At 46.4% G+C, this 47,911-nt stretch carries 44 protein-coding genes and 1 other RNA gene; 21 read left to right on the top strand and 24 right to left on the bottom strand.

Annotation, left to right across the window (positions count from 1 at the left end; genetic code table 11):
• The first annotated feature begins 99 nt into the window (after positions 1 to 99).
• Together IQ217_RS11955 and IQ217_RS11960 are read left to right on the top strand one after the other, a co-directional pair.
• Entirely contained in the window at positions 100 to 324 is a 225-nt protein-coding gene (locus IQ217_RS11955; RefSeq protein WP_194020114.1) for a type II toxin-antitoxin system HigB family toxin, read from the top strand.
• A gap of 224 nt (positions 325 to 548) precedes the next feature.
• The gene (locus tag IQ217_RS11960) at positions 549 to 884 is read left to right on the top strand and encodes a helix-turn-helix domain-containing protein (protein WP_228024334.1); all 336 of its coding nucleotides are present in this window, start codon (positions 549 to 551) and stop codon (positions 882 to 884) included.
• Between the two features lie 198 nt (positions 885 to 1,082).
• Here the strand turns inward: IQ217_RS11960 and IQ217_RS18965 are convergent, their stop codons facing one another.
• The 5 genes from IQ217_RS18965 to IQ217_RS11980 form a co-directional block, all read right to left on the bottom strand.
• Positions 1,083 to 1,613 (bottom strand): IS630 family transposase, encoded by a 531-nt coding sequence (locus tag IQ217_RS18965; protein ID WP_338117497.1) that lies wholly within the window; start codon positions 1,611 to 1,613, stop codon positions 1,083 to 1,085.
• A complete protein-coding gene (locus IQ217_RS18970) occupies positions 1,598 to 1,954 on the bottom strand; it encodes a helix-turn-helix domain-containing protein (RefSeq protein ID WP_228025756.1) in 357 nt (118 codons plus the stop codon). Before IQ217_RS18970 ends, IQ217_RS18965 begins: the two co-directional genes overlap by 16 nt.
• Before the next feature lie 142 nt (positions 1,955 to 2,096).
• Positions 2,097 to 2,867 carry an SDR family NAD(P)-dependent oxidoreductase gene (locus IQ217_RS11970; RefSeq protein WP_194020115.1) on the bottom strand — a complete coding sequence of 257 codons (771 nt, stop codon included), beginning with the start codon at positions 2,865 to 2,867 and terminating at the stop codon, positions 2,097 to 2,099.
• Positions 2,868 to 2,890: 23 nt separating this feature from the next.
• The gene (gene sppA, locus IQ217_RS11975; RefSeq protein WP_194020116.1) at positions 2,891 to 4,720 is read right to left on the bottom strand and encodes a signal peptide peptidase SppA; all 1,830 of its coding nucleotides are present in this window, start codon (positions 4,718 to 4,720) and stop codon (positions 2,891 to 2,893) included.
• Complete coding sequence (locus IQ217_RS11980) at positions 4,717 to 5,229, bottom strand: Ycf51 family protein (protein WP_194020117.1); 513 nt, start codon at positions 5,227 to 5,229, stop codon at positions 4,717 to 4,719. Before IQ217_RS11980 ends, sppA begins: the two co-directional genes overlap by 4 nt.
• A 38-nt stretch (positions 5,230 to 5,267) precedes the next feature.
• Between IQ217_RS11980 and IQ217_RS11985 the strand changes: the two genes are divergently transcribed.
• The 3 genes from IQ217_RS11985 (at position 5,268) to IQ217_RS11995 (ending at position 8,559) form a co-directional block, all read left to right on the top strand.
• Positions 5,268 to 6,053: an alpha/beta fold hydrolase gene (locus IQ217_RS11985; protein ID WP_194020118.1), complete on the top strand. Its 786-nt coding sequence runs from the start codon at positions 5,268 to 5,270 to the stop codon at positions 6,051 to 6,053.
• 133 nt (positions 6,054 to 6,186) lie between these two features.
• Positions 6,187 to 7,470 carry a glutamyl-tRNA reductase gene (hemA, locus tag IQ217_RS11990; protein WP_194020119.1) on the top strand — a complete coding sequence of 428 codons (1,284 nt, stop codon included), beginning with the start codon at positions 6,187 to 6,189 and terminating at the stop codon, positions 7,468 to 7,470.
• Between the two features lie 258 nt (positions 7,471 to 7,728).
• The gene (locus IQ217_RS11995) at positions 7,729 to 8,559 is read left to right on the top strand and encodes a hypothetical protein (protein ID WP_194020120.1); all 831 of its coding nucleotides are present in this window, start codon (positions 7,729 to 7,731) and stop codon (positions 8,557 to 8,559) included.
• Here IQ217_RS11995 and IQ217_RS12000 read toward each other — a convergent pair.
• The 3 genes from IQ217_RS12000 to IQ217_RS12010 form a co-directional block, all read right to left on the bottom strand.
• Complete coding sequence (locus IQ217_RS12000) at positions 8,498 to 10,354, bottom strand: ABC transporter substrate-binding protein (protein WP_228024062.1); 1,857 nt, start codon at positions 10,352 to 10,354, stop codon at positions 8,498 to 8,500. The genes IQ217_RS11995 and IQ217_RS12000 overlap by 62 nt on opposite strands.
• Positions 10,347 to 10,727 (bottom strand): hypothetical protein, encoded by a 381-nt coding sequence (locus IQ217_RS12005; protein WP_190598894.1) that lies wholly within the window; start codon positions 10,725 to 10,727, stop codon positions 10,347 to 10,349. The genes IQ217_RS12000 and IQ217_RS12005 overlap by 8 nt, the downstream gene beginning before the upstream one ends.
• 276 nt (positions 10,728 to 11,003) lie before the next feature.
• Positions 11,004 to 11,969, bottom strand: a complete 966-nt coding sequence (locus IQ217_RS12010; protein WP_194020121.1) for an Npun_F2552 family protein — start codon at positions 11,967 to 11,969, stop codon at positions 11,004 to 11,006.
• A 179-nt stretch (positions 11,970 to 12,148) separates the two neighbouring features.
• On the opposite strand from IQ217_RS12010, the gene IQ217_RS12015 reads away from it, so the two are divergent.
• From IQ217_RS12015 to IQ217_RS12045, 7 genes are all read left to right on the top strand, one after another.
• Positions 12,149 to 12,610 (top strand): DUF29 domain-containing protein, encoded by a 462-nt coding sequence (locus IQ217_RS12015; protein ID WP_194020122.1) that lies wholly within the window; start codon positions 12,149 to 12,151, stop codon positions 12,608 to 12,610.
• 46 nt (positions 12,611 to 12,656) lie between these two features.
• Complete coding sequence (locus IQ217_RS12020) at positions 12,657 to 13,118, top strand: DUF29 domain-containing protein (protein ID WP_194020123.1); 462 nt, start codon at positions 12,657 to 12,659, stop codon at positions 13,116 to 13,118.
• A gap of 97 nt (positions 13,119 to 13,215) precedes the next feature.
• Complete coding sequence (locus IQ217_RS12025; RefSeq protein WP_194020124.1) at positions 13,216 to 13,677, top strand: DUF29 domain-containing protein; 462 nt, start codon at positions 13,216 to 13,218, stop codon at positions 13,675 to 13,677.
• A 165-nt stretch (positions 13,678 to 13,842) separates the two neighbouring features.
• A complete protein-coding gene (locus IQ217_RS12030; protein WP_194020125.1) occupies positions 13,843 to 14,304 on the top strand; it encodes a DUF29 domain-containing protein in 462 nt (153 codons plus the stop codon).
• Positions 14,305 to 14,434: 130 nt separating this feature from the next.
• Positions 14,435 to 15,334: a class I SAM-dependent methyltransferase gene (locus IQ217_RS12035; protein WP_194020126.1), complete on the top strand. Its 900-nt coding sequence runs from the start codon at positions 14,435 to 14,437 to the stop codon at positions 15,332 to 15,334.
• A gap of 7 nt (positions 15,335 to 15,341) precedes the next feature.
• Positions 15,342 to 17,930 (top strand): tetratricopeptide repeat protein, encoded by a 2,589-nt coding sequence (locus IQ217_RS12040; protein WP_194020127.1) that lies wholly within the window; start codon positions 15,342 to 15,344, stop codon positions 17,928 to 17,930.
• A 66-nt stretch (positions 17,931 to 17,996) separates the two neighbouring features.
• Positions 17,997 to 20,459 (top strand): tetratricopeptide repeat protein, encoded by a 2,463-nt coding sequence (locus IQ217_RS12045; protein WP_194020128.1) that lies wholly within the window; start codon positions 17,997 to 17,999, stop codon positions 20,457 to 20,459.
• A 20-nt stretch (positions 20,460 to 20,479) separates the two neighbouring features.
• Here the strand turns inward: IQ217_RS12045 and IQ217_RS12050 are convergent, their stop codons facing one another.
• From IQ217_RS12050 to IQ217_RS12070, 5 genes are all read right to left on the bottom strand, one after another.
• Positions 20,480 to 21,277, bottom strand: coding sequence for a hypothetical protein (locus IQ217_RS12050; RefSeq protein WP_194020129.1), 798 nt, complete (start codon positions 21,275 to 21,277; stop codon positions 20,480 to 20,482).
• 65 nt (positions 21,278 to 21,342) lie between these two features.
• Positions 21,343 to 21,822 (bottom strand): type II secretion system protein, encoded by a 480-nt coding sequence (locus IQ217_RS12055; RefSeq protein ID WP_194020145.1) that lies wholly within the window; start codon positions 21,820 to 21,822, stop codon positions 21,343 to 21,345.
• Positions 21,823 to 21,988: 166 nt separating this feature from the next.
• Positions 21,989 to 22,417 (bottom strand): type IV pilin protein, encoded by a 429-nt coding sequence (locus tag IQ217_RS12060; RefSeq protein WP_194020130.1) that lies wholly within the window; start codon positions 22,415 to 22,417, stop codon positions 21,989 to 21,991.
• Positions 22,418 to 22,753: 336 nt separating this feature from the next.
• On the bottom strand, positions 22,754 to 23,128 hold the full coding sequence (locus IQ217_RS18975; RefSeq protein ID WP_228025758.1) for a class I SAM-dependent methyltransferase: 375 nt from the start codon (positions 23,126 to 23,128) through the stop codon (positions 22,754 to 22,756).
• The gene (locus tag IQ217_RS12070) at positions 23,112 to 24,446 is read right to left on the bottom strand and encodes a class I SAM-dependent methyltransferase (protein ID WP_194020131.1); all 1,335 of its coding nucleotides are present in this window, start codon (positions 24,444 to 24,446) and stop codon (positions 23,112 to 23,114) included. Before IQ217_RS12070 ends, IQ217_RS18975 begins: the two co-directional genes overlap by 17 nt.
• Before the next feature lie 218 nt (positions 24,447 to 24,664).
• Here IQ217_RS12070 and IQ217_RS12075 point away from each other — a divergent pair, with 218 nt between their 5' ends.
• A complete protein-coding gene (locus tag IQ217_RS12075; RefSeq protein ID WP_190598873.1) occupies positions 24,665 to 25,660 on the top strand; it encodes a pentapeptide repeat-containing protein in 996 nt (331 codons plus the stop codon).
• Between the two features lie 14 nt (positions 25,661 to 25,674).
• On the opposite strand, the gene IQ217_RS12080 is transcribed toward IQ217_RS12075, so the two are convergent.
• Together IQ217_RS12080 and thrC are read right to left on the bottom strand one after the other, a co-directional pair.
• On the bottom strand, positions 25,675 to 26,784 hold the full coding sequence (locus IQ217_RS12080) for an RNA polymerase sigma factor, RpoD/SigA family (protein ID WP_190598874.1): 1,110 nt from the start codon (positions 26,782 to 26,784) through the stop codon (positions 25,675 to 25,677).
• Positions 26,785 to 27,298: 514 nt separating this feature from the next.
• Positions 27,299 to 28,600 (bottom strand): threonine synthase, encoded by a 1,302-nt coding sequence (thrC, locus tag IQ217_RS12085; protein ID WP_162327993.1) that lies wholly within the window; start codon positions 28,598 to 28,600, stop codon positions 27,299 to 27,301.
• 355 nt (positions 28,601 to 28,955) lie between these two features.
• Between thrC and IQ217_RS12090 the strand changes: the two genes are divergently transcribed.
• Positions 28,956 to 30,428 (top strand): ArnT family glycosyltransferase, encoded by a 1,473-nt coding sequence (locus IQ217_RS12090; protein ID WP_194020132.1) that lies wholly within the window; start codon positions 28,956 to 28,958, stop codon positions 30,426 to 30,428.
• 18 nt (positions 30,429 to 30,446) lie between these two features.
• Here the strand turns inward: IQ217_RS12090 and IQ217_RS12095 are convergent, their stop codons facing one another.
• Positions 30,447 to 33,278 (bottom strand): PAS domain S-box protein, encoded by a 2,832-nt coding sequence (locus IQ217_RS12095; RefSeq protein WP_194020133.1) that lies wholly within the window; start codon positions 33,276 to 33,278, stop codon positions 30,447 to 30,449.
• Positions 33,279 to 33,650: 372 nt separating this feature from the next.
• Between IQ217_RS12095 and rseP the strand changes: the two genes are divergently transcribed.
• Positions 33,651 to 34,751 (top strand): RIP metalloprotease RseP, encoded by a 1,101-nt coding sequence (gene rseP, locus IQ217_RS12100; protein WP_194020134.1) that lies wholly within the window; start codon positions 33,651 to 33,653, stop codon positions 34,749 to 34,751.
• The gene (gene nth / locus IQ217_RS12105; RefSeq protein WP_194020135.1) at positions 34,744 to 35,403 is read left to right on the top strand and encodes an endonuclease III; all 660 of its coding nucleotides are present in this window, start codon (positions 34,744 to 34,746) and stop codon (positions 35,401 to 35,403) included. The genes rseP and nth overlap by 8 nt, the downstream gene beginning before the upstream one ends.
• 203 nt (positions 35,404 to 35,606) lie before the next feature.
• Here the strand turns inward: nth and IQ217_RS12110 are convergent, their stop codons facing one another.
• Together IQ217_RS12110 and IQ217_RS12115 are read right to left on the bottom strand one after the other, a co-directional pair.
• Entirely contained in the window at positions 35,607 to 36,128 is a 522-nt protein-coding gene (locus tag IQ217_RS12110) for a GNAT family N-acetyltransferase (RefSeq protein ID WP_194020136.1), read from the bottom strand.
• Between the two features lie 69 nt (positions 36,129 to 36,197).
• Positions 36,198 to 36,371 (bottom strand): hypothetical protein, encoded by a 174-nt coding sequence (locus IQ217_RS12115; RefSeq protein WP_194020137.1) that lies wholly within the window; start codon positions 36,369 to 36,371, stop codon positions 36,198 to 36,200.
• 289 nt (positions 36,372 to 36,660) lie between these two features.
• Here IQ217_RS12115 and fusB point away from each other — a divergent pair, with 289 nt between their 5' ends.
• Both fusB and IQ217_RS12125 read left to right on the top strand, forming a co-directional pair.
• A complete protein-coding gene (gene fusB / locus IQ217_RS12120; RefSeq protein ID WP_194020138.1) occupies positions 36,661 to 38,748 on the top strand; it encodes an elongation factor G variant FusB in 2,088 nt (695 codons plus the stop codon).
• Between the two features lie 188 nt (positions 38,749 to 38,936).
• Entirely contained in the window at positions 38,937 to 39,734 is a 798-nt protein-coding gene (locus IQ217_RS12125) for a radical SAM protein (protein WP_194020139.1), read from the top strand.
• A 22-nt stretch (positions 39,735 to 39,756) separates the two neighbouring features.
• On the opposite strand, the gene ssrA is transcribed toward IQ217_RS12125, so the two are convergent.
• The 3 genes from ssrA to ilvC form a co-directional block, all read right to left on the bottom strand.
• Positions 39,757 to 40,155: a transfer-messenger RNA gene (gene ssrA / locus IQ217_RS12130) on the bottom strand.
• A gap of 203 nt (positions 40,156 to 40,358) precedes the next feature.
• Positions 40,359 to 40,589 carry a NifU family protein gene (locus tag IQ217_RS12135; protein WP_190598882.1) on the bottom strand — a complete coding sequence of 77 codons (231 nt, stop codon included), beginning with the start codon at positions 40,587 to 40,589 and terminating at the stop codon, positions 40,359 to 40,361.
• A gap of 106 nt (positions 40,590 to 40,695) precedes the next feature.
• Positions 40,696 to 41,796: a ketol-acid reductoisomerase gene (ilvC, locus tag IQ217_RS12140; RefSeq protein ID WP_420826687.1), complete on the bottom strand. Its 1,101-nt coding sequence runs from the start codon at positions 41,794 to 41,796 to the stop codon at positions 40,696 to 40,698.
• A 34-nt stretch (positions 41,797 to 41,830) separates the two neighbouring features.
• Here ilvC and IQ217_RS12145 point away from each other — a divergent pair, with 34 nt between their 5' ends.
• Positions 41,831 to 42,214 (top strand): DUF4346 domain-containing protein, encoded by a 384-nt coding sequence (locus IQ217_RS12145; RefSeq protein WP_190598884.1) that lies wholly within the window; start codon positions 41,831 to 41,833, stop codon positions 42,212 to 42,214.
• An 87-nt stretch (positions 42,215 to 42,301) separates the two neighbouring features.
• Positions 42,302 to 43,072 (top strand): 1-(5-phosphoribosyl)-5-[(5-phosphoribosylamino)methylideneamino]imidazole-4-carboxamide isomerase, encoded by a 771-nt coding sequence (gene hisA, locus IQ217_RS12150; RefSeq protein ID WP_194020140.1) that lies wholly within the window; start codon positions 42,302 to 42,304, stop codon positions 43,070 to 43,072.
• A gap of 14 nt (positions 43,073 to 43,086) precedes the next feature.
• On the opposite strand, the gene nadB is transcribed toward hisA, so the two are convergent.
• From nadB to psaK, 3 genes are all read right to left on the bottom strand, one after another.
• Entirely contained in the window at positions 43,087 to 44,766 is a 1,680-nt protein-coding gene (gene nadB, locus IQ217_RS12155; RefSeq protein WP_194020141.1) for an L-aspartate oxidase, read from the bottom strand.
• 100 nt (positions 44,767 to 44,866) lie between these two features.
• A complete protein-coding gene (locus tag IQ217_RS12160; protein ID WP_194020142.1) occupies positions 44,867 to 45,304 on the bottom strand; it encodes a hypothetical protein in 438 nt (145 codons plus the stop codon).
• Between the two features lie 95 nt (positions 45,305 to 45,399).
• A complete protein-coding gene (psaK, locus tag IQ217_RS12165; RefSeq protein ID WP_014407161.1) occupies positions 45,400 to 45,672 on the bottom strand; it encodes a photosystem I reaction center subunit PsaK in 273 nt (90 codons plus the stop codon).
• A gap of 624 nt (positions 45,673 to 46,296) precedes the next feature.
• On the opposite strand from psaK, the gene rpoD reads away from it, so the two are divergent.
• Positions 46,297 to 47,574, top strand: a complete 1,278-nt coding sequence (gene rpoD, locus IQ217_RS12170) for an RNA polymerase sigma factor RpoD (RefSeq protein WP_194020143.1) — start codon at positions 46,297 to 46,299, stop codon at positions 47,572 to 47,574.
• Positions 47,575 to 47,911 lie beyond the last annotated feature (337 nt).

Consider the following 47,911-nt stretch of genomic DNA (forward strand, 5'->3'; position numbering starts at 1 on the left):
GTCTCAAATTATCTGGTGCTCAATGGTCTCCCAAGAATGTTAACCGAATGCTACGCCTGCGCTGTGCCTATCTTAATCACGCCTTCTCTATGAGTATTTATGCTTGCTGACAAACTGGGATGCTCCCGTCAAACCTTTCCCCATGCCGATCCAGTTGGGCAACTAACTGTATTTAACATTGGTGGAAAAAATTATAGGCTCATCACCAAAATTGTCTTTCCCACCAAAGAAAGCAATAGTGGCCGAGTTTATATCAGAGCCGTGTTAACCCACGCAGACTATAGCAAAGGTAATTGGAAAAAGGATTCATGGTTCAAATCATAAATCTAATTTCCTAAAAGATTAAGGAATAGCTAACTTAGAAAAAATCCTAAAATCATCTTGCTTTCCTCTTTAAACACTTAATTTTTCAGATTAATCTTTGTCAAAAATAAATTACCCTACTTGCCATAAAAATATTGCTATGCGCGTTACATATTTAGACTTAATTCAGTCTTTCCCCCCCCCGACCCATTCGCTCCGCCCAAGAGCTTGAAGCAACTCAAGCAGTGGTTAATAATCTGCTCGATACAGAGGCGTTAACCGCTGACGAAGAAGATTACTTGGAAGTTCTTGGCACCTTAATCTACGAATACGAACAACAGCAAGGGGATATTATTTCTGATATCCACGGTGCAGAACTTCTGCAAATTTTGATAGAAGAAAATGAATTAAAGCAAAAAGATCTAGTGCCAATTTTCAAAACAGAATCGATTGTTTCTGCGGTGTTGAATGGCAAGCGACAACTCACAACCCGCCATATCCAAGAATTGGCTAAATTTTTCCATGTCTCACCGGCTGTATTTTTCCCTGCGAATTCTTCTGGGGATTTTCTTGTCGCCTAAATTAATCTCTGGGAATATAAAATTAAGCCCTGAATATCTTCATTCTGGAAAACCAATCCAACAAGTGATGCAAATATTCGTAGGGGCATTGGCATGAGTTGCCAAGAGTTTGTTGCAGGAACAAAATTGCTGCGCCATCACAACAACAATTGACTCACCCCCAAAATTATCGCTCTCCTATAGCAAAGGACGAGTTAGTTAGGACAGTTCTCTCAACGCTATATCCAATGCAGAAATCAGCGATTCTCCATTACTAACAAGTTGGGAAACATAACGTTTTAGTCTCGCCCAGAACTTCTCAATTTTGTTCAAGTCTGGTGAATATGGTGGTAAAAATATAACCTCACACCCAGCTTTTGCTAGCAATGCCTTTATTCTTTCTTTCGGATGGAAGCTTGCATTATCCATGATGAGTATCTGACCTGGTATTAACTCTGGTAATAACATTTCTTCTATCCATGTGCATACTACCTGAGCGTTACAGTATCCTTCAAATATCATTGGAGCTATTGTTGTTCCATTCCACCAACAACTTATTATGCTGACTCTCTTGGTTCTATGTCCTAATTTATTTGCCTTGAATCTCTCTGATTTATGACAGTACCCATAGGGGTAGTCTAGAGTGTCATCTAGACCGGCTTGATCCATATATGTCAGTCTTTCTGGCGCATATTGCTTGATTTCATCTTCAAATGCCTTTCTCGCATCCTCATCTATTTCCCTGTAAATATAAGTTTTTTTTTCCTAGTAAATCCTATTTTCTTTAGAGCCTTACTTATTCTTATTCTACTTACAGGCTCTGGCCATTTTTCTGCCATTTGTTTTTGCGTTAAATGACCGTTCTCTTCCGCAAATTCTCTGAATTTATCCAAATCATCTATTTTCGGTCGTGGACCACGCTCATAATCTCTCTTCGGGGCCACGCTTCCTGTCTCTTTCTTCTTTTTTATCCATAGGTCTAAGGTGTTGCGACTAATGTTCAGTGTTCGGCAGACATGGCTTTTCTTCTCTCCTTTTTCTACTGCACTTACCGCTTTCTCTCTTAGATCTATACTGTAGGGGGCTGGCATCGCTTTTTTCCTAACTCTTTCCCTATATTATGTCCTAACCTTAGCAATCTTTGCTATATCAGAAAAGGGAAGATAGAAAAGCGATAGTTGCAATCTCCTGATTTTGGCTCGATCAGCTGTATGTAGAACTTTCACGGACAGATTACCAGGGCAAAATACTGCCATCCCAACTATAAAACGTGCCACTATTTTCTAATTTTACCTGCAACAAAATCGCCATTAATTGCCCTACAGTTCGCTCCACAGTAAATAACTTTTCCGGGGGCACATTTTTCTGAAATGGCTGAGACAAGGAAGTGTCAGTGGTGCCAGGATGGAGCAAAATTACTGCACATTGGGGCGCAACTCGACGGTATTCGATCGCCGTATTTTTGAGCAACATATTCAGCGCCGCTTTAGAAGCTCTGTAACCGTACCAGCCGCCCAACTGGTTATCGCCAATGCTCCCCACTTTAGCGGAAATAGTGGCAAAAACACTGGGGGAAGCATGGCGGAAATGGGGCAAAAAATGTTTAGCTAACAACGCCGGCCCAATGCTATTAACGGCGAAATATTGCTGTAACTGTGATGGCTGTAAATGGCGCAAACTTTTTTCTGGTGGGTTGTCATCCACATGGAGAATGCCCACACAATTGATCAGCCAATTAACTTCGGTTTTACCCAATTGCTGACTAAATTGTGCAATCTGGCTTTCTGAAGTAATATCCAACGGCACCAAGGTTAAACGGTCAGGATTTTCCTGAGCTAAATGATCCAACTCGGCGATCGCCTGGCGGTAGGTGGCCCAAATTTTGACCGGAAAGGGAACTTGGGTAAGGAAATAACGCACAAAACCTAAACCAATGCCCCCGGATGCCCCCACTATGACCACCGTTTGGGGATGATTGTGGGCTGGAAAATTCTGGTTTGCCATGGGATCAACCAACCAAAAAATGGTTAAGGATTAAGGAAATGGAAGGAAAAGGGCAAGCGGGCATAAATACCTTGGGGATCATTGAATTGAGCCAACTCTGCCCATTCCCGCTCCAACTGTTGCCAATTGCTTTGCAGAAATGGCGGTAGGATGACGGAGTTAGTCTGGGTGAAACTATGGCTTAGATTGCTCCATAGGAGGGAATTTAGCCCCCTCGGGGTGGGATATTCCTTTACTTGCCATTGCTCTCCCAACTCTGCTTGGGCCGCCGCTAAGGTCAAAGCCGTTTGCAGTCCCCCCAGTTGATCCACTAGCCCAATTTTTTGAGCTTCCACCCCAGTCCAAACTCTCCCCTGGGCCACGGAATCCAAGGCGACGGGGAGTAAATTGCGGGCACTGCCTACCTTGTCTAAAAAAACATCGTAAACTCTATCCACCGCCCGTTGGAAAATAGCTAACTCCAACTCGGTTTTGGGTTTAATGCTGGAACCCACATTGGCCAGCTTCCCAGTGGCCACTTCGTCCCAGTTTAGTCCCAGGCGATCGCCTAAATTTTCCACGTTAAAGAGAATGCTAAAAACCCCAATGGAACCGGTGACGGTGTTGGGTTGGGCGACAATTTTTTCCCCAGCGGTGGCAATCCAGTAACCACCGGAAGCCGCCACATTGCCCATGGAAATAATCACTGGTTTCTGGGCCTGTAAAAGCTCCACTTCCCGCCAGATAGTATCCGCCGCACTGGCGCTACCACCGGGACTATTAATTCTGAGTACCACCGCTTTAATGTCATCATCCTGACGAATAGTTCTTAACAGTTCCCCATAGCGATCGCCGCCGATATTTTCCCAGGTGCCCCTACCATTAACAATGGAACCTTCTAGGTAAACAATGGCTACTTTGGGGCCTTGGTCGTGGCTTTCGGCTTCCCATGTTTGTAGCCGATGGTACTCAGCCAAACTAATTTTTCTAAACTCCTGTTCTTCTTCTTCGTCCGCTTCATCGGAGTCATTAATCCAAACCCCTGACTGTTTTAACTCCGCCAAAGCTTCATCCCAATAGGTCACTTTGTCCACCAACTTTTCCCTTAGGGCTATGTCGGCAAAGAGTAAACCTTCTTCATTGGCGATCGCCTGGAGTTGGGGCACTGTTAATGAACGATTATCAGCAACACTGGTTAAATAAATTTGCCAAATTTGCTCTAGCAGGAGCTGTTGTTGCTGGCGATTTTCTGGACTCAGGTTTTTCCTGGTGTAAGGTTCAATGGCCCCTTTGTAGCTACCCACCCGCAGGGTCTGTACCCCAATGCCAGCCTTGGCCAACGCTCCAGTAAAAAAAATTGGCTGGGTTCCCAAGCCGTTCATTTCCACCCCACCCATGGGATTAATTAAAACGGAGTCGGCAGTGGAAGCCAAATAGTAGCCTAGTTCACTATAGTTAAGTCCGTAGGCAATAATCTTTTTGCCCGATTGTTTAAATTTAGCTAGGGCCTGTTGCACCTCACTTAAGTTGGCATAACCTTCCACTTGGTTACTGCGACGACCATCAATTAATAGGGCCACAATGCGGTCATCTCCGGCGGCCTTTTCAATGGCATTAACCACCGTTCGCAGGGGTAAAATTTCCTCCCGATTGCCCAGTAAACCCTGCTGTAAATTGAGGGTAGGGCTGGTGTCCCTGATGGGGGTAGCTAGATCGAGAATGAGGGCAGTTTTTTCCTCCAGTACGGGGTCTGCCTCAGCCGCAATCAGTACGAACAACAACACCAAACTGCTGGCCCCAAGGCTAAGCAAAACCACAATGGCTGCCAAGGTTCCGAGGAAACTAGCCACCATTTGCTGGAAAAAATTCTTCATGCCGGCTGACTGCGTGCTAATTCCTGGAGGGCTTTACGGTCAAGTTTAATCTCAATTTGATCGTTTTCCTTGGTGCCTAGGGTGCGGTAGGCGGAGCCTAGATAGAGGGGTTTAGTCAAGCCGGGCTGGGGATGGACCAAAGTTCGGGCCCGAATGACCATTTGTTCATTGCCATCGGTGGAAATGCGGCCGAGGGAAAAGTAATTATTGGCGGCCTGTTTGAGGGTGGCTTCCACTTCCGTGGGGGATATGGTCACCGGCACACTAATGACAAGTTGATTGGCGCCATTGTCATACACCCGATTGAAGCGCACCGACCCTTCCACTGCTGGGCGGTCAAACATGCCCAAACCGAGGCCAAAAATACCCACCGTTAAAACCGTCATGAAGCTCGTCACCCCCACCAGGCGAAAGCGGAATCCCCAACGGAAGATAAAGGCCAGCACCATGAAAATGAAACTGGCGATCGTAGCGTAGGCGGACCAACGAAGATAAATGGTAACGTCCATAGGTAGGGAGAGAATTACGTCAACAAATCTAACAGAAAATGCAGTTAGTTAATCTTCATCCCCCCGATCGCCAACGGCCCAGCTTGCTTTATTTGCCTGGGTTGGATGGCACGGGTAAATTGTTTTATCGGCAACGGCCAGAGTTGGTGGATTACTTTAACCTGCTAGCTCTGCGCCTGGCTCCGGGGCCTCTCCCAGACGATTGGTCGGCGATTGCCAAGGGATTACACCAACTAATCCAGCAACAGGAGGGGTTGACGTTGCCCCTCTACCTCTGTGGGGAATCCTTTGGGGGTTGCTTGGCCCTGGCCTATAGCTGTTTATATCCCCGGGAAGTGGCCAAGTTAATTTTAGTCAATCCTGCCACCGCCTTTGACCGTCGCCCTTGGTTACAGTGGGGCATTCCTTTCCATCAGTGGTTACCCAGCGCCCTACAAACCGTCACCACCCTCACCGGGCTACCCTTTTTAGCCGCCGTAGAACGTTTACAGCCCCAGGATCGTCGCCAATTGCTCAATGCTATGCGCTCCATTCCTCCGGCGATCGTGGCCCAAAGGTTGGCTCTGTTGCAAAGTTTCAACCAACAGGGATTAGACCTAGGAAAAATCAGCGCCCCCAGCTTAATTTTGGCCAGTGGCCGGGATTTACTACTGCCTTCCGTAGAAGAAGCTCACAAGTTACAGTCCCATCTTCCCAAGGCCATGGTGAAAATATTGCCCCACAGCGGCCACGCCTGTTTGCTGGAAAAAGAATTATCCCTACAAAAGATTTTGCAAACTTCCCAATGGTTACCGGAGCTAGTTTTACTTAACAAAAATTCATGAGCCCCGGCGGTATTGACCCTTGATTGTGGTCTGCCATTCGGACTACATTGCAAAGATTAGAGAAACTTGTTTAACAAAAAACGTCGTAATTTTTGCGACCACCACCTTATTAGAGAATCCTTTAGGAGAACCCATGAATATTGCCGTTGTGGGACTGAGCCATAAGACAGCCCCGGTGGAAATTCGCGAAAAACTCAGCATCCAAGAAGCTAAGTTGGAGGAAGCGTTAACCCATCTGCGGAGTTATCCCCACATCGAAGAAGTCACTGTCATTAGCACCTGTAACCGCCTGGAAATTTACGCGGTGGTGACGGACACGGAAAAGGGGGTGGTGGAAATTACCCAATTCCTTTCCGAAACTGGCAATATTCCCCTGGCAACCCTACGCCGTTATTTGTTTACCCTCCTCCACGAAGATGCGGTGCGCCATTTGATGCGGGTGGCCGCTGGCTTGGAAAGTTTGGTGCTGGGGGAAGGGCAAATTCTCGCCCAAGTGCGTACTACCCATAAGTTGGGACAAAAATATAAAGGGGTAGGTCGTCTGCTCGATCGCCTCTTTAAACAGGCCATTACGGCCGGTCGTCGGGTCAGAACGGAAACGGACATTGGTACGGGAGCCGTGTCCATCAGTTCCGCCGCGGTGGAGTTGGTCCATCGTCAGGTGGATTTATCGAGCCAAAAAACCGTCATTATCGGGGCCGGTAAAATGGCTTGCTTGCTGGTAAAACATTTGTTGGCCAAGGGAGCTACGGACATCACCATTGTGAACCGTTCCCAACGCCGTTCCCAGGATTTAGCCAACCAATTCCCCCAAGCCCAACTGACCCTCTGTCCCCTCACCGATATGTTTACGGCGATCGCCGCTGGGGATATTGTCTTCACCAGCACTGGAGCGACGGAACCGATTTTGGATTGCCAGAACTTGACTGGCTGTGTGGTTAACCGCAAGAGCTTAATGCTAGTGGATATTTCCGTGCCCCGTAACGTGGCCGCCGATGTCCACGCCATGGAACAAGTGCGGGCTTTCAACGTGGATGACCTGAAGGAAGTGGTGGCCCAGAACCAAGCCAGCCGTCGGCAGATGGCCAGGCAAGCAGAGGCTTTACTAGAAGAAGAAATTGCCGCCTTTGACCTCTGGTGGCGATCGCTGGAAACAGTGCCCACCATCAGTTCCCTCCGCAGTAAGGTGGAAGATATTCGGGAACAGGAATTGGAAAAAGCTCTCTCCCGTCTGGGCAGCGAATTTGCCGAAAAACATCAGGAAGTAATCGAAGCCCTCACCAGAGGCATCGTCAACAAAATTCTCCATGAACCCATGGTGCAACTGCGGGCCCAACAGGACATTGAAGCCCGTAAGCAATGCCTGCGCTCCCTAAAAATGCTGTTTGATTTGGAAGTGGAAGAACAGTTCGGTTAGAACTTGTTGTGAACTACTCCTTTCTGTTAAAGCGAGGCAGGGGAATTTCCGCTTCTATAAAGTTGAAAGACTCTCTACCCGTTAGTTATGGGGGATTTAACCCTAATTTTTTCCGTTTCCAAGTTGTTAAGCACTCAAAAACCAGCTCCCTGTTCTCCCCTGGAGTCGTTTTCCCTTTTGGTCCCCGTCCCCAAGGCCTAGCCAAACTCCTAAGCTAGAATTATCGAGGAAGATATTAGCGCCGAGGACAACTAGGCCATGGCATTGGTCCACAGCGGGGTAATTGAGAACTATATCCAACGGGTGACCGAGTTAAGTCAATCCACCCAGCGCATTCCCACCAGCGCTGAACTGGAGGCGATCGCCGGGGAGCTGGGCATTGAGCCGGAGGAAATCAAGGCCGCCCAAAAACAGGCAACCGACCATTTCACCAGAGCCCAGGGCTATATGCGTTTGGGTTATTGGGATGATGCGATTGCGGAGCTGGACGATGCCATCGCCTTTAATCCCGGAGAATCAAAATTTTTGCTTTGTTCCGCTGAAGCCCACCTCGGTAAGTGGAAACACCATCACCGTGCCCAGGATGCAGATCAAATGCATTTACGGGTGCGCCAATGTCTATCCTTAGACCCTGGTTGTGAAGCAGCTTTAAATTTGCTGGGGGAATTTAGACGGCGGCAGAGGAGCTATTTCCGCACTTTAATGGGGGGTCTGATCTTTGCGGGGGCTGTGCTCTGTGGAGGAGGAATTTACTATTTTCTCCAGGGGGGACTACCGTTTGTAATTGAAGAAAAGGCCCGTTTGGAAGATTTACAAAACACCATCCAAAGCCAAAACGACACTATTGACCAATTGATTGGGGAACAGAAAGCCCTACGGCGGGAATTTGAAGCTGCCCTAAATCAGCAACTGCAAGAAAATCGTCAGAGCGGCGATCGCCTCAATAAACTGTATGCCCGCTTTAAATATCTAGAGGATAAGGTCAAAGAATATCAAAATCCTCCCATTGTGGTGCCGACCCCAGGCCCTACTTCCCCCCCGGCCCAGGGGAATTCATCACCGCCGTTGGTGGATGGTCGCAAAAACTAATGGCAGGCAAATTCCAGAACGCTCCCCCTAGGGCAGAATACTCAATGCCGCAAAAGCGATTGCGCACCGCCGAGAGGGAATAGGGACTCACCAGATAAATAAAGGGCAAATATTCCTGCACCTCCATCTGCATTTGGTCGTAAACCAGACTGCGTTCCTGTTGGGGAATAATTTGGGAAGCTTTTAGGGCCAAATTGGCGATGTTCTGCTCCCAGGGAGCCACCGTTTGTCCCTGTAAAGGTTGGGCGCCGGCCTGGGGGTGCTGGTTAAACATATGTAAATTGCCCTTAACATACCAAACATTAGGTATATGGGGATCGTTGCCGCCGGTTAACCCTAAAACCACCGCATCCCACTCCAAGCTATTGCTTAATTTGTCCACCAACACGCCAAAACTGATGGGGCTAAAGTCCACTTGCATGCCCAATTTACCTAGATCTTCTTGAATTTGGGTACCCAAAGCTTCCCGAACTTTATTACCGGCGTTGGTGTTGAGTACAAAGCGGACACGGTTACCCCGATCATCCAATAATTGTTGTTGATTGTTATAGGTAAAGCCCCCTGCTTTTAGTAATGCCTGCGCTTTTTCTGGGTCATAGCTATAGACTTTGACATCGGGATTAAAAAAGGGAGATTGCACGGGGATAAAGGAATTTTGCTTTTCCCCCAGCCCCCGATAAATGTTATTAACCATTCTTTCCCGGTCAATGCCATAGGCGATCGCCTGACGGAAATTGAGATTATTAAACCAGCGGGATTTAATTGGGTCCACTAAGGGTTTGCCCTGGCGTTTACCTTGGTTGAGATTAAAGGTTAAATAGGTGCTAGCGTAGGTGGGGCCACCGTTGTAGATGACAAAATTACCCCGTTCCTCTTCCTGTTTGAGCAGGGAAAAGGATTCCGGTGGCACTCCCAGGGAATCTAAACTGCCAGAACGAAATTGCAGCAAGGATGTATCGGTGCTTTCCACAATGGCCCACACCACCCGGGGAATATAGGGTAGGGATTCACCGTTGGGGCCCTTTTCCCAATAATAGGGATTCTTACTAAAAATTACCCGTTGACTAGTGACGTAGCGGGCTAATTTATAGGGACCATTGACCACAATTTGATCCGGGGGAGTGTTGGTGCCCCAGGTGCTCAAAAATAAGGGATTGCCATTTTCATCGGTCTTTTCCACCGTTTCCCGCAGAATATGGGCGGGCAAAATCGGAAATTGGGCTGTGTCTAAAAAGGGTGCAAAAGGTTCTGGGATGTTAAAAGCCACCTGGCGATCGCCTACTTTTGTGATCTTCGGTTCGGCCTGACTTTCTCCCACCTTCAAACCGTCCCGGTAATTATTGGGAATTTTGGGGTTTAAATAAAGATCATTGTAGGAAAATAGTACGTCATCGACGGTGAGGGGTTCGCCGTCCGACCAGCGTAGACCTTCCCTGAGGGTAAAAGTGATGGTCAAATTATCCGGGGAAATTTCCCAACTTTCCGCCAAAGCTGGTGTTCTTTCCCCAGTGAGGGGATTTTCCCTGATTAGCCCTTCGTAGATATAACCAAAAACATTGGGGGACTCCTGGGAGAGAACGGCATTAAAAGTTTTGGGGTCACTGAGCACGGAAAAAACTACCTGGTCTTTTAGTTCCGGAGAAAAACAACCTCCTAAGGAAAAAGTCAGCACGAGGCAACACAACACCATACTGACTAATTTTCGTCCCCAACTCCGACCCAGTGGATAATTTTGCTGGCCTAACTTTTTTACCTTGGCGATCGCCGTCTTCCTTTGTTCCACCACCCTATTCATTGCTACTTTGTTTCCCCAATGCGTAAACTGCCCCTGTGAAGACCGTCAATATGGCCAAGCTGATGGACCAACTCCCTCCTAAGCCCCATTTCAAGCCCCAATTACAAAGGGCTCCCATGACGAGGAAGGGCAAAATACTCATCACCGAAGCATAGAAAGCATTCTGGGCTTCCCGAGCCTCTCTGGTGCGTTCATATTCTTCCACAGAAGTGTAGAGGGAACGTTCGGCAAAGTTAAACCACCGTTGCAACTGTTCAATTAGCCAATTGCGCCCACTGCCCCAAGTTAGGTACAGCCCCAATGCCCATAGGGTTGCGCCGGCAATCATCGCCGTATTAATGGGAATTTCGAAAGGAATCCAGTCCATGAGCATGGGGAGCGCCATCTAAAGTTTTTAGGATTTTAACAAACCCCCTGCCCCCACCACGGCGATCGCCCCTGGCCACCGATAACGGAAAACTTAAATTTAGCCTAAATCTAGCCATGAATATCCGTCTCTAAAGTACAGATAAACGTGAAAAAGAAAGCCGCCACTGAAGCAATGGGCGACCTCTAGCAATCGGAGGGTGATATTGACTTTATGTCTTATCTTTAGGTTAAGGCCGGAACGGCGGGCTTTATGTAGCCTATTTGACGAAAGTTCCCGTAACTAGGCTTTCCCCGTATAGATATGTAAGGGTTCCTTGACAAAGCGAATGTAAAAGTGTTTAAACGTGGAGCGCAATACCCTGGGCAGGCCAAAATCAATGGGCATCAACACTTCCGGTAGTTTCCAATTATCCACCACCAACTCCCGGGGATGGGCCAGAGGAAAGGTCAATTCAGCGGCGGTGGGATTGAGTCCTAGCCGTTCCTGGGCCGCCATGGTGGGAATAGTAGCGGGGTCTAGTTGCAAAATATTGGTGATGACAAAATCTAGGGCAAACACATCGGGGCTAGCGGCCAATAACCCCACTTCCCTGGGGTCACCGTGCATCGGGCCATTGCCTTCATGGGCCATAATGCCATCCAAAATAGTTAAATCCGGGGCGATCGCCTTGGCAGTTTCCACCAGCATTTCCCCAAAGCGATTGGCATCTTTGCCAGCTTCCATGTGCCACCAAGCTTTCATTTTGCCGGGGACGCAACCGAATAAATTTTTTACCCCCATGGTCATGGTCAATTGGGAATGGGATTTAAGCTTGGGTAAATTAATCACCACGTCTGCATCCATGGCCTCCTTGGACAGGCGCAAATGATTAAAATTATCGCTATCAGTGGCATAGCGCCCCCCCCGGAATTCCACAATGGGAATATTCAATGCCTGCAACAGAGGCAAATAGCCATTATTCTCTGCCACGCCCCGGGCTGAACCAAACGCAGGACTATCCCCCATAAACGGTTTACCGCCTGCTTCCTGCACCAGCTGGGCCACGGCGGCTACCATTTCAGGGCGGGTAATACATTCCCTGCCGGGCCGGTTGCCAGTCAACAAATTGGGCTTGAGCAAAACCCGATCGCCTGGTTTGACAAAGTTGCCCATGCCGCCGAGAGGTTCAATTAAAGTTCTCAAGGAAGCCAGTAAACTGACCGCTTCGTAGGATTGGGCACGGAGCAAGCTAACGGGTTTGACCATGGTAGCGGCGAGTGATTGTAAACAAATGTGAATATAAACCTATTTCCGATTCTAGTCACATCAGACCCAAGATGCCAATTTGGGGGACAGTGCGCAATGTCGGGACTTTGAGAACGATAAACCCTTAATAATCACCAAAAATCCCGTTTATAATCGATTAACTGATTGGGATAAACAGAATGGTTGCGGAACTAACCAAAGGGAAAACTTTGTATGACACCGACTATAACCTCTGGGTGTTGGATATGGCGGCAAAACTTAAAAGGCAAGAATTTTCTGCCCTAGACTTAGAAAATTTAATTGAGGAGATAGAAGATTTGGGCCGGCGAGATAAGCGAAAACTTGAAAGTCTGCTCATGAAATTAATTGAACACCTCCTAATTTTGCAATATTGGCAGGCAGAAAAGTACAAAAATAGGGGGCATTGGGAACGGGAAATCTTTAATTATCGTAAGCAAATTAACCGTCTTTTAGCAGACAGTCCTAGTCTTAATAATTATCTGAACAATAAATTTCATTCTTGTTACTTAGATGGAAAAAAAATGGCAAGCAAACATTCTCAACTTCCCCTCAACACTTTCCCAGAAGCTCCCATCACGACCCTGGAAGATTTACTAGATGAGGATTGGTTACCGGAATAGACGAAAACTAGAATTAAGTTTATAACTAGTCAATGAGGTAGATATTATGGGTGCTGAACTCTGCAAAACCAATACAAATCTTTATGATACCGATTACAATCTTTGGGTCTTGGAAACCATCGCCAAATTAAAAAATAAAGACCTAGAAAGTCTAGATTGGGAAAATTTAATTGAGGAGATAGAAGACTTGAGTCGGCGCGATAAACATAAACTACAAAGTCTTCTCAATCATATTTTTGAACATCTCCTTTTGATTGTTTACTGGCAAGCAGAACTTGTTCGGAATCAAGAGCATTGGGAAAGGGAAATCTTAAATTTCCGCTTACAATTCATTCAGGTATTAGAGGATAGTCCGAGTTTGCGTAATTATGCAAGGGATTATTTAGCTGAGGGGTATAAAAGAGGCAGAAAATTAGCGGCCAAACACTCTCAACTTCCACTCAGTAAGTTTCCCGAATATCCTATTGCTACTCTTGAACAGGTAATTGACGAAGATTGGTTGCCCTAGGCGATCGCCACATGACTCATTTGGGTGTATAGATGTTATCCCCATTGATTGAGTGGAAGTTAAAATAAGATTTATAACTAATTACGAGGTAAATACTATGGTTGCTGAACTCCGCAAAACCAATACAAATCTTTATGATACCGATTACAATTTATGGATTTTAGACACTGTACAAAAGTTGCAATGCAAAGATTTAGACAATCTGGATTGGGAAAATCTAATTGAAGAGGTATTGGGTTTGGGGCGCAGTGACAAAAGAAAACTCGAAAGCTTAATGACACGGTTAATAGAGCATCTTCTCAAATTGGGCTATTGGCAATCTGAAAGAAATTATAATCAAAATCACTGGCGCAGAGAAATTCGTAATTTTCGCAAACAAATTAAACGAGAATTAAAGGCTAGTCCTAGTTTGAAAAATTACCTTGTCCAAATATTTGACGAATTATATCAAGATGCAAGGGAATTATTAGCTGATGATTCCGGGTTACCCATCGATATATTTCCCGAGCAACCCATTGCTACTCTTGAACAGGTAATTGACGAAGATTGGTTGCCCTAGGCGATCGCCTAGGTTATTGGTTATTATTAACATACTGAAGTTGTTCTTGCAATATAACATCAGCTTGAAATTCCCCAATTATACGATCATCCTTGAGAAATTTCTGTGTTTTTCTACGAAAGTATCGACAGTAAAACAAGTCAATTCTAAAATTTGAGGTACATCATGGTTACTGAACTTCCCAAAACAAACAAAAGTCTTTATGAAACGGACTACAATCTCTGGATTTTAGAGACTGTTAAAAAAATGCAATGCCGTGATGTGGAGAGTCTGGATTGGGAAAATTTAATTGATGAGGTATTAAGCTTGAGCAAAAGTGATAAACGAAAACTAGAGAGTTTATTGATGAGGTTAATCGAGCATCTTTTAAAGTTAGGTTATTGGGAAACAAAAAAAGAAAGAAATAGAAATCATTGGAAGGGAGAAATTATTAATTTTCGGAAACAAATTAAACGTCTTCTGAGGGATAGTCCTAGTCTAAAGCCCTATCTTAGTAGTGTTTTTAAAGAATGTTATCAAGATGCAAGGGATGTTGTTTCACAAACATCCGATCTTCCAATTAGTACATTTCCTGAGCAACCCATTGCCACCCTTGAGCAGTTACTGGATGAGGACTGGTTGCCCTAGGCGATCGCCGATAAACCCCGCTGTCGGTTAGGCCAGAATTAAAACCAAAATTGCTAAGTTTTTTGAAGAGGCGATCTGCATCTGAGTTTTCCGGGTAGGTTAGTAGGGTCTTATTTAGTGACGCAAATTTATGAGTGAAGGATTGAGATTTTATTGGTATCAAGGGGTTGATGCTCTTCTGAAGGGCGATGAAGCCTTGGCTCAAGATATTTGGATGTCGGCTATGTTAGAATGCCGGGTGGATGATGTACAAGAACGGACGGCGGAGTTGGTGGAGGTTCTGGAAGACACGGCGATCGAGTCATTACAAGCCGGAAATTGGGCAGGGGCTAGAAAATGCTATGAAATGGCGTTGGAGATTGATCAATCTTTTGAAAATTTAATTCTCAAAAAAATTCTTTTTTGGCAGGAAATATACACTCAACATTGTGAAAATCGGGGATACGAATTTAAGACTGATTGGTTCAGTGGTAACATTCCCATTTGGAATCAAGTTCTAAAAAAATTTATGGGTTCTCCTAATTTATCTTTTGTGGAGGTGGGCAGTTGGCAGGGCCGGGCAACTTGTTGGTTATTGGACAATGTTTTAACTGATTCGTCATCCACTATTATTTGCATTGATACTTTTCAGGGCAGTGTTGAGCATGAGTCTATGGGTTTGGGAGAGGACGTTAAATCGTTAGAGTCGGTTTTTGACTATAATATTCAGCGAACGGGTAGAGCAGATCAAGTTAAAAAGTTAGTGGGTTTTTCCCAAGATTGGTTACGCCAATTGCCACTTAACTCTTTTGACTTTTACTATGTTGATGGCTCCCACATTGCTAGCGATGTTATGGAGGATGTTGTTTTGGGTTGGGGATTACTGAAGGAGGAAGGCATAATTATTTTTGATGATTATGGCTGGGGAGCTTACCAGGATCAACCGACGATGCACCCTAAGTTAGCAGTTGATTCTTTCTTGGAGGTATTTAAAGATCGTGTCAGGGTTATTTGCAAAAGCTATCAGGTTATTGTTGAAAAAGTTGTGTAGGATTTGAATGAAAAACTCAGATCAACTCCAATGGATAATATCTCTCATTGAGCAAGCTGATTATGGAAACGCTACTGACTATTTAGAACAAATCTTAGAAGTAAATCCTGGTAATTCAACAACTTTTTGCTGTCTAGTGTTGGCTTACATTTTAATGGGTGAGCCAGAAGCCGCTGATGCTACCTGGATTAACCAGCTGATCAATGCAGATGAAGAAACTATAAAAAACACTAGCTTGGAATTATGCCAATTACTAGAGCAATGGATAGTGAAAACTTTAAATAATCAACAACTAGACCAGGCTAAATCTATGTATTTGGCCTTGAGATCTATTGATGAAGAATACCACAATCCTGCTCTGCAAGATTTGTTGATAAACGAAATTATTTTTCTTGGACAAAAGCTTGAATCAATAAATAAATATAAAGAGGCAATTGAAATTTACCTAGAAGTTCTGGATTTAAATGGTAAGCAAAATGAAGTTTATTATCAATTGGCCTACAGCTATTATAAGCTTGAAAATTATACCGAGGCTAAAAAATGGGCTTATAGAGCCATTAAATCTGGTTATCGATTGGGAGATTCTCACTACCTGATGGGCATAATTGCAGAAGGGCTAGAAGACTATGTATTAGCTAATACTAGTTATCAAAATGCTAAAATTTTTTATTTAAATAACAATCATAATGATGCTAGTAAGTATCATCTTGCTGGCAAATGTGCGGAAAAGCTTGGTAGTAGTTCTTCGGCTAATGAATATTATAAAAAATCGATTACGCTACAACCAAATACTCTAGCATTTTATTTGTCTTTGGCAGAGCTATACGAAAAGCAACAACAGTATGAACAACAAATTAGCGTTTTTGGAGATGCCCTCGTTTATTTTCCCCGTCATACTCAAGTGTTTGCCAAGCTGGGTCAAGCTTATTTACATTTGGGGCAAACGAATCTAGCCAATTATTATCTGGGCTATAGCTACTACTATTCAGATGAACTTGGTAGTTTGAGCCAAGCTTTAGAGCATCTAAAATCTTTTTTTGACAATTATTTTAATCATGAGTTGGTAGATTTCAACTTTTATCGAGATTTGAGTAAATGTTATTTAGTTTCTAATTACACTAAGGATGCTCTTAATATCTTAAGGTTAGCCTTGGATTTATTTAAAGATAAGGAGTTTACTATCAATAGACTAATACAATCAACATTTCCCATTCTCTACTCTAGCTTGCAAGAAATTAATTTCTACCGTCAAAATTTTGCCCTTAATCTTGCTGAAACTTGCCAATTAAAACCCATTAGCTCATCAGAAAAGATAGATTTTCTTGAGAGTCTAATCACCGGTTCCAATTTTTACCTTAGCTATCAAGGACGTAATGACACAATTCTGCAGAAAAAATACGGAAAATGGATACAAGATAACTTAAAAAAAATATTGCCAGAGTGGACAAACCAAAACAGGTTAACTCAAAAATGTGAAAATTTATTGTCCCGGAAGATTCGTATTGGCTTAATCTCTTTTCGCCTTAGGGGTTTAGGTTTACTTTATCTCGGTTGGGTCCGGTATCTCAACCATGAGCGATTCCATATAACGGTCTATGATTTTATTAATTCTAGTGAAAAAACAGATGCAGGCTTGGTTGAAGATTTTACTCGTTACAGTGATCAATTAGTTACAGTTTCTATTAATTGTCTATCTGGAATGGACATTGCTAATCGCCTAATTAGTGATAATTTAGATATTCTCATTTATACTGAATTAGGATTAGATCCAATTCTAAATCTTCTCTGTCATTTACGATTAGCCCCCATTCAATGCACAACTTGGGCCCATCCCATTACCTCCGGTAGTCCTGCCATTGATTACTATCTTTCCAGTCAATTAATGGAGCCTCATAATAGCCAAAGACACTATACAGAAAAATTAATTAAATTACCCAATATTGCCTTTCCCTTGCCACCGGTTGATTTTATTCCGGATAATAAATCTCGCACTGATTTTGGCTTGGAAAATGATAAAATTATTTATTTATGCTCCCAATCTTTATTTAAATACCTACCTCAGCACGATTGGATATTCCCTGAAATCGCCCAAAGAAGTAATAATTTCTGTTTTGTTTTTGTTGATCCTCCCAATGGACCAATGGTAACAAAATTTTTTCAGCAACGTTTAGAAACTACTTTTGGTTGTCTTAATCTAAAGTATCAAGATTACTGTCACTTTTTGCCCCGATTAAACAATGCTGACTTTATGAATCTTAATTTGGTAGCTGACATTTTTTTGGATTGTTTAAGTTGGTCGGGAGGATTAACTACTCGCCAGGCTATTGGCTGTAATTTACCGATAGTTACTTGTCCTGGAAAATTTATGCGAGCCCGCCATTCTTACGCCATGTTAAAAATGATTGATGTAACAGATACTATCGCTAGTAATGCAGAAGAGTATATTAAGATGGCAGTCAAGCTTGGTCTGGATGACCAATGGCGAGAGCAGATTCGCAGTAAAATGAAATATAATAAGCAAAAACTATTCAATGACAGAGATTGCATTAGGGGTTTAGAATCATTTTTTATAGAAGCTGTAGCTAAAATTAAATAAAACTTTTGTTCCTTTTTACTGCTTATTTTTGTCCAGCATTTTTTTGATTTTTAGAGGGTATGATTAATGTCAGAATATTTGACTCAAGTAGTAGAATTAATCGATAGAGCAAATTTTGATGAAGCATTAAAGATTCTGGAAAACTTAAATTGGAATAAATCTACAAATTCTTGTGCTTATCAATATTTGGGACTTGTATATGTTTTAATCGGGGAAGTAAGAGCTGCCGAGGAAGTGTTTTTATCTTACCTGTTATCGTTAGAATCTACGCAAGCAGAATCAGCATTAAAAGATCTGGTTTATTTTCTCCAAACTAATCTTACACAGGAGCTTAAGTTAAACAGATTAGGTAATGCAAAGTTAATTTACGAAGTAATTGTTGAATTAGATCCTGGTTACGAGAATAGTGGCATGAGGGAAAAACTAGTAGAAGCTATAACTTTCTATGCCTCTTCCTTAAGTTTTAGTAAAGATTACGCAGATGCTGTGGCGATTTACGAGCAGGCGTTGCAGTTAGATTCAAATCATGGGGACACACTACATTCTCTCGCTCTTACCTATTATCATCTTAAAAACTATCAAGAGGCAGAAGCTATAATTACTAGAGCAATCACTATAGACGAAACTAGAGTTGATAATTATCTGCTTTTAGCCATAAATTTGGAGCAACAGAGGCGTTGGCAAGATACAATCAATGTCTGTTATCAGGCTCTCAACTATGACTCTAAAAACTTAACTATCTATGAAATTCTGGGTAGAAGTTATAGCAAACTTAGGCAATGGAATAAATCACTAAATGTTTATCAACAGTCACTGTCACAGTACCCTAAGAATACTTTTTTTCTCCAGAAAATGTCAGATACTTATTCAGAACTTGGAGATTTAAAAAATCAACTTTTATACCAGGGTTATGCAGACTATTCCAGCGGTAATACTGGCTCCCTCTGGTTAGCATTAAAGAGTTTTCATAAATATTTACGTCTAACTGATGGTTCTGAGATTAATGATTTTTATTTTTATGGTTGCCTAGCAAATTGTTATGCTATGTGTAATCAGACAAAATCTGCTATTGATTGCCTAGATGTAGCATTAAATTTGTTTCCCCATAATCGTCTAGAGATCAAAAGACTGCACCAATCTGTACTGCCAGTTCTTTATTCTGATACACAAGAGGTTGAGTTGTATCATCAACGCTTTAAGCTTCTTCTTGATGAGTTAATAAAAGAGAAAATTTTGAAAACTCAAACAGGAATAGACGATTTTATTAAGTCCATTTCAAAAAAAAGCAACTTTTATCTGGCCTATCAGTACAAAAACGATTTAGAAACTTATAGGGTTTACGGAAATTACATAAATGAAAATTTTCAAAAAATGCGTCCTAGCTCTTGCAAGCCTATTATTCCTAAAGCTCTAAGCAAAAAACGTAAAATTCGTATTGGTCTCATATCTCAACGTTTGGAGGGATTAGGAAGGCTTTATTTGGGATGGATAAAATACTTAGATAGAAAAAAATACCAAACTTATATTTATAGCGTTTGTGAGCAAAATGAGGATTCTATTGTAGGACTAAAAGTAGATTTTCAAAAATTCAGTTTTCAGTATAAATCGATTTACTATAGCATGGGCTGGGATGAAGTTTGTCAGGTTATTCTCGATGATCAAATAGATGTACTTATCTTTCCTGATTTTGGTATTGATCCTATTCTTAACCTCTTAGCTTATTTGCGTTTGGCCCCAGTTCAATGTACCACTTGGGGTCATCCTGTCACATCCGGTAGTCCCACCATTGACTATTTTCTTTCCAGTGATTTGATGGAACCAGAAAATGGAGACAAGCACTATTCAGAAACTCTTGTTCGTTTGCCTAATCTTGCTTTTTCTTTGCCTCCCGTGGAATTGCCTTCCCTAGATAAAACAAGAAGTGATTGGCAACTGGGAAAAGACAAAGTTATATATCTTTGTTCCCAGTCTATGTATAAGTATTTACCTCAGCATGACTGGCTTTTTGCCGCCATTGCTGCCGAAAGTGAAATGTTTCAATTTGTGTTTGTTGATCCCATACACGGCGAAGTGATCAGGAACTGTTTTGCCCAGCGCTTAAACCAAACTTTTACTAAATATGGTTTGGACTATCGGGACTATTGTGTTTTTCTGCCGCGCTTGTCCAATAGCGATTTTCTCAAGGTTAACCAATTGGCAGATATTTTTCTTGACTGTCTGAGTTGGTCTGGAGGATTAACTACCCATCAAGCTATCAGCTGTAATCTACCCGTAGTAACCTGTCCTGGGAAGTTTATGCGGGCGCGCCACTCCTATGGCATGCTCAAAATGATTGACGTTACGGAAACCATTGCCCAAAGTCCAGAAGAATACATTGAGATTGCTGTTCGACTGGGAGCAGATAGTCATTGGCGACAGCAAATCAGAGATCTTATGGAGAAAAATAAAAACAAATTATTTGATGACCAAGAATGCATCAAGGGCCTGGAACAATTCCTTTACAATGCAGTTATCAGCCGAGCAGTTTAGAGATTTTATAGGTTAAGATTTTATAGGTTATCGGGCAGAGTGACCCTGATATTGCCATTAGGTTCGACCACAACGTTTGCTCCTAAAGCTTTGATTTCTTTAATTACCCGCTCAACAGTTTTTTTGTCTGGCCTATTGGCTAGTATCCCCACCCAAGCTCCGATTCTCGCCTCCGTACTATCTGGATTGTTAGCTAAAAATTTCAGGGAATCTTTGTTGATATTTATCATTCTCCGACTTTCATCATCATCATAGGCTTTTGCCCACTCCATCGAATGCCGATAGGACTTCTTGGCGGCATCGACATTACCGGCAAAAAGTAATTCATTGTTGCCCTTAGCCCGCCAGAGATAATAGGGTGGAATGTTAGTAATAAATCTTTTGGGTATTTTACTCAGTGCCTGTCCTAAAAAACTAGCGCTTGCTTCTGGTTTTCCGCCAAATAGAGAAGTGGCCACATCAAGTTTCGATAAAGCATCAGTGAAGTGGGGGTCTTTGTCCACCAAGAGTTGATAGTATTGTGGCAAAAGCCCATAACCAGTATTGTCCCGAGCCGGAACATCTCCAAAATACTGAACAAACCCAAGATATCCCCAATCGGCAATCATATTGCCTAACCCCATGCTGGGGACACGGCGTAAAAACTCCAAATTAATTTTTTCATCGTTAACCAGTTCTTCGTAGTCCTCCGCGGACAATTCTTGCTCAGACTTATCCATGTTTCTGTTTTGAATCACAACAATGCCGACAAAACAACCCAGCATAATTAACCCATTGGTTGTCACAGCAAACAAAGATCTAGCCCAGGAAGAAAACATCGTCAATCCGAACAATTTGGTCTACACCTTATAGATACTAGTCTTTTTTGCCCAATTACTTCAGACTAATCTATCTGAACACCTCCGCTACAAGTGCCACCAATCGCCGACGGCGCCGATACTGCCCCCCCCGGGGTCGAACCCTGACAAAGAATTAGTTGATAACTGCTTCCATTGAAGTACACTCCTAGGGAATAATTACGTGAAGCATCCAAGCCGGCATTTTGGGTTACAGCTTGACTAATACTGTAATTGCCTCCAGCAGGCGTATTAGGAGGAGGAAAGTTAAAATGCGCTCCATTGGCGTCAAGCCCTAAATCGCCATAATTGGACGCAAACTGCCGATGTTCAAAAAAATAACCCTGCTGGGAAAACCCTATGGTACTGAGCATTTGTATCGCTTCTGTCTCTTTGGCCTTAGCCACTTGTCTGATTAGTACTGGCCACACCATAGCTGTCAGAATGCTAAGAATTAAAAACACCACAACCAGCTCTAGCATAGTGAATCCTGCATTGGGAAGCCCTTTTTTCGTTGGTTTAAACATAAGCTCACCTAGCCCGGCACTATCAGTACACCATCGTCAGACATTTAACTCCTAAATAAACCGAAGGGCGAACACCTATATGAAAGTTAACAGGTTCCGCCCTTAAATTAGACATCCAAAGTTGGAAGAAATAGATAAAAAGTTTATTCCTAAGTCAACTGTCAGATTACCAACTAGTCGATACTGTGAACGCACCGGTACCGGGAGTGTAGGTGACAGTTCCTGACTGGGTGGTGGTGTTGTCTCCGGTGGCATTTTTAGGGTTTGCGGTCGATGTAGCTACCTCACCAGAAACTCCAGTCCCAAAAGTAAAGTACTTGCCATCTACAACTTTGGTATCGAGGTTTGTGGTATTAGAGGAGAAGGTTGGATTTTCTGTGCGGTAAACCTGTTGGGCACGGTTCAAAGCACCCACACCATTGCGACCTTCAGAAATACGGGCCTTACCTACTTGGTTCATCAGGTTAGGTAGAGCGATAGCGGCAAGCACACCAATGATGATTACCACAACCAACAGTTCAATTAAGGTAAAACCTTCGTTTTCTTTTTTCTCGGTCAGGTGGGAGAGCAGTTTGAATTTAAAATTACTAGCCATGATTGTCTTCTTCCTTCTGTGGGGGAAATTAAAATAACTGGTCGGAACCCTTCTAGACGTAACCTACCCAAGTCTCATCATTTGCCTATCATCCCAACTCAAATTTTTTATACCCTTTGGCATAAACATTAAAATTTCCCCGCCATACTTCCACTTGCTTAACCCCCCCCCACTACTGACCGAATCCTTCAACCCTGACGCTGTAAAGCCATTTTTATGGGCCATATAAGGCATTCCAGGAATAGAAGTTCCCATTCCATAAAATATCTACAGCGCCTTCACTGGCCCCGCCGAGGAAATATACAGCGGCTGAGCATCCATATCTCCCTTCACCGCCTATTCTGTCGCCAACTGCATATCCGCCACCACCAACCACGTTAACCCCCTCGGCCTCGGCACCCGCTTAAATTTCGCCAACGCCAACGGCACCTCATAATCATAAATGTGCTCCAAATTATGGGAAGAGTAGACCGCATCCACCGTATTACCAGGCACCGCACTCAAATCCGTAATCGTTCCCAAAATATCCGGCTTCATCTTCGGATCAATATCCAACCGAATCTCCTGCCACTCCCCCGTCCGTGACTCCGATGGTAACGCATTCGGATTATGGGGGCCACAACCAACATGGAGCACCTTCTTCTTCATCGATTCTGACCACAGATCAACCTCCACTATAAACTTCAATACTTTTTCAATCTTGCACTTCAATCATTATCAATCCCCATTCCTCCTGCTCAGCAATCATGCTCATGATCAAATCCTGTGCTTCTTTTGGTTTGACAGGGGTTAAATCTCCTGGGTAACAAGGGCGCGCTTTTAGGTATCGACACACTAGACTTTCAAGGGCTTGGGAAGAATCCAACAAGGGTGCATAGAAGGCAGTGAGCAAAGTTCTATCCAACCAGGAGTCCTGACCAATGAAGGGAAAGCAATGGGATAAGTTCAGAGGCATGAGCTTTCCTTGGTCAAGAATTGCTTGACGGAAAGGGGCAAAATTTTTAACACAGGGGTGCAGGTGGACAACGATGTTCTCCGGTGACTGTTCCAGCCAATACTCGCTGAAGTCTTTTTTTGATGGGAGAGGATGGCTACACCAAAAATCTAGCAATCTTTTATCTGGCTGGACCAGCTCATAAAAACAAAGTTGCTCCTCTCGATCAGCATTTTCCAACCCCATGGCTAGGTAAGCTGGTAGATTATCTGGTTCCTTGAATAATTTGCGCCAGTCCCATTTTTGCCAGTCCACCATATCTACCAGTGTCAGGTCTGATTGCTCAAAAGCTTCAAAGAGGTCTGGTAATGTATAGCCCTTGTCGTTTTGGAAGAGATGATTCATTAAAATCCACTGATCATTGTCTATTTCTCCCCGGCCAGAAGACCAAGTGGTGGCCTTCAAATTAACCCCATCTCTGAGGGCCGCATAAAACTCTCTAGCAATACCCAACTCCGTTTCTTCTGGGTTGTCTTCCATTAGTCCCATTCTTTGAAATAAAGTTTGAGCCCGATAATAGTTAAACCTCTGATAGTAACTGTGTAAGTTGCCCCGAAGGACACCATCAGATTGCAATACCTGTGCTAACTGTCTTAATGTCAAAGCCAAATCAGGAAGCAGATAGAGAACGTCACTGGCATTAATCAAGTCGAACTTTTGATTTAGTTGATCTAGGTCGGCGATCGCCAATACCTGGAACTCAGCCTCATCAAAACCATGGTGCTTTAATCTCTGTTCTGCAATCTTGATGGACTCCGGGGAAATGTCCACCCCGACAATCTTTGCCCCCGGATTAGCCCAGGCGAGTCTGAGGGTTGTTGCCCCGGTACCACAGGCCACATCCAAAATAGCCCGATTTTTTAGATCTGTAATAATTTTTTTGTCCCGGCGGTAACGAGCAGTAACCAAGCTACTTTTATAAAGCTGTTCCACATCTTTATTCAGTGGGTCTTCAATGGGAATATCTGGATAGGGATAACTCTCAAACTGTTGTAGGGTTTTGTCCAGGTAATCACGGTCAACATTGCTGGCCATACACACTCCAAGATTTTGCTAGCCTAGGATCAAGATCAAAGAAAGACATAGTTCTCAGCCTACCCAATAATCTGCCCAGCCGAATCAATTAGTCCTGATCGCCTGGGAAAGTTGCCCCTGGTTCTCAACGGCGCATTCCCAAAACTAACTCTGACCGGCTCTTCCGATAACTTAAGATGATTAGAGAGTTGATTTGATTTTTCCCCCTCTCAAAATTTATGGAAGCCAAGGAATTAGTCCAGCGCTATCGCAACGGCGAAACTTTGTTCACGGGGCTAAAATTGCCGGGGATTAATCTAGAAGCGGCCGATTTAATCGGTATTGTGCTCAACGAAGCGGATTTACGAGGGGCTAACCTGCTTTTTTGTTACCTCAACCGGGCTAATCTAGGTCAGGCTAATTTGGTGGCGGCCAACCTCAGTGGAGCGAGTTTAAACCAAGCTGATCTGGCTGGGGCCGATCTACGCAGTGCCAATTTCCACGGGGCCCTGCTCCAGGGGGCAATCCTGCGGGACAGCGATATGACCCTAGCCACCCTCCAAGATACCAATTTGATTGGGGTAGATCTACGGGGAGCCGATTTAAGTGGTGCCACCCTCACTGGAGCCTGCCTGCGGGGGGCTAACATGCGTCAGGAAAAAAAGGGCTATTACACCAATCTCCAGGCAGCCATCCTCGGTCGGGCCGATCTCCAGGGGGCCAATATGAAGGGAGTGGATTTAAGCCGGGCAGATTTAAGCTATGCCAATTTGAAGGAGGCCAATCTACGGGATGCGGACCTACGCAAAGCTAACCTGAGCCACGCCAACTTAAAAGGAGCTTTACTGACCGATGCTAAATTGTCAGGGGCAAAGTTAAATGGCGCCAATTTACAAAATGCCAATTTGATGCGAGCCCAGATTTCTGAAGCAGAAATGGTGGAAGTGGATTGCGAGGGGGCCATCATGACCCATGTTAATTTAAATCGGACTAATCTCACGGGGGCCAATTTGAGTTTTACCCGCATGAACAGTGCTGACCTCAGTCGAGCTAACTTGACCAAAGCTAACCTACAGGAAACGGAACTGATTGAAGCATTTTTTGCCAGGGCCAATTTGACGGAGGCCAGCTTCATCAACGCCAACTTAGTGCGGGCTGACTTGATGAGTGCCAATATGGTGGGGGCAGATTTCCAAGGGGCGACTATGCCCGACGGCCAGGTGCGTCACCACTAGCAATATTCCGGTATCTATAGCCAACCTTTGAGGCGGCGGGCCACCTGGGGACGACGGAGTTTTCGCATGGCTTTACTTTGGATTTGTCTCACCCTTTCCCGGGAAAGATTAAACATATTGCCCACTTCTTCGAGGGTGTAGCTTTGGTGGCTGGCAATGCCGTAGCGGAGACAAATCACTTCCATTTCCCGTTCCGTTAGTACCTCTGCCAATACTTCGACAATTTCCCGCCGCAGCATGGATTCATTCATCAAGTCCTCCGGCAACTGCAGTTGTTGATCTTCCAACAAATCCACCAATTCTGTATCCTCCCCTTTGCCTACCCGGTGGTTGAGGGAGAGGGATTGACGACGTAGTTGCAGTAATTGCCTTAGTTGGGTGGGGGTAATGTCCAAGGCGGCGGCCAATTCTCCTTCGTTGGGATTGCGCTTCAATTCTTGCTTGAGACTACGCTGGGCTTTCTTGATTTTGTTGAGCTTTTCCACCACATGGATGGGCAAACGAATGGTGCGGGCGTCATTGGCAATGGTGCGGGTGATGGCCTGGCGGATCCACCAGTAGGCATAGGTGGAAAATTTATAACCTTTGTCGGGATCAAACTTTTCTGCGGCCCGGTTCAGACCGATCGCCCCTTCTTGGATCAGATCGAGGAAAGGGACACCCCGGTTGAGGTAACGCTTGGCAATGGAGACTACTAAGCGGAGATTGGAGCGGATCATGCGTCGTTTGGCGGCCCGCAGTTGGTAGAGCCAAATTTCAAATTGTCTGACCTGGGTAAATTCTAGGGCCTGGCCCCACTCCTGGAGGGAAGGCGTTCGTTCCAATTGTTGGGTGAGTTGTTGTCTAATATCCTCTGCGTTGACCAAAAGTCGGATTTGCCTAGCCAATTCCACCTCTTCGGTGGCACTCAGGAGGGGATAGCGGGCCATTTCTTTGAAAAAAGCCCCCACGGTGTCTTCACTGACCGCTTTATTAAAACTCCCTTGCTGGCTTTCCCCTAAGGTGACCTCAATGGCAGGAGAGCCATCGTTGGCGATCGCCTGGCCATCAACGAGGTTATCCAAAGCTTCAACTTGGTCAACGGCACTGGTGTCGGGGGTGGAAAGGGAAGACATATCGCTCATAGGTTGGAAAAAACTAAACGGAAACAATCAAGAATGAGAAACGGATGGCAACAACTAAGCCACCCAAGGAAACAGAAAACAACCAGAAATTATCTAATCGGCTAGAGCATTATTCGGGCAGGCCCCCCATCGGTTAAGGTTCTCCACTTTCAGCTATGCGCACTGCGGTAGTGGTGTTCCAGAACCAAATACCAGTCCCCGTGGCTAGATTGTGTCATTAATTTTCCAAAAATGGCAAAACTTTAGTTTTTTTTAATATCTATCTGTCCAAAATATCGCCAAATTTTAACGACAGTGTAATTCGTGATACAAAGTTGATTCGATCACCATTTTTGTCAGCTTTCCCTAATTTCAAGGCGATCGGCGTTAAAATTGCGCAAAAAATCCGCCCTGGTGGAACCACAGCGGACAATTTCCTAAAAGGAACGATTAATGAAAATTAGTGGGAAAAATACGGCAATTAACTAATTAAATCCAATCAAATCAGTCAGTAACCTTAGTTTCCTGCCAGGATCTACACCAAAACCTGTTGCCATTCCAAGCGTTCCAAAGTGCGGGAGCGCTCCAGAGCCCGCTCAAAGCTATCCAGGTTAGCATCGATGGTGAGGGGCTCCCCTACGTGGCTTTGCACCGCTTCTTGGGTTTTTAAGCCATTACCGGTGATATAGACCACCGTAGTTTCTTCGGGATCAATTTTGCCTGCTTCCACTAGCTTTTTCAGCACTGCCACCGTAGTGCCACCGGCGGTTTCCGTGAAGATGCCTTCCGTTTCTGCCAACAGTTTGATCCCTTCAATAATTTCCGCATCGTTGACGCTTTCAATATTGCCGTTGGTTTTACGGGCAATGTCTAGGGCGTAAACTCCGTCAGCGGGGTTACCGATGGCAATGGATTTGGCAATGGTGTTGGGCTTAACTGGCTTAACAAAGTCCCGGCCCTCTTGGAAAGCGGTGGCAATGGGGGAACAACCCTCCGCTTGGGCACCACTGAAGCGCACTGGCTTATCGTCCACCAAACCAACTTTGACAAATTCCTGGAAGCCCTTATGGATTTTGGTGAACAGGGAACCGGAAGCTAGGGGGGCGACAATGTGGTCCGGCAACTTCCAACCCAATTGTTCTGCCACTTCAAAGCCCAGGGTTTTGGAGCCTTCGGAGTAGTAGGGGCGTAGGTTGATGTTGACAAAGCCCCAACCGTAGCTGTTGCCCACTTCACAGCACAGGCGATTGACCTGGTCGTAGTTGCCTTTCACCGCCATCAGGGTGGGATTGTAAATCAACGTTCCCAAAACCTTGCCCGCTTCCAAATCCGCCGGGATAAATACACAGCAGTCCAAACCAGCATGGGCGGCGATCGCCGCAGTGGAGTTGGCCAAATTGCCGGTGCTAGCACAGGAAACGGTGGTAAAGCCCAATTCCCGGGCCCTGGTGAGGGCAACGGAAACCACCCGGTCCTTGAAGCTCAAGGTGGGCATGTTGACTGCGTCGTTTTTAATGTAAAGATTTTTCAGCCCCAGGCGACGGGCTAAACGGTGGGACTTAACCAAAGGGGTCATGCCAGTGCCCACGTCAATCACATCCTTACCAGTGACGGGCAGAAAGGCACGGTAACGCCAGATGGAATTGGGGCCAGCTTCAATGGTTTCCCGGGTGACGTGGCGGCGAATCAAATCATAGTCGTAGGCCACTTCCAGGGGAGCAAAGGTTTCTTCACAGATATGTAGCGCTTTGAGGGGATATTCGGTGTTCCCTTCCTTAGAAACCAGTTTGGTGCAGGCGGAAATAAATTCTGGGGCCGTGGTAGTGGCGGTGGTCATGGGGCAAAGTCCTAATTTCATTAATCTTTCGGCATACTAACACGGGGCAAAATAGGCGTCAATTAATCCCGACTATTTTTGTCGGGTTTAGTTTTTTTGGACCAAGATGAGCCTTCTTTACCCCGCATTGATGGAGAGATTGGGTAGGGAGCGGGCTAAAATAGGTCGGTTTTTCTCCCATGGAGTTAAGCCCTGTAACCTTGGTTGGCCCCTAGGCAACTGTTTGTAAAGTTTGAGTTTTACTCTCCACTTACCCATCCAAAAACTCCGGTAAGGCTGGACAATGTTGAGCCAAATCCTGCCAACACCGAGGCGAGGAGCTTTGCAAACCCCCTCTAAAAACCCAGAGAAATTAATGAAACTAACTTGGTTGAATTCCCAGCGTCGGTTTATCTCGGTGATTATTTACCTAACAATTTTCATTCGGGTTTTGACCCTTGGCCTCTACGCTGTGGCAGACAGAACCGAAGCCCGCTACGCAGAAATTGGCCGCAAAATGGCAGAAACCGGCGACTGGATTACGCCCCAGATCGACTATGGCGTACCTTTTTGGGGCAAACCGCCCCTGTCTACTTGGTTGACGGCGGCATCATTCAAAGTTTTTAGTGTTAACGAATTTGCAGCGAGGCTATCTTCTTTTCTGCCAATTTTATTGGCCAGTTACTTAGTTTATTTGTTGGCAAAAAGCAAGGGAATTAACTACGCTTTAGTTAGCACGATGATTCTGATTACCACCCTGGGCTTTTTTGTCAGTAGTGGGGCAGTAATGACAGATCCGGCTTTAGTGTTGGGAACTACCCTATCCATGGTGGGTTTTTGGCAAGCTTACCGGTCTGAGCCTAATGCGGTTCGCCTGTGGGGATATCTATTTTTTGTCGGTTTGGCGATCGGTTTATTAGCCAAGGGACCCATCGGGGTTGTGTTAGTTTTTCTACCCCTAACTATTTGGACAATTTGGCAGAGAAATTTACCTACGGTTTGGGCCCAATTACCTTGGATTGAAGGCATTTTATTAACAGCATTGATAGCGGTGCCTTGGTATTTGCTGGCGGAAGCTAAAACCCCTGGCTTTTTGGATTATTTCATTGTGGGGGAACATTGGAAAAGATTTGTGGAAAAAGGTTGGGAGGGAGATCTATACGGCAGTGGCCACGCCCATCCCTACGGCATGATCTGGGTGTATTGGCTGCTAGCCGCATTCCCCTGGTCATTGCTAACGTTGGGATTAGTAGGCAAAATGATCTGGCAAGTTAAAGTCAAACAAACTAAGCTGACTTTACTGACCTCAGACCAGGAGTGGCTTAGCTACCTGCTGTTGTGGGCTCTGGCTCCGATGGTTTTCTTTACTCCTTCGGCCAATATTTTATGGACCTACGTTTTACCAGGTTTACCGGCATTCGCTTTGCTATTGGCGGAATTATTATTGATATTTTGGCAGGATCAACCCGTCAATAAATATGTCATTGCTCCTGCCTTATTAATTCCTTTACTATTTCTCTTTGCTTTGCCGATAGTGGTTAATGTAGCTAATCAAAATTCCCAAAAATATATTGTCAGTCGTTATCAACAATCCTGTGCAGAATGGGGGCAGGGATCAAACTGTCAATTGTTTTATGTTTTTAATCGACCCTACTCAGCGGAATTTTACTCTTCAGGCCAGGCAAAACAGGTGGAAATGCACGACATTGCTCCGCTGCTCGAAAAAAATAGCCACAATTATTTCGTTATTAGAACGGATGATATTAAAGCTTTTCCGCCGGAAATTGCTTCCCAACTTAACCGGGTGGATCAATATAGTGCCTATACGCTTTTTGCCCAGGTTAACTAATAAGAAAATCTAAAAAAATTAGTCGGCCATGATGACCCGATTGCGGCCGGCGTCCTTAGCTTGGTAGAGGGCCCTATCTGCGGCTTGAATGATGTTGGCCATGGTTTGTCCGTGGTCAGGATAACAGGCTACCCCCAGGGAAACGGTCAATGTGCCCAGTTGTCTGCCTTTGTAATCTACTGCCATGGTGGCGATCGCCTGACGGAGGGATTCCGCTTTAACTAGGGTATCTTCCATGGAGGTTTGGGGCAAAACAATGGTCATTTCCTCCCCACCGTATCGACAGGCAATGTCAGAACCACGAATGTTACTTTGCAGAATGCGCCCAATAACTTTCAGCACATGATCTCCAGCGTCGTGTCCCAGTTGATCATTGAACTGTTTGAAATGGTCAATGTCCCCCATAATCACCCCGATGGAATAGTTATAGCGCCGGGCCCGACCAATCTCCTGCAGAAAAAACTGTTCTAGGTAACGGCGGTTAAATAGCCCTGTGAGTGGATCTCGTATGCTCTGATTTTCTAGCCTTTCCCGCAATTTGATATTGGCGATCGCCAGACTAACCTGTTCGGCGATGGTTTTAGCTAACTGTTGTTGTTCCAGGTTAATTGTCCCGGCTCGCTGACTACAGAGATTCAGTAAACCAAGGGTTTCCCCCTGGGCAACCAGAGGAATGCAGAGACTTTCCTGGGTGGAATATTGGTCATCGAGATGATTACAAAACAAATCGTGTTGGTCTTGCCCCACCCAATGAACCTGACCCCGCCGCAGAGCCCAACAGTCAACGCTATTAAACACCGGCTGGGAACAGGGGAAAGCTCCCCAGGTTTTGGCCAGTTCAAAATAATTGGCCGTGGAATCAAAAATGAAAATTGCTCCGGCAACATCTGGGAAAAGTGGTTTAGCCAGGGCAGCCACACTGGCACAGGCATCTTCCACTACTACACAGGACTGTAAATACTCATTCAGGGTGGAAAGCAATTCCATTTCTTGATTGCGGCGCTTAAGCTCCTCCAGTCGTTCCTGTAATTGTTCATTGACTTGGTAGAGTTTTTCTTCGCTTTTGGCCAAGGCTTGGGTTCTTTCCATTACCCTCTGCTCCAGTTCAACATTGAGCTTTTCCAATTCCGCTTCTACCCTTTCCCGCTGGCGGAGAGCTTGTTTTTGTTGCTTTATGTCCACCACCACACAAATAGTCAAATCAGTATTCCCCTCAAAGGGAGCTGCCCCCACCAAAACCGGGACAGTGTGGCCATCCTTGTGATAGTACTCCTTTTCCCAGGGCTTAGTGAGGCCGTATTTTTGCAAATTTTCCACGGCTTCCATATCTTTAGCCCGGTGTTCTGCTGGAGTAAGGGCATCCCAGCGGATTAAACCCGCTTCTAGTTCCTTGCGGCTGTAGCCCAGCATATTCAATAGACAATTGTTAGCCTCGGCTACTTCACCGCTGAGACTGGCAAACATGATGCCGACAATGTCCGACTCAAACACTTTCCGAAAACGAGACTCACTATTTTGTAGGGCAATTTCTGCTTCTTTTTGCTTGGTAATATCCATGGCAACGCCCTGGAGCCCAATTACCTCTCCCGTTAGGTTAAATAAAGCTTCGGTTTTTGCCCAAATCCAGCCCTGACTGCCATCGGTCCGGCAAAAACGATAGGCTGACTCCTGGGTTTGCCCAGTTTGTAAGACATACTCCACTATTTCCCCATAGCGTTGGCGATCGTCGGGGTGGATGAGTTGTTCTAGCTCTTGATAGCTGGGAGCACCCTGTTGGGGATCGCGCCCGAACATTTGAAAAATTTCCTCTGACCAATTAATTTTGCCGGAACGTAAATCGAATTTCCAGCGACCTAATTTAGCTAATTTTTGGGTTTCTATAAGTTCTGTTTCCCGTTGCCGCAATTGATCTTCGGCTAATTTCCGGTCTGTAATATCTATTCCCGAGGTTACGAATTCAATCAGATTGCCTTCTTTGTCAAAAATAGGCTTATTGGTCCAGGCTATCCAGGCCCGATCTCCATTTTTTTTAATATTTTCATTTTCGGTGGATTGATACTTTTCGGGATTTTGGATGATATCTGCGATGTAGGCCTCTAAATCACGCCCAGAGCTACTGACTAGGGGCACAATGGTCTCGAAAACTGACTTCCCAACCATTTCTTCGGCGCTAAAGCCAAAAAAATCCTGGGCATATTGGTTAGCAAAAGTAATTGTCCCTGCCGGTGACCAACGACCCACAATGGTATTGAGGGACTCCACTAGGGTGCGATATTTTTCTTCACTCGCTTCTAATACACGGCGAGCTTCTTGGCGGTCATTAATGTCAATGCAATAACCCATATAGCCGAGAAATTTTCCATCCGGGGCAAAACGGGGCACTCCATTCTCCAACAACCAATGGTATTCTCCCTGTCGGTTCCGCAGACGATACTCCATGGTGTAGGGCTGCCGAGCGTCAAAAGCTTTGACGTAGGTTTGTAGGCAGTGGTCAAAATCTTCGGGATGTATCCCCTCTGTCCAGCCATTACCCTGTTCCTGCTGGAGGGTGCGGCCGGTGAAGTCGAGCCAAGATTGATTGAAATACAAACAGCCTTTGTCCAAACCAGCGATACAAATTAGCACGGGGGCGTTATCCACCAAGCTGAGAAATTGTTCTTCACTCTCTTGGAGGATGGCCGCTAAGGACTGGTCTGGGTCAGAGCGGCCATCGTCATTGACTGCCATCGTCGGTTGGTTGGGGTGAAAAAAAGTTTTCAACACCTGCTGGGACTTAAGGGCAGCTAATTCCGCCCTCAAAGTCTGCAACTCCGCCATTAACGAACCTACGTCTGGACTGTCATCAGCCATATAATTCCATAATTTCTAGGCGATCGCCATTTTCTGCCGTTGCTACTATCGGTTACTGTCCGCCGTTAATCTGGGCAAATGGGGCAAATGGAATGAGTAGTCATGCACCCCAGTCTAATCAGCAGTCCCTACCCTTTCAGAATAACAGAAACTTATGAAGTTGTTTGAAAGCCCTCTGTCCTCCAAGTTTGGCGGCAAATTAGGGGAAAGTCCTCCTTATTAGAGAATTTAGGCAATAAATTAAAACTTTGCCCCCAGCCTCTTGGTGGCTTGCCGGGACGAGGCTACGTCTCCTGGCGGCAGTTGGGTTAGAATCGGGGGAATTGTCTGTTGAGGGGAATTAACCCCTAATATTTCCCATTTGAGAAAGTTATGTCAGTTTTAGCGGCGTTGGCGGCGATCGGAGTACTTGCATTATTAATTGCAGTGCATGAGTTGGGGCACTTTGCGGCCGCTCGTTTACAGGGCATCCATGTAACTCGATTTGCCTTGGGATTTGGGCCACCGCTGTTGAAATATCAGGGTGCTGAAACGGAATATTCCATCCGAGCCATTCCCCTGGGGGGCTACGTGGCTTTCCCCGATGATGATCCAGACAGTGAAATTCCCGCCGACGATCCCGATTTGCTGAAAAATCGCCCCATCCTTGACCGGGCCATTGTGATCAGTGCCGGGGTAATTGCCAATTTAGTTTTTGCTTACTTTCTCCTCATCGGCCAGGTGAGTACCATTGGTTTTCAGAATATTCAACCTGGTTTGGTCATTCCCCAGGTGGACAGTGCTTCAGCGGCCCAGACGGCCGGGGTGGAGCCGGGGGACATTGTGCTTTCCCTCCAGGGCAAGGCTTTACCGGGTTTTCCCGATGCCACTACGCAGTTTATCGACATTGTGCGGCGATCGCCGTCGGTGCCTATCACATTGGAAGTGCAACGGGGAGAGGAGACTAAAACCCTAACCATTACCCCCAGTCAAGATGCTGAAGGTCACGGTAAAATTGGTGTCGCTTTGTTGCCCAATGTGGAAACCAAACGCGCCGCTAATCCCATCGAAGCTTTAACCTATAGCGCTGAAGCCTTTGAACGGATTGTGAAGCTGACGGGGCAAGGCTTTTGGCAGTTGGCCAGTAACTTTGCCGACAATGCTTCCCAGGTGGCGGGGCCAGTGAAAATTGTTGAGTATGGCGCTAACATTGCCCGCTCCGATGCTAGTAACCTATTTCAATTTGGGGCCCTGATTAGCATTAACCTCGCGGTGATTAATATTCTGCCCCTGCCCGCTTTGGATGGTGGTCAACTGGTGTTTTTGTTGATTGAAGGACTCCTGGGCAAACCCCTACCGGAAAAGTTCCAGATGGGAGTGATGCAAACGGGATTGGTGCTTCTGCTGAGCTTGGGGGTGTTTTTAATTGTGCGGGATACCCTGAATTTGACCTTTGTGCAGGAGTTTTTGCCTTCCTTTACGGGCTATGAGTAGTTTGTTACGAAAAATGGCCAGTAAAAAACAACGGGCAACGGAAATTCTGCTCATTCTCAAAAGGCTCTACCCCGGTGCCACCTGTAGCTTGGATTATCAAACTCCAGTGCAACTTTTGGTGGCCACCATCCTTTCGGCCCAATGCACCGATGAACGGGTCAATAAGGTTACCCCGGCCCTGTTTCAACGTTATCCCGACGCAGCGGCCCTGGCCTACGGCGATCGCCAGGAGATTGAAGAATTAATCCATTCCACCGGCTTTTTCCGCAATAAAGCTAAAAATATCCAGGGAGCTTGCCGCAAAATTGTCGAGGAATTTGACGGGGAAGTACCCCAACGGATGGAAGAGTTATTGACCCTGCCCGGGGTGGCCCGCAAAACGGCCAATGTAGTGTTAGCCCACGCCTTCGGTATCCTCGCTGGGGTAACGGTGGACACCCACGTTAAACGCCTCAGTCAACGGTTGGGGTTAACCAAAGCAACCGATCCCATTCGCATTGAGCGGGATTTAATGAAACTGATTCCCCAGCCAGATTGGGAAAATTTTTCCATCCACATCATCTACCATGGTCGGGCGGTGTGTGCTGCCCGCAAACCCCTCTGTGGGGAGTGTCAATTAGCCCATCTTTGTCCTAGTGTTCAAGCAGGTTGAAATCTGCGACGGTTCAGGATAGAAGTTGGAATCGGTTTGCCAAGTCTTCCCCCAACTTTTCCATAGGGGCATTATCATTCTTCTATCTTCCCTTTTCTGATAGAAGAGCGATATACCATCAAAATATACTTTGCCGAGCCCTTTGTTTATATCGTTAAACGCTCATTGCTAGTCCCACATAACTGACTTGAAATTCTAAAATTTCAGAGGGGGCGTTCCATAATCCAAGTTGTGCCGATAGCATTACCCACCGGATAGGGCACTTCTCCTTTTTTTTGAAATTGCCAACGCCGGTAAAAGGCGATCGCCGAAGTATTGTGATCCCACACTTTTAGCCAAACGCTGGCAAAGGCTTGAGCTTGGGCTAAATCCAAACAGGCCTGCATCAATTGATTGCCTAACCCTTGATGTTGCCATGTCGTCAGTAAATAAAGACGAACTAATTCGACGGTGGGGGTTGCCAATTCAGTCTCCATAGTAGGTGCTGAATGATCAAACAGATGGACATATCCAACTAATTCCCCTTGAGATTCTGCTACTAACAACCATTGCCGATCATCTGCTAGGATTTCTTGTACTTTTTCAGGATTAAAGGTTTGGGCTAGATAGGCCTCCAAATCAGCGGAAGCGGTGGCCTTACCATAGGTATCTTGAAAGGTCGTTGCCGCTAATTGAGCCAAGCTTGTTGCATCATCAATGGTCGCTGGTCGAATCATTAAGGTCATAAATTTAGCAAAGATTTTTGTTAGGAGTTGACTGACAATTGGGTCTTTAAATTACATACAAACCAGCGTCTAAATCGTGACTAGGTAGGATTTCTTTGCTACTTTTAACGCATTCGGGGCAACCCCTACCAATCCCGAGACGGCGTTGCCCAACTCATTGAGCAAATTCCTTGCCCTGTCTAATTTTGCTTCCACATCCATATCCATCATGCGCTCACCGGTGAGGGCTTGACCCAGATTCAACCGAATTTGCTGATCAGGATAAATCAGGTTTTAAGGAAAAACATCTTTGGTACATATTTTTTGTGAAGTTCGGCGATCGCCTTCTCGCCCTGGGGACTCCGTTGGGGCACATATAATTTACAATTGTTACAATTGTGGCTGTTTCAAATAGGCCTCTCCTTTGGCCTGTCGTTGTGGCATAAAGTCTAGCTAAGGCCCAGAACCCCGACCGGCAAACAACACGACCCCATAACCTATACATCCAACCGCCCCTTTGTTTGCTGTTGGCTAAATTTACACGTAAATTCCTATGGAAAAAGATCTCACTCGTTACCGCAATATTGGTATTTTCGCCCACGTAGATGCGGGTAAAACCACCACCACCGAACGGATTTTGAAGTTAACCGGGAGAATCCACAAGCTCGGCGAGGTACACGAAGGCGAATCCACCATGGACTTCATGGATCAGGAAGCGGAGCGGGGTATCACTATCCAATCGGCGGCCACTAGTTGCTTTTGGAAAGAACACCAATTAAATATTATTGACACCCCTGGTCACGTAGACTTCACCATCGAAGTGTACCGCTCCCTCAAAGTGCTGGATGGCGGTGTGGGAGTATTCTGTGGTTCCGGCGGTGTGGAGCCCCAATCGGAAACCAACTGGCGTTATGCAAACGATTCTAAAGTTTCCCGTTTAATCTACATCAACAAGCTTGACCGGACCGGGGCAGATTTCTACCGGGTAGTTAAGCAGGTGGAAAACGTACTGGGGGCCAAACCCCTGGTGATGACCCTCCCCATCGGTACGGAAAATGATTTCGTCGGCGTGGTAGATATCCTGACGGAAAAAGCCTACATTTGGGATGACTCCGGCGATCCAGAAAAATATGAAATCACCGATGTGCCCGCCGATATGGTGGATGATGTGGCCACCTACCGGGAAATGATGATCGAAACGGCGGTGGAACAGGACGATGACTTGATGGAAAAATACCTGGAAGGGGAAGAAATCAGCATCGACGACCTCAAACGGTGTATCCGCACTGGCACCCGTAAGCTAGATTTTTTCCCTACCTATGGTGGTTCCTCCTTCAAAAATAAAGGGGTACAACTGGTGCTAGATGCGGTGGTGGACTACCTGCCCAACCCGAAGGAAGTACCTCCCCAACCGGAAGTGGATCTAGAAGGGGAAGAAACCGGCAGTTTTGCCATTGTTGACCCAGAAGCTCCCCTGCGGGCCTTGGCGTTCAAAATTATGGATGACCGTTTCGGCGCTCTTACCTTCACCCGGATCTATTCCGGCACCCTGAGCAAAGGGGACACCGTGCTCAACACCGCCACCGGCAAAACAGAACGCATTGGCCGCTTGGTGGAAATGCACGCCGATTCCCGGGAAGAAATTGAGTCTGCCCAGGCTGGGGACATTGTGGCGATCGTGGGTATGAAAAACGTGCAAACAGGCCACACCCTCTGTGACCCGAAAAATCCAGCGACGTTGGAACCCATGGTCTTCCCCGACCCCGTAATCTCCATTGCCATTAAACCCAAGAAAAAAGGCATGGACGAAAAATTGGGCATGGCCCTGAGCAAAATGGTGCAGGAAGACCCATCCTTCCAGGTGGAAACCGACGAAGAAAGCGGTGAAACCATTATTAAAGGGATGGGAGAACTGCACTTGGATATCAAAATGGATATTCTCAAGCGCACCCACGGCGTCGAAGTGGAAATGGGTAAACCCCAGGTGGCCTACCGGGAATCCATCACCCAACAAATATCCGACACCTATGTCCACAAGAAACAGTCCGGTGGTTCTGGTCAGTACGCCAAAATTGATTACACCGTGGAGCCTGGGGAACCCGGTTCTGGCTTCCAATTTGAGTCCAAAGTAACCGGCGGTAACGTGCCCCGGGAATACTGGCCGGCGGTACAAAAAGGCTTTGACCAGAGTGTGGTTAAAGGAGTATTGGCGGGCTATCCCGTGGTGGACCTGAAAGTTACCCTCACCGATGGTGGCTTCCACCCTGTAGACTCATCGGCGATCGCCTTTGAAATCGCAGCCAAAGCTGGTTATCGTCAGAGCTTACCCAAAGCTAAACCCCAAATTTTGGAACCGATCATGGCGGTGGATGTATTCACCCCAGAAGATCATATGGGGGATGTCATCGGTGATTTAAACCGTCGTCGGGGCATGATCAAATCCCAAGAAACCGGCGTGATGGGGGTACGGGTAAAAGCTGATGTGCCTTTGAGTGAAATGTTCGGCTACATTGGCGACCTACGCACCATGACTTCCGGTCGGGGTCAGTTCTCCATGGTGTTTGATCATTACGCTCCCTGTCCCACCAACGTGGCCGAGGAAGTGATCAAAGAAGCCAAGGAACGGCAAGCCGCCGCCTAGTCCAATATGTGACTTTGACTGTCCTAAAATATTCTGCCCCCATTGTTGGGGGCTTTTTTTGTGCAATTTTTGCTTTCCCTACCATCGTGTACCATGGCCAAAGAGCCAAAGGCCTTTTGCAAGGGGGCAAAGACTGAATTCCCTGGAGCAAAATGCTGTTACTGGTTGCTTAATTTCAACTTTTTTCGATGAACGTAATTTTCCCCACGGTGTATGGTCCAGTAGTTTCCTGGCGCTATGGCCGTTCCCTCGGCATCGATCCCATTGGGGCAATCTCCACCTGTTCCTTTAACTGCGTTTACTGTCAACTGGGGGAAATTGAACATCTCAGCGGCGATCGCCAGATTTTTGTTGACACTGCCGACATTTTGGTGGAACTGGATAAATTTGCGCCTTGGCAAGTGGATGTAGTTACCCTGAGCGGGAGCGGAGAGCCAACCCTTGCCAAAAACTTGGGTGAAATTATCCAGGGCATTAAAACCCTAACTGGTAGACTAACCCTGGTACTTACCAATGCCACATTGTTAAATGATGCCCAGGTAAGGAAGGAACTATCCCTAGCAGATAAGGTTTCCGTCAAGCTAGATGGACTGTGGCCAACCCAGTTGCAAAAAATTAACCGACCGATCGCCGACGTTAGCCTAGAAGGAATTTTGACCGGCATTAAAGCCTTTCAACAGCAATTTACGGGGGAATTGTCGGTGCAAACCATGGTGCTACAACCCTGGGACCAGGCCGCCGAACATCGTTACTTAGAACTATTGTCCGTAATTAAACCCCGGGAGGTACAACTCAATACCCCCACCAGACCCAAACCCCTCCAACGGGAACTGGAAGGCCGGGGCAATCACACTGGTAATCCCTACGGCGATCGGCCTGTGACTCAAATTAAATGTGTTGATGGTCAGACCCTACAAAATTTAGCCCAAAAAATAAGCGGGACTACCGGCATTATCGTCCGTTGTGCCCCCCTAAAGGTTTTCTAGATATTCAGAACAATCTTTCAGTAAATGGAGCCGAGCAGAATTGAACTGCTGTCCAAACTGGGTATTAACTTTCCGTTCATTCACAGGTTTAGTCCTTCTAGCCCTTGGACGGGGACCATCGATTATCCCTGATGGTGGGATGCTCTAGTCTAAGTCTTGGTTGTTTAGCTAACTAGAGAAGAGCCAAACAAAGCATCCGTTGGGGTTAACCTCTAATCCTTAACGGAGTCAGAAAAGAAGTAAACGGTCTTTGACAAGAAAATGTAGCTTTTACAGACTAGGCTGCTACGGCTACCCGTTTGAAGCTGACGATGTTATTCGCAGTTACTTTTTTTTGAGCCTTTGATTTACGAGAGGAGACTCACTCTCGACCTGCATCACGGGCAAGCTTTCGCCAACCTGTCGAAACCATTGCGGCCCCTTGTTATGCGTCTTTGATTATAAACCATTCTTCGGGGAAACGGCAAAAAGGAGCACGGCCAGCTTCAGCCTCTGCCCCAATTATGGCTAACAAGGATGCTTCCTTCCCCAAACTGATTAGATCATTGGTTAGTTCGGGAAGATGGAACTTAGCCATCAAAAGTCAGGAGTGCATAAACCCCGACGATGACTCTTCAACCTTTCTTAGAGGACTTGCTCAACTTCAGAAATTTCCGGAATCATTTCCCTTAATTTGCGCTCAATGCCCATTTTTAGGGTCATGGTGGAACTGGGACAAGCTCCACAGGCTCCCTGTAAACGCACTTTGACGATGGGGCCATCTAGCTCCACCACTTCAACGTTCCCACCGTCGGCCATCAGATAGGGACGGAGTTCATCCAATACCGTTTCCACATTATTTAGGGTGAGTTCCATCGCTTGCTAACCTCAGCTAAAAATTTTTGACTACCACTAATATCCTAACGTTAACCCCGGGGCCAAGGCTGGCAAAAATCCCGGGGCTGAGGATAGAGAAAAGCAATTAGCGGTCTTTTAACCAACTGAACATAGCCCGTAGGTCTTTGCCCACTTCTTCGATCAGTTCTTCCGATTCCCGACGACGCATGGCGGTGAAACCTGGTTTACCAGCTTGGTTTTCCAAGACAAATTCCCGGGCAAACTGACCCGATTGGATTTCGTCGAGAATTTGCCGCATTTCTGCCTTGGTTTCTTCGGTGACAATGCGGGGTCCCCTGGTCAAATCACCATACTCAGCGGTGTTGGAAATGCTGTCTCGCATTTTGGCCAAGCCACCTTCTACGATTAAATCCACAATCAATTTAACTTCGTGGAGACATTCAAAATAGGCCAATTCTGGCTGATAACCAGCTTCCACCAGGGTGTCAAATCCCGCTTTGATCAAAGCAGTCAGACCGCCGCAGAGCACCACTTGTTCGCCAAAAAGATCGGTTTCGGTTTCTTCCCGGAAAGTGGTTTCTAAAATACCAGCCCTGGTGCCCCCAATGCCCTTAGCGTAGGCCATGGCATAGTCCCGAGCTTGGCCACTGGCGTCTTGGTACACGGCAAACAGAGCCGGAACTCCTTGGCCTTGTTCGTAGGTACGACGCACGAGGTGACCGGGGCCTTTGGGAGCGGCCATGACCACATCCACATCGGCGGGGGGGACAATCTGGGCAAAGTTAATGTTGAAGCCGTGGGCAAACAGGAGCACGTTGCCAGCAACGAGGTTAGGGGCAATTTCTGCTTCGTAAACGGATTTTTGCACTTCATCGGGCAGGAGAATCATAATTAGATCCGCCGCTTTGGCCGCTTCAGCTACAGATAAAACTTTTAGTCCGGCCCCTTCTGCTTTGGCAACGGATTTACTGCCACCGTACAGCCCGACGACCACGTTAACGCCACTATCTTTGAGGTTGAGCGCATGGGCGTGACCTTGGGAGCCATAGCCGATAATAGCCACGGTTTTTCCGGCTAAGAGGTCAAGATTGGCATCTTGATCGTAATACATACGAGCCATGTAACTATCTCCTTGCTGCGATTGAATGGTGCTCTGCAAACTTTTAATCATAGCAAATGCTGGTCTGCTTACTCTGCTCGGGAAGCAGCGGAAGTGGTGTAGGATCGAAACCTGTGCCTTTTAATTTGCTTTATGCTCTATGCCTGCTCTAATCAACACTGTTAAATCCATTGATGATCAACTTTCCCGACGCCACATTGACTTAGATCCGGCCGGGTACTGGTTGGTCATGGTAGAGCGGGAAGCCGCGGTGTTGAAGGTGGAACACTACAGTAATGACATTAATGACCAGGGTTTGGCGGTGGATCCAGAAACGGGGGAAGTAATTGCCTGTCAGGGGGGAAAGAAAAGGCTGCCCACTCTGACTTTAACGGGGCACACTGCCAAGGAGTTGTGCGTGAAAATTTTTGAGGAGTTAGACCCCTGTCCAGTGACTATGCTTAACCATGCTGCCTACTTAGGGCGGGAGTTAATGCGGGCGGAACTGGCCCTGGTTGGGGGCGCGGAGTACGTCCAAGATTAGTTAAAGTCAATGGTCTTGTGCCCTGTTATCCCATTGGGCAAGGGAACAGAGACTACTGAAAAGTCTACAAAATAGGAGGTTAAAGTGATGGAAATTCTACCGGCGATCGATCTTCTAGAGGGTAAATGCGTGCGCCTCTATCAAGGGGATTATGGCCAATCCCAGGTGTATCACGAAGATCCGGTGGCGGTGGCTGAGCAGTGGCAGGCCCAGGGGGCAAGTCGTTTACATTTGGTAGATCTTGATGGCGCCAAGGAAGGTCAACCGGTTAACCTAACGGCGATCGCCAAAATCGTGGAAAGCCTAAATATCCCCGTACAGGTGGGGGGCGGCCTGCGGGACCGGGCTAGGGTAAAGCAGTTGCTGGATTTAGGGGTAAACCGAGTCATTCTAGGCACGATCGCCGTGGAAAATCCCGATTTAGTGGGGGAATTATGTACGGAATTTCCTGGGCAAATTGTGGTGGGTATTGATGCCCGTAACGGCAAAGTGGCCACTAGGGGCTGGTTGGAAACCTCCACAGTGGAGGCGGGGGAATTGGCCCAGCGCATGGAAAAACTAGGAGCGGCGGCCATCATCTACACCGATATCCACCGAGACGGCACCATGGCGGGCCCTAACCTGGAAGCCCTAAGGCAACTAGCTAGTCAGTTAACCATTCCTGTCATTGCATCGGGGGGAGTCAGCCAAGTACAAGACCTCTTGAATCTACTCAGCCTGGAAAGTCTGGGGGTAAACGGAGTCATCATTGGCAAAGCTCTCTATACTGGCGATATTCAATTGGAAACAGCAATCCGGGCGGTGGGTAACGGCCGCTGGCAAGATGTACCGCCGTCGGACTTTCCCCGTTTGGGCTAGTTTTTGTTGATCATTTACATTCCATTGACGCTGACTTGATTTTGCCTGGGCTGGAGGAAAACTTTAGCGCCTTCGATGGCGGTGTGGCTCTGCCATTGGGCTTGGGTGTCAGGGTAATCCAAACGGTAATGGCCTCCCCGACTCTCCTGGCGAAAAAGAGCACTGGTCAAAATCAATTGGGCTATATCCAGCAAATTATGGGTTTCGGCCCACAACTGTACAAATTCCTCTAACCCAGGGCCGCTTAAGCTAATTTTTTGATCCTCTGGTAGGTGGGCTAAAAGTTTGCTACTGCTGAGTTGTTGCCATTGTTCTTGCCATTCTTCTAATTTGGCGATCGCCGTTTGTAAGGTTTCGGCTTGGCGACAAATACCAGCGGTTTGCCACATCAAGCGGGGCAGTTCACTGCGCCAATGGTTGAGGAGGACTAGATCATTGGCGGTGTCTAGCTGAATTTCCACCGCAGTTGATTGATTAACATTAAGGTCACTGGAGGCAACGGGCGGTAAACTCAGGTTCCTTAATTGGCTAGCAAAAACAATACATTCCAGCAGAGAATTACTGGCTAGGCGATTAGCTCCATGGACTCCGGTGCTGGCGGTTTCCCCCAACGCATACAACCCTGGAATGGTGGTTTGGCAATTGATATCGGTGGTAATGCCCCCCATCCAATAATGGGCCGCTGGGGCAACGGGAATCGGTTCTTGGAAAATGTCCACCCCCCACTGGCGGCAACGGCGAATAATATTGGGAAACCGTCGCTGGATGCGTTCCGGTTCAATGGGACTCAGATCCAAAAAAACGGTGGCCTGGGTAGGATCTTTTTCTGTGTTGGCTAAGTGTTGAAAAATTGCCCGGCTAACCACGTCCCTGGGAGCTAGTTCCCCCCGGGGATGGTAATCAAAAGCAAATCTTTTCCCCTGGCGATCGAGCAAGTGGGCCCCTTCCCCCCGCACCGCTTCACTGATCAAAAAATGGGGCACACCCGGTTTAGTTAAAGCTGTGGGATGGAATTGAAAAAATTCCAAATCCCGCACCTGGGCTCCCGATCGCCAAGCGAGGGCAATGCCATCACCAGTACTAACTTTTGGGTTGGTGGTTTGGGCAAAAACCTGGCCGCCGCCCCCCGTGGCCAATAACACCGCTCGGCAATGGAAAGTTGCAATGGTTTGATTAACGAAAACCTGAATACCCCGACAATGGCCCGTTATTGGATCAATATTTAAAGACAAGGCGATCGCCTGGGAAAAAATTTCCACATTGGACCGGGCTTGCACCTGTTCCATCAACGTCGACACAATCGCCCGGCCGGTGGTATCCGCCGCATGGAGTACCCTCGGTTGAGAATGGGCCGCCTCCAACGTTAAAGCCAGATCCTGGCCATGGCGATCAAAACTAACACCGAACTGCACCAACTCGGCGATCGCCTGGGGGGCATGGTTCACCAAAAAATCCACCGCTTCCCCATCACACAAACCAGCTCCAGCAGCCAGGGTATCCTCATAATGGGCCTGGGAAGAATCCGTCGGAGCAATGGCGGCCGCAATGCCCCCTTGGGCCCAATCACTGGCTCCCGTTTTTAGTTCCGCCTTGGTCACCAGAGCTACACGGTAATGGCTTGGCAAACAAAGACAGGCATATAGCCCCGCCGCTCCAGAGCCCACCACCACCACATCGAACTGATTTGCCCCCATATCCCCAACTCCCAAAAGATTGTCTTCCCAGATTAGCGGTTTCAGTCCAGCTTAGGGGCCTTAAGCAAGACGAATGTTAGCGGGTCAAAACTCCCCATGGTTATCTCACATTAATATTCCAGTCCCGCCGCAAATCCCGTTGGAAGTCATCCAAAACCCGCTTTAAGGTTTGCTCCACCGCATCGCCATCATTGTACTCATAGGTCCGACACTGATTGGTGGTGTAGGTGTCAGTGCGATCCGGCACCACATTTTGCTGACCGCCGTAGGTTCTGCCGTAATAACCATCCTCAAATCCCCGAGCAAATTCTCCCCCAGCGGAGCGGGGTTCAAAGGGTTTTTTCTCCCTGGCCGCCGCCGCTCCCTCCCGGTAGCCATCGTCATAGGCTTGGGGATGACTGCCAGGATCCCGTAAAGTCCGGCTTTTTTCCACCGGATAACAATACTGGATCCGACCAGCGGCCGCAGGGGCGATCGCCACTAGGGGAACAAGCAAAATCCCAGTGAGGCAAGCTGATAAAAAACGGCAGTGACCCATGGCTAATGTTCAAACTCTAGAAAAAATTTTGGCAAAGCCCTGGGAAAACACCACGGTCAATGCCTCCACGCAAAATATTGATGCTTGATTTTTTTCTAAAGAATGCCACTGCTGGCCAGACCCAACACCATACCGGCTCCCAGAATGTGACCAAAACTCATGGTAGCCAGCAACTCCGGCAACCCAAAGGTTTTCTTCGATGCCAATTGAGGCAGGGCCAGATCCTTACCCTTACCGGTTTTTTGAATCGCAAAGTAACCAATCACAAAAGCAAACACATTACAAAGGCACATGATAATGCCCACTGAAAGACTCCAACCAGCGGTGGTGGGACTAGCCTGGGCTAAAAGTAAAGCGGTATTAAACATTGATAAAGGTTCTCCAAAGATAATTTCAAAGACTTGATTTTCTTTGAGGTATTCTAGCCGATCAGGTGCAATCCCCCTCCCTGACTGCCCCCATTACCTGGCGATCGCCGTCATCGACCCCGTTAATTTTTTGGCGATCAATATCTCCCCACTCCACTAAAGTCCACTAATTAGTAATGAAAGCTTGACTAGGCAAAATTCTCCACACCAATTGCAAAAAAAAATCAAAAAAGCGACTATCATGCAGAAAATTCCGTTGAGGCAGAAGCCCCAACCCTTTTTAGGTCAATCATCGGCAATGATTTTTAACCTTCTTGCCCCCGCTAACAAGCAATGGGAAAAAAAGTTGTGGTCAGACCACAATTGAGTCCCATTTTTTTGTTATCGAGGCTACAATCAATGAAGTCTTTTTTCACTGATTCATCAAGCTCTACCGCTGACTAGCCTTCTCTAACACTCTTACGCCTGAATCCTTGCATTCTGTTTTTCCCCAAGAAGAAGTTAGAGAACCCTGAATCAATAGACTGACCGAGCGCACATCATCTAGCAACGCCTAGGGGTGGCCTCAACTTTGACTGACCATCTAATTTTGTACACGACTTAGGAGTTAACGAGGAAAACGGCATGACCCAGACGAAAGAGCCACTCACCAAAGCTGAATCCCCTGAACTAGACCAAGAAATAGAACTAAGCCAATACATTAACACTGATGATATTGACGACGATGATGTTGACGTAGAGGATTTAGAACAGGAAGTTGCCGCTACCGAAGGGAAGGAGAAAAAAGTCCGCAAAATTCGTAAGGACGCGGTTAAAAAGAAACCCTATACCGAAGACTCCATCCGCATCTACCTCCAGGAAATTGGCCGCATTCGTCTGCTCAGAGCCGAAGAAGAAATTGAACTAGCTCGCCAAATTGCTGACCTCCTCGAACTTGAGCTAATTCGGGACAACCTCACCCTCCAACTAGAACGCCAGCCCTCGGAACTGGAATGGGGTAAACAGGTTTGGAAGTTGGAAGCCGCTAAGCAACGATTAGTCGCCGACAAGAAAAAAGAACCGAAAAAGAAAGATATAGATAGTTATCTTGCCAATCCAGACAACGAACTGAGTCTGGAAAACGAATGGAGCCAACAGCCCAACAAAAATTTTGCCGCCTTCCGTCGTCGCCTCTTTCTCGATCGCCGGGCCAAGGACAAAATGGTGCAATCCAACCTACGGCTGGTGGTGTCCATTGCCAAAAAATATATGAACCGGGGTCTATCATTCCAAGATCTAATTCAGGAAGGTTCCCTGGGATTAATCCGAGCCGCTGAAAAATTTGACCACGAAAAGGGTTACAAATTCTCTACCTATGCCACCTGGTGGATCCGCCAAGCTATCACCAGGGCGATCGCCGACCAATCCCGTACCATCCGTCTCCCGGTCCACCTCTACGAGACTATCTCCCGCATCAAAAAAACCACCAAACTCCTCTCCCAGGAAATGCGACGTAAACCCACCGAGGAAGAAATCGCCGAAAAAATGGAGATGACCATCGAAAAACTCCGCTTCATCGCCAAATCAGCCCAACTCCCCATCTCCCTGGAAACCCCCATTGGGAAAGAAGAAGACTCCCGCCTAGGGGACTTCATCGAAGCTGACGGCGAAACCCCCGAAGATGAAGTATCCAAAAATCTTCTCCGGGAAGACCTCGAAAACGTCCTTGATACCCTCAGCCCCCGGGAGCGGGACGTATTGCGCCTGCGCTACGGCCTCGATGACGGCCGCATGAAAACCCTAGAAGAAATTGGGCAAATCTTTAACGTCACCAGGGAGCGCATTCGTCAAATCGAAGCCAAAGCCCTACGGAAACTGCGTCATCCCAACCGCAACAGCATCCTCAAGGAATATATTCGTTAATCCCCTTTGTCCAGTGACATAACCATCAGCGCTGCCTTGACCCCATCAGGACAGTGCTTTTTGCTTTCTGAGTAAGGGAAAGTTCTATCTCCATTAATCACACTGATCCCAGTCTCGAGAATCCACTACCCAACAACTGATGATCAGCAGGAACAACCCCAAATCGCTAAGAGGGAAGAGTTGTAAGGAGGTTTTAGGAGGGCGAAAGGTAGATGAGGAGGGGGATTGAGTGAATGTGGAAAAAAGATTTGAGAAAAGGTGTTGACTTTTCCTGGGAAGGTGAGTATATTGATAAATGCGCGGTTGAGAGCGAAAGCGACTCGAAAGCGCCCCGAAC

This window comes from Synechocystis salina LEGE 00031 (genome assembly GCF_015207985.1).
In the GTDB taxonomy this organism is placed as follows: domain Bacteria; phylum Cyanobacteriota; class Cyanobacteriia; order Cyanobacteriales; family Microcystaceae; genus Synechocystis; species Synechocystis salina.

Excerpts from the sequence above, each read along its gene's own strand:
- IQ217_RS11955 (WP_194020114.1), top strand. The coding sequence starts at position 100 with ATGCTTGCTGACAAACTGGGATGCTCCCGTCAAACCTTTCCCCATGCC.
- IQ217_RS18970 (WP_228025756.1), bottom strand. The coding sequence starts at position 1,954 with ATGCCAGCCCCCTACAGTATAGATCTAAGAGAGAAAGCGGTAAGTGCA.
- IQ217_RS11970 (WP_194020115.1), bottom strand. The coding sequence starts at position 2,867 with ATGGCAAACCAGAATTTTCCAGCCCACAATCATCCCCAAACGGTGGTC.
- sppA (WP_194020116.1), bottom strand. The coding sequence starts at position 4,720 with ATGAAGAATTTTTTCCAGCAAATGGTGGCTAGTTTCCTCGGAACCTTG.
- IQ217_RS11980 (WP_194020117.1), bottom strand. The coding sequence starts at position 5,229 with ATGGACGTTACCATTTATCTTCGTTGGTCCGCCTACGCTACGATCGCC.
- IQ217_RS11985 (WP_194020118.1), top strand. The coding sequence starts at position 5,268 with ATGCAGTTAGTTAATCTTCATCCCCCCGATCGCCAACGGCCCAGCTTG.
- hemA (WP_194020119.1), top strand. The coding sequence starts at position 6,187 with ATGAATATTGCCGTTGTGGGACTGAGCCATAAGACAGCCCCGGTGGAA.
- IQ217_RS11995 (WP_194020120.1), top strand. The coding sequence starts at position 7,729 with ATGGCATTGGTCCACAGCGGGGTAATTGAGAACTATATCCAACGGGTG.
- IQ217_RS12000 (WP_228024062.1), bottom strand. The coding sequence starts at position 10,354 with ATGAATAGGGTGGTGGAACAAAGGAAGACGGCGATCGCCAAGGTAAAA.
- IQ217_RS12005 (WP_190598894.1), bottom strand. The coding sequence starts at position 10,727 with ATGCTCATGGACTGGATTCCTTTCGAAATTCCCATTAATACGGCGATG.
- IQ217_RS12010 (WP_194020121.1), bottom strand. The coding sequence starts at position 11,969 with ATGGTCAAACCCGTTAGCTTGCTCCGTGCCCAATCCTACGAAGCGGTC.
- IQ217_RS12015 (WP_194020122.1), top strand. The coding sequence starts at position 12,149 with ATGGTTGCGGAACTAACCAAAGGGAAAACTTTGTATGACACCGACTAT.
- IQ217_RS12020 (WP_194020123.1), top strand. The coding sequence starts at position 12,657 with ATGGGTGCTGAACTCTGCAAAACCAATACAAATCTTTATGATACCGAT.
- IQ217_RS12025 (WP_194020124.1), top strand. The coding sequence starts at position 13,216 with ATGGTTGCTGAACTCCGCAAAACCAATACAAATCTTTATGATACCGAT.
- IQ217_RS12030 (WP_194020125.1), top strand. The coding sequence starts at position 13,843 with ATGGTTACTGAACTTCCCAAAACAAACAAAAGTCTTTATGAAACGGAC.
- IQ217_RS12035 (WP_194020126.1), top strand. The coding sequence starts at position 14,435 with ATGAGTGAAGGATTGAGATTTTATTGGTATCAAGGGGTTGATGCTCTT.
- IQ217_RS12040 (WP_194020127.1), top strand. The coding sequence starts at position 15,342 with ATGAAAAACTCAGATCAACTCCAATGGATAATATCTCTCATTGAGCAA.
- IQ217_RS12045 (WP_194020128.1), top strand. The coding sequence starts at position 17,997 with ATGTCAGAATATTTGACTCAAGTAGTAGAATTAATCGATAGAGCAAAT.
- IQ217_RS12050 (WP_194020129.1), bottom strand. The coding sequence starts at position 21,277 with ATGTTTTCTTCCTGGGCTAGATCTTTGTTTGCTGTGACAACCAATGGG.
- IQ217_RS12055 (WP_194020145.1), bottom strand. The coding sequence starts at position 21,822 with ATGTTTAAACCAACGAAAAAAGGGCTTCCCAATGCAGGATTCACTATG.
- IQ217_RS12060 (WP_194020130.1), bottom strand. The coding sequence starts at position 22,417 with ATGGCTAGTAATTTTAAATTCAAACTGCTCTCCCACCTGACCGAGAAA.
- IQ217_RS12070 (WP_194020131.1), bottom strand. The coding sequence starts at position 24,446 with ATGGCCAGCAATGTTGACCGTGATTACCTGGACAAAACCCTACAACAG.
- IQ217_RS12075 (WP_190598873.1), top strand. The coding sequence starts at position 24,665 with ATGGAAGCCAAGGAATTAGTCCAGCGCTATCGCAACGGCGAAACTTTG.
- IQ217_RS12080 (WP_190598874.1), bottom strand. The coding sequence starts at position 26,784 with ATGAGCGATATGTCTTCCCTTTCCACCCCCGACACCAGTGCCGTTGAC.
- thrC (WP_162327993.1), bottom strand. The coding sequence starts at position 28,600 with ATGACCACCGCCACTACCACGGCCCCAGAATTTATTTCCGCCTGCACC.
- IQ217_RS12090 (WP_194020132.1), top strand. The coding sequence starts at position 28,956 with ATGAAACTAACTTGGTTGAATTCCCAGCGTCGGTTTATCTCGGTGATT.
- IQ217_RS12095 (WP_194020133.1), bottom strand. The coding sequence starts at position 33,278 with ATGGCTGATGACAGTCCAGACGTAGGTTCGTTAATGGCGGAGTTGCAG.
- rseP (WP_194020134.1), top strand. The coding sequence starts at position 33,651 with ATGTCAGTTTTAGCGGCGTTGGCGGCGATCGGAGTACTTGCATTATTA.
- nth (WP_194020135.1), top strand. The coding sequence starts at position 34,744 with ATGAGTAGTTTGTTACGAAAAATGGCCAGTAAAAAACAACGGGCAACG.
- IQ217_RS12110 (WP_194020136.1), bottom strand. The coding sequence starts at position 36,128 with ATGACCTTAATGATTCGACCAGCGACCATTGATGATGCAACAAGCTTG.
- fusB (WP_194020138.1), top strand. The coding sequence starts at position 36,661 with ATGGAAAAAGATCTCACTCGTTACCGCAATATTGGTATTTTCGCCCAC.
- IQ217_RS12125 (WP_194020139.1), top strand. The coding sequence starts at position 38,937 with ATGAACGTAATTTTCCCCACGGTGTATGGTCCAGTAGTTTCCTGGCGC.
- IQ217_RS12135 (WP_190598882.1), bottom strand. The coding sequence starts at position 40,589 with ATGGAACTCACCCTAAATAATGTGGAAACGGTATTGGATGAACTCCGT.
- IQ217_RS12145 (WP_190598884.1), top strand. The coding sequence starts at position 41,831 with ATGCCTGCTCTAATCAACACTGTTAAATCCATTGATGATCAACTTTCC.
- hisA (WP_194020140.1), top strand. The coding sequence starts at position 42,302 with ATGGAAATTCTACCGGCGATCGATCTTCTAGAGGGTAAATGCGTGCGC.
- nadB (WP_194020141.1), bottom strand. The coding sequence starts at position 44,766 with ATGGGGGCAAATCAGTTCGATGTGGTGGTGGTGGGCTCTGGAGCGGCG.
- IQ217_RS12160 (WP_194020142.1), bottom strand. The coding sequence starts at position 45,304 with ATGGGTCACTGCCGTTTTTTATCAGCTTGCCTCACTGGGATTTTGCTT.
- psaK (WP_014407161.1), bottom strand. The coding sequence starts at position 45,672 with ATGTTTAATACCGCTTTACTTTTAGCCCAGGCTAGTCCCACCACCGCT.
- rpoD (WP_194020143.1), top strand. The coding sequence starts at position 46,297 with ATGACCCAGACGAAAGAGCCACTCACCAAAGCTGAATCCCCTGAACTA.